Genomic DNA, 57,671 nt, shown 5'->3' with positions numbered 1-57,671 from the left:
GCGAATAGACTGCCGCAAGCTCGAATCTCTCATGCAGGCTCGCTCCCGCGATGAATCGATCTGTTATCCAATTCGTTCCAATGATTCCGAATCTCATCTAACCGTTATTCCTCCTCTTGGTCGCTGAACAGCTCCCGCATCATCTGCTGGGGACGATTCAGAAACTGCTTTGTAATCATGTAATGCCCGGTATTCTTCCAGGTTGTTCTCTTCGTTGGGATACCCCGAGAACGAAGGCACGCTCTCCCTAACCAGAGACAAGGCTCTCAAATAACCATGCGCTTCGTGAAGACTCATGGGAACTTGCCGCCCTGCAATGACTTCCATACCGTCTTGTTGCTGTATTGCTTCTGCGAGGAGATATCCTCGCCGAACCACTCCGGCGGGACGAAGGCGTTAGCTTCATCGAGCGACTCGAATTCCACCTCCAGCACTGCCAAATCAATCTGGTCGTAGATATCGATCTCTATTCCAATGCCATTCCAATCGCCCGTCAACCGGTTCTTCGTAAGCGGCTCCAAGCCGAATGCGGCTGTCATCTGTTTGTAGATGCTCTCCGAGATGCCGTATTCCACCTCTTCGCGCACCATCCCGTTGCCTTTCTTGAAGGTGTGCGTGTAGCTCTCGCTCCCTGTCGCCGAGTCCATCAGCCTTCTAACCCTTATCTCCTGATCGTCGTCCATCGCCAGATACGTCTGCTCAATTCTCTGCTGGGAGCGAATCGTCACTGTTCCTGCCTCGATTTGCTCCCGCGGGAGCCGCGGCAGAAGAAACTTTCTCTCAATCTCCATCGCCATCTGCACTCTCTCCTTCTCGCCATCTGCTGCTGAACATCGCTCCGCAACACATACAAACTTCCTACTATAAATAAAAGCATACCTGATACACCTCTTCGAATGCAAAAAAACTGTCTCGCGGCGCTGCCTTCAGCCTCGCGGGACAGTTATACCTGAAACGAATCAGCCGCTCTTTTGTACAACGGCGGCATCCTGGACATGCCCGGCGCTTGCCCGCCATCTCTTGCGGCTGCGCCTTGCAAGCAAGATCGTTAATCCAACGCATTCAATGAGCGTCAGGAAGGATTGAAGCAGATACACGCCGAGAGGCATGCCGATATACTGCCAGCCGAACAGCAGATTATTCACTTCCATGAACACAATATGACCGCAATACGAGACCAGGCAGAACAGGGACAACACGGAATGATACCGCCGCACCGCATCATTTCTGACAACCAAAACGCCATAGAATAACAGAAGCGTATTGGGAAGCAGACTTACCGTCAGCTTATAGTCGTTCGTCCAGTTCGAGAAGCCGAGCAGCAGAAGGGTTTCGACGCATGTTGCAGCTCCCGACATCAGGAGAGCTCTCCTGATGGCTAGTCGCAAAAAGAGTTGCTCGTATTTGGCAATCAGCGCTCCCGCCAGCACGAATGCGAGCCCGAAGCCCATATACCTCGTGAATGCCAGCTCCGCATATTGATACGCCGTCGTATGGAAGAAGGCGACTCCGTTCATGACATCGTCATAGGCCCCTCGAAGCGTTCCCGCGGTCAGCTGGCTCAGGCAATATCCGGCCGCAGCGAGTATAATCCACAACCGCGCAGAAGACCTGGAAAGCAGCGCGTAGGATAAGACGACGCCGAACAATAACGGCGGAATGAACCAGAGCTGAACAAACGGCCCGTTCACCAACACAGCCATCACGATGATTTTGAATTGAAGGAATAGATTATGTAAGCCGAGACCTCCGCTAAACAACGCGGGAATATTGAATTTGAAGAAGAAGAGAAGGCAGAACATCCCGTAGATCCATCCGATTCTGGTCACATAGCGGCGCACATAGGCTTTGGAATCCTCAGCATGACTCCAGCTCTTGTACGCCAGAAATCCTGCGGCCGCATAGAAGCATGGCACAATGATTCTCATTTGAAGAAGCAAATAGTTCACAAGCGGACTCGAGGTCATCTCCGTCATCGAAGGAATGAACAGCGAATGCGCGAACAGTACCGCGAGCGCGCCGGCAAGCTTGAAGATAGTAATTCCTGGATAATACGTCCGAGAGCTCATTATGCGTTTCTCCTCAGCTCTCGAAGCATAGAATTAGCTATATTCTCCATTTCGGCAAATGATATTTTCCCTGTAGGCGACAGTGGAAGCTGCTTCAGAAAAATGATCTCCTTGGGAAGCTTGAATGATGACAGCTGCCTTGCCAACTCGTGCTTTAAACGTTCCTCGGTCAGCGTCGAACCTGATTTGGCAACGACGCAAGCGCAGATTTGCTCGCCGTAAAGCTCATCGGGAATGCCCAGCACGAAGGCATCCTCAACCTCGACATTTCTTAGTATCGCGTTTTCGATTTCGAGGGGAGATATCTTCTCTCCGCCGCGTGAGATTAAGCGATGCAGCCTTCCCGCAATGACCAGATGATTGTCTTCATTCAGATAGCCCAAATCGCCGGAGCGATGCCAGCCTGGCTCGGACTGCGCCGTTCCGTCCGTCTCGACGGGGATTAATCGTGTATACTTCATCACGCGATGGCTGCGTATAATGATTTCCCCCGGAATTCCCTTTGGCAGCGGCTTCCCGGAGTCAGGTTCAACAACCTTCACTTCCACCTCCTTGTCGAGAATGCCTGCGAGCGAATTTTCTTCGGCCATAAATTTCTCGAACGGGATGAGTCCGCCAAGCAGTTTCGTATGCTTGAGCAACTTATAGAGCAGCGCCAGCAGCCAATCTATGCGTTTGTTCATAATGCAAGTGCCGCTTGCTACCGCTCCCGCTTCCGAAGAGCCGTAGCTAACGATGAAGAAGCGCAAATTTATGGCGGACTTTATTTTGCGAAGGATGGAAGGACTGACGGAGGCCGACGTGAACACGACGCCGAGCACCGATTTCAAGCTATATCGGGCTCGCTCCGGAGCAACCATCATGCCTTGAAGCATATAGGGTGTGCCGAGAAGCACATGGCAGCGCTGCTCCTCCGCAATTGCCAAAGCCTCTACGGGATGAAAGCGGCTCATCATAATCGTTTTCACATTGTAGCCGGACAGGTTGCCAAGTATCATGCCGAAGCCGCCCATATGATAGAGCGGCAGAAGATTGAGAATTCGGAAACGCTGCATCACTTTCAGGCTGGCCGTCCGAAGCCAGCCCGATCTGACGCTACGGTCTCCGCCCGCGTCCGGCGAGGTCTTCCCATGGAAAGAAGCCATTGTGCGAAGCACGCCCTTCGGCATCCCCAACGTTCCGGAAGTGAACAAGAGAACGAGAGGATCATCCGCTTGCACGGCTTGACATGCCTGCTGCAAGAGGCGCTCCTTCTCCTCGCTTCCTTCCTTCCCTCCATAGATCAGCCATTCCCGATAGTCGCGGAAGCCGAACATCTCCGATTTGCTTTCGCCCTGCACGAATATACGCTGGGGAAGCCAGTCCGTCTCCTCTTGCCGCGACAGATCGTCAACGATTTCTCTCAGCATCGACGGGTAATGCTGACGATGTCCTTCACGTGAGATCAGCAGGAGCGAGGGCGATGATTCCTTCAGGTATGCGATCAGCTCATCCTTCCTGCAGTATGTATTGAGCGGCACGGACACTGCGCCTATACATGCAGCGGCGTACATGGAAAGGATGAGCTCTATTCTTCCGGTCATGAGGAAAGCAACGCGATCTCCCTTGCTTACGCCCTGTTTAAGCAATCCTCCCGCAAGCTGCTTTACTTCGTCCCAGATTTTGGACCAGCTGTAGCTTTGCCCCCATTCCGGATACAGATATGCAATATCGTCGCCATAGAGAATCGCTCTCTGCTGGAGCAGATATGCAACGGTATTTGGTTGTAAGCCTTGCATTTCACTCATATTCAAGAACCTCCGTCACCGATTATCATAAGAGAAAACGGTCGTTTTATCGTACGTTTTCTATACTATAACATCATTTTCGTTCTTTATAAAGAACATTTTTGATGAAGGCTCTTATTTGTACTCTACTCCTGCGTACTGTCTCACGACTTCTCCAATAATCATATAAGCTTCTCCATTTGTGCAAAGCTTGTTTTCATCCAATTGAAGAAGCCTTGTATTCTTAATCCAGCCTCTGCGAATCAATTCCTCATAAGCCCCTCCGGAGGGCGGCATAACGTCCGCGGCAAGCAACATAGCTTCGGCAGCTTGCTCCACCGTTAATTGCCTCCTGGATTGCTTCCATGCCTTTAACGCTTCCGCCGGATTGCCGCGGAAATCCTTCGGATGCATGGCGGTCAACCGCTGCATCATGGCATATTGCTTGGCAGCGGTGAGCTTGCCGTCCAGCTCCCATCTGCTGTTGTCATAGCCTCCGATCGTCATGCACATACTGACAGCGGCGAGAAGTCCTTTATAGGTCCAGTGCTTCTCGAAATCCGATTTCGCCAGCTCCTTCATCTTCAAATCCATGCCTTGCTTCTGGAGCATCCCTCTAAGCTCAGCCATCCATAAATGCGAACGTGACAGCTCTCGAAGAGATACGCCCTTATTTTGGGCTAGCTTGACAGCCGCGCCGGCCGCCTGGGCCGTTGCCATGCCAATCGGTATCGTTCTGGCGCTGCCATGAGGCAATGTATCATAGCTAGCTGATCGGCCGACAACGAGCAAACCATCTATTTTTTGCGGCACGAGCGTCCGAAACGGTATTCCGTATTGCTTCGGAGACATCATAATCGCTCCGTAATCACCGGGACCCAGACGTTGAATATCCACATCATATGAACCGTAGGCAATCGCATCCCAAAAATCCCGATCTTGCATCACATCCGCCATCGTCAAGCGATATTCGCCCTGAATATGCCGCGATTCGCGGACATAGAGCTCGGGAGCGGCTCCCGCATACTCCAGGCTGCCAAATTCCTTGAAGCTTCGTTTCAGATAAGCCGCAATTCTCGGCGCTTCCTGTCGCCCAAGCCTCAAGCCTTCCTCGACGGAAGCAGCATCAAGCGGATTTACTCCGAAGATATGCATCGCGTTGATAAGAATCGTATGATTATTCTGTCTTCCGATATTCAGTCCGCGAAGCGCAAGTCGTTCCGGATTCGATGATTCATAATTTTTGGCCGACTTGAATCCCCAAGCGCTGCGATTGTCACTGCCCGTATCCGACCTCCTGCCGAAGGATTGCCAAATCTGATCGGTCACGCCGCTCATTTGGAAAACAAGCGTAACCGCCATGCGCGCATGCGGATCGCCAAGATCTTCTCTTCCAATCGTATACGGCGCTCCCGCCAGAGCCGCAATATCGCCATCCTGTGTCGCATCGATTACAGCGCCCGCATACGCTTCCTTTCGCTCACCGGCCTCATTCACGAACGATATGCCTGTAAGGAGCGCATCATCCTTAAGCTTGGACACGATCGGCATGATCGTTCGCTGCTTCAGAAGCAGTGTAATATTGGGCTCCCGATCAATTAACGCTTGCAAGGAGCTTTCTGCAGTTCTAATGTCCATGGAGCTGCCCTCCAGCTCCCTGTACCATTCCAGAAAGATGCCTTTGTTCAGCATGTTTGCAGCGGACTTTCTTGCAGATTTCACGGGAGAAAAGCTCAAATCAAGCGAATTCAACCATCCCAAAGTAATCAACCCGCCAAGCTTCCCCCGATTTCTTCCATCTATGAGAAGCACCTTTAAGCCGTTTCGGGCTGCGGATACCGCGGCAGCCACGCCTTCGGGATCCGTTCCGACCACAATTACATCATATCGTGCGCCGAGTCTGCCGGCTTTCACATCCTCTTGACCCGCGATCGGAAACAAGATCAATCCTGCAAGCAAGGAAAGAATGAGGCAGGCTTTCATGCGATATAATCGTTTTTCCATCCGCCGCGCAAGCTCCTCTCTGCCATTTTTGCTTATTATGAGGAGAACCGTCAAAATTAACGCTCTTGCGGATCTGGTAATTTCAACCTCGCATGATTCAAAAACGTCTCAATGGTTTATAAGAACAGTAAGAGGCAGAATGCCCAATAAGAAGGTTATAAAAAAGGAGAGAGTGACTATGGCGAAACAAACAAATGGCAACGGAATGGTGTTGGGCGCAGTAATCGGAGGAATCGTCGGCGCGGCCGCCGCACTTCTTCTGGCGCCAAAATCGGGCAAGCAAATGCGTGAAGATCTCGGCGGACAAATTCAAAATATAAGTCACAAGACGAAAGATATCGCTTCAAACATTCGATCGCAAACGAAGGATATTGCCTCCAATCTCACCACGCAGACGAAGGAATTGGCGTCCAATCTGCGTTCGCAAGCCAAAGAAACGATGGAGGAAGCCTGCGACAAGGCTGAGGATGCGGTGAATTCCATGGCTCCCGACGAGAAGGATATGAAGCATCTCGGCAAAGAGATGGATGTAATGCCAACGAATGCCGAGCTGAAGGAAAAGGGACTTGTTTCCGATCCGGCGCAATAATCCCCAACAGAAAAGGCGATTCCCCCAAGTCTTCCCGAGACTGGCGGAATCGCCTTTTCATTGCCCTCCTATGTCCGGTTTGCGTCTTCAGCCGACCTCAGTCGCTCCCGCTCCTCCTGCAGAACGTCCTCTACAAGCTCAATCCCCTGGCCGTCTTCCGAATTCTGGCGAGCCTGCCAAACGGATTGCTCCGTGTGCGCCAGACAGTTTTCGGCTTGCTCAATGGACTGCCGAGACGGATGGCTAAGCGCTTGCGATACTGCATTGTGAAGCTTTGTCACCGAGCCTTCGGCTTGTGAAACCGGCGTATTCTTGGGCAAACTGGATTCATAATGTTTCATGGATGATGCACTCCTTCGAAGTAAAAGTTCGCTTTCCCCCATAGGTTGCTTAACACTGCGTTTAACTATGCAATTCGGCTCAGCTGCCGTCACAACGCAGAAGAACAGCCAGCTAATCGTCAGCCGGCTGTTCCTCCAGTTTTGTTTTCAGTTTGGCAATGGCTTTCCGTTGAATTCTGGAAACGCTCATTTGCGAGATGCCGAGCTGCTCTGCAATTTCTCTCTGCGCGAGTCCTCGTCCGTATATGAGCGAAAGCACGAGCTGCTCTTGTTCCTTAAGTCCTGCCATCGCTTCTTGCAAATCCAGCCGGCTGTCGAGCGTAAGCAGATCATCCGATTCGGTTGGAATGCGGTCTGCGATCGTCGCCGCGCTCTCTCCTTCGGAGGAAATTGGCGTATCGAGCGAAATCGACTGATAAGCCTCTCTCGACGTCAGCACTTCAATCGTCTCTTCCGTTGACAGCTCCAGGTAGTCGGCGATTTCCTCCACCTTCGGCGAGCGGTTCAAACGTACGGTCAGCTCGTCAATGGCGCGTTGCGCTTGAATGCCTTTCTCCTTCAAGCGTCTTGGCACTTGAATGTACCATGATTTGTCGCGCAAATAATTTTTGAGGTGGCCAATGATGCTTTTCATCGCATAACCTTCGAACGGCACCTCGCGATCCGCGTTATATTGCGCGAATAAGCGCAGCATGGACATTTGGCCCACTTGATACATATCCTCATACAAATCCGGACGGCTTCTGGACATTTTCCCGGCTGCCATCCTGACAATGGGTTCATAATGATTGAGCAAAGCCGTCGCGCATTCATTGCATTTCTGTTCGCGGTAAATCTCCATAAATTTAATCACTTGCTGGGGAGTCAAGCCTGAGGCAGATGGATTCATACTTTCTCCTCGTTTCTGCTCATGCGTTTGGTGAGAACAACCTCCGTACCTTGCGCAGTACGAACCTCTACTTCATCCATTAAAGCTTTCATCAAGAAAATGCCCAGCCCCCCTGCGGTCGCTTCGGACAATGGAATGTTCTGCAACCCCGCCATACTCTTCTCATTCAACCCCGGTTCAAAGCTTCGTCCGTCATCCTTCACATTGATAACGAAATCCTCCTCGTCCCACTGGAACATCAGATCAACCTGTCCGTTGCTTGTCCGATCTTCATAGGCATGTTGAATAGCGTTCGCACAAGCTTCGGTCACGGCCACCTTCATATCCTCAATATCCTCGTACGAGAATCCGGCTTTGCTGGCAACAGCATACAGCGTCGTGCGAATAATATCCAGATATTCAGCGGATGCCGGTATCGTCATTCGAATCTGACTTTGTTTCATTGCTGCACATTCCCCTCTATTTCAACTAGTATACTTCATTTCACTCGCACTTTGTTCCAGATTCTTATGGAAGATGTTATGCCGTCGGAGATGGCGCTGATCATATTTTTCGTTCTTCGATCGTTGGACGGACCCGAATAGCGGGCTCCGGGGGTATCGACAGCTTCGACTTCTTCAAGGGAAGGAGCGGCCGCTTTGTCGATAGACTCCAGCCGGGTCTCCACTACCGATTTCAGCTTGTCCGCAGCTCCCGCAGCCGCTTGGCGTGCGGCTGCTGTCAGAGACTGCACCGCGTGTCCGATATCGTTAATCGAATGAAACAGAGAATCGAGTTCGTTCAGCTTCTCGCGCGTATCCACCGCAACCTCTTGCGTCTGTCTCACAACCTCCGTGGCTTCCTTTGTAATCTTGCTGATTTCCCCGCGAAGCTCCCCCATCGTGAACTTGGCTTCCTCGAGCGCCGCTCCCGCTTGCTTCAAGGTTTTGTTCAAGGTAATCAGAATAAAAATCAACGCTATTGCTACCGCTGCTACGCTGCATCCAATGACGATATCCATAAACGCATCTCTCCTTTTATTTTTTCATTACCCAGCTGAATTCAATTTGAAACAATCTTTCTTTCTGCTAATCTTCGAAGTCTGGAGCTACTTCTGTTATAATCGTTAATAGAGTATTCAGCGCAAGCGCGCCTTATATAGCATTAAGTAGTTCTGAGGAGGCTGTAATGAAGAACCAATTCAATTTCAAATTCAATATTCGCATGAAAATAGCGCTAGGTTATGTTCTTATTATCTGCTGTCTGGGCGCCGCCATCGTTATCGTAACGGACCGGGTCAAGATGCTTCAGCATGAAATCGAAACCATTACGACCAAGGATATGGAAGTTCATAACTTGATTACCTCAATCCGTTATGATGTCGTCAATATGGAGACAAGCCAGCGCGGATTCCTCATTACCGGAGACGAAACTTATCTTCAACCCTATCAAGAGGGAAAGACGCAATGGGAGGCAAGCTACAACAGTCTGTATGCGCTCATATCGGAAACACCGAGCACCCAGAAGAAGCTTGAAAGCATCAAGCTAACGATCGAGCATTGGCTAAGTACAACGGGAGAGCCGACCATTGAACTTCGAAGGGAAGGCAAGACCGATCAGATCATGGATTTCTTCGCGAATGATCCCGGGAAGCAGGATATTGACGATCTTCGCGAGCAAATCGAAACGCTCCGGAACGAGCAGGTCGCTCAAACCAGCATCTATATCGCCGAATTGAAAAACCGCAACGATATGCTGACCATCAGTCTCTACATTATGCTCTTCGTCGTAGCGATTCTCGCGTTTTTGATCGTCGCATACGTATCGAACAACATTGTTAGAACGATCAGCCGGGTCTCTGCCGCCATCCAAGAGATAACAGCCGCCCGCGGCGACCTGACCAAGCGCATTCACGTGCGGACAAGAGATGAAATCAAGGACTTGGCCGAGGCGACCAACAAACTTCTTGACAGCCTCGAAGCCCAATCCTGGGTTCAGACTCGCGTCGCAAATATCGCAACAATGAATCAAGGCATGAATGACTTGAATGATATGGCAACCTCATTCCTGAGTCATACAGCGCCTATGGTTGGGGCGTTATCTGGCGCCATCTACCTGCGGAGGGGCCAAGGAGCTCAGCAGCGCATGGAAATATTGGCATCCTACGCCGGGGAAGGCAAAGCGAGCGCGAAATCCAGCTTCCTCTTGGGCGAAGGACTTATCGGCCAATGCGCCGCTGACAAGCGGAGCTTTCTGCTTAACGCGCCGATTACCGATTACGACAATCAGATTCAGACCGGATTATCCGAATTCCGGCCGCAAAGCGTGCTTGTCTTCCCTGTTGAATTTGAGAATAAGGTCATCGCCGTTATTGAATTCGCATCCATGGAGCATTTCACTTCCCAGCATTTGAAGCTGCTCGAGCAGATAGAGGATCATCTCGGCGTCGCTTTTGATAATGTCGCCAGCCGAATGGAAGTCGAAAGATTGCTCGGAGAATCGCAAACCATGACCGAGGAGCTTAAAGCGCAAACAGAGGAGTTGCAGGCCCAATCCGAGGAGCTGCAGATGCAGCAGGAAGAAATGCGGATGACCACGGAGCATCTTGAAGAACAGAATTTGTACGCCGAGCAGAAAACCAAGGAGCTTGAGCTTGCCAAATCCGAGCTTGAGGAATATGCGGATAAATTAAAGCAAAGCGCGCAATATAAAACCAACTTTTTGGCCAATATGTCGCATGAGCTGAGAACGCCGCTGAACAGTATTCTCATCCTGTCGCAAATGCTGTTCGAGAACGACAATAAGTCGCTTATGGAGGAAGAAGTCGGCTATGCACGCGTCATTCATTCCTCCGGCAACGATCTGCTGAAGCTGATTGACGATATACTGGATTTGTCCAAGATTGAAGCCGGGAAGATTACTCTCATCAAGGATGAAGTGAATGTAACGGAAATTCCCGATCTCATGAAGCTGAGCTTTGATCCCGTAGCGGAGAAGAAGCAGGTAGCCTTCCATATCGAAATCGAAGAAGGGCTTCCCGAGATCATCCACACCGATGGTCAAAGACTGCAGCAAGTATTGAAGAATTTGTTGTCGAATGCCTTCAAGTTTACGGAGAAAGGCTCCGTCACCTTGAAAATCCATCTGGCGGATCCAACGATGGCGGAGGAATGCTTGCCAGGCCATCCTTCCAATGAATGGATTGCGTTCTCCGTAATCGATACCGGCATCGGGATTCCGAAGGATAAACAGGAGCTTGTGTTCGAGGCATTCCAACAAGTGGACGGCAACACGAACCGCATCTATGGAGGAACCGGACTCGGCCTGTCGATCTGCAACGAATTCGCACAGCTTCTGGGAGGCTGCCTGGTGCTGAGCAGCGAGCTGCATAAAGGAAGCACCTTCACCTTCTACTTGCCCGTTAACTACGAGCCCGCCGCCGGAGCAGAGCTTCAGCTTGGCGCAAGCGAGGCTGCGGCAAGCGTCGAGAGAGACGGAAAACAAGAGGAGGAGCTCGCTCACGCCGATCAACAAAGCTTCATTAATCAAAAGGATGAAGCAGCTTCGAAGACGGCGGCTTCAAGCTCCGAATCCCATATTTTCCACAACAAAAAGGTGCTGCTCGTCGAGGATGACGCAAGAAATATCTTTGCAATCGTGAACGCTCTTGAGCAGAAGGGGCTTCAGGTTACGGTTGCCGGGAACGGCAAGGAATGCCTCGACATTGTAGAAGATAACACCGACTTTGATCTCGTGCTGATGGATATCATGATGCCGGTCATGGACGGCTTCGAAGCGACAAGAGCGCTGAGGCAGCATCCCGTGCTCAAGGATATTCCGATTATCGCTTTGACAGCGAAGGCAATGAAGAGCGATCAGGAGAGCTGTCTCCAAGCAGGCGCTTCTGATTATATCTCGAAGCCCATACACATGGATCAGCTGTTCTCCCTTATCCGAGTCTGGCTGACGAAGCAGGTGGACCATTGAACAATGCAGAAGAACCTATAGACAGCCGTGAGGAGCTGGAAATCGATCTTCTCTTGGAAGGCATCTTCCGAACCAGCGGCTATGATTTTCGCAATTATTTACGGTCATCGCTAAGAAGAAGAATACGACATCGTCTGGAAATGGACAGAGCGAGCTCCATTACGGCTTTGCTGGAGAAGACGATTCACGAAGAAGGCTTTCTGGAGAAATTCCTTGAGGATTTCTCCATCAAGGTAACGGAGATGTTCCGGGACCCCGCCTTCTTCCTAGCCTTCCGCCGGGAGGTTGCTCCGTTTCTGCAACAATTCGACAAGCTGCGAATATGGCATGCTGGCTGCGCGACGGGAGAAGAGGTCTATTCGATGGCCATTCTGTTGCAGGAAGAGGGGCTGCTCGAGCGATCCACCATCTATGCGACGGATATGAGCAAGACGGCTATTGCAATGGCGAAGGAAGGCCGTTTCCCGTTGAAACGGATGCAATCCTATACGAAGAATTACTTGCAAGCGGGCGGCGATCAAGAATTTTCAGCCTACTATTCCACCAACCACGCTTATGCAAGCTTTCATCCGTCCATGAAGAAGCATATGACTTTTGCGCAGCATAATCTCGCAACAGACGGTTCCTTCAATGAGTTTCACGTTATTCTGTGCCGCAATGTGCTCATCTACTTCAATCCGGAGCTGCAGGCCAGAGCGCATCATATCTTATACGAAAGCTTGTCTTCACAAGGCTTCCTTGCTTTGGGAAACAAAGAATCCTTCATCTCCGGGCATAAGACGGATTTCGAGGAGATTAATGCGGAGGAGCGCATTTATCGCAAGCTGACAAAGAAGGAGACCCATTAATTAAAGGTCTCCTTTTTTGCTGCGATATTTGGTTAGAACGACCTCTGTTCCTTGCTCCGTCGTGTTCACGGCTACCTCGTCCATCAGCGCTTCCATCAAATAAATGCCAAGCCCGCCGACCTTCAACTCGCTTGTCTCCGAAGCTTGAATCGGCGATGCTTGACTTCTGACCTCTTCATAGGGGAATACGCCGCCCTTATTGATTATGCTGATCGCAAATGTCGACTCATCCGTCTGGAATCGAACCCAAATGCCGTCTGCTCCTCTGTCACTCGATCCATGAATGACAGCGTTCGAGCAGGCCTCGGACACGGCGACCTTCATGTCTTCAATGTCTTCATAGGAAAAGCCAAGCTTATTCGCTACTCCATACAAACAAATTCGAACGAGATCAATGTTTTCCGCTTCAGCCGGTATCTGCAATTGGATGGCTTTCATGCGTCAGCTTCTGTCCCTTCTTTCAAAAATCTGGTGATACCCGTCAAATCGAACAACCGGCGAATAGAAGGTGGAATTTCACGTACATAGAACGGCGCCTTAAGCGCATCCCTCGCCTTCAGAATCGTAACCACGATACCAATGCCGGTACTGTCAATATAGGTCAAATCGCGAAGATTGAGCACCAATGCCGTATCCTCGCGATACATCACGTTCTCCAGAGCCGCTTGAAGCTGAGGCACCACCGACAGATCGAGCTCTCCCTTAACATAAAGAATCGATTCGCCATATTTCTCTTCCGCCGTAATTTGAAAAGGCTCTGCTTTCATTCTCTTTCACTCCACTTCGAAATTATTATGCTGCTTCTGCTTGCCCGTGTATCCCTTCCTTATACCGATGCTAAATGATAGTAGCTGACTCCAAGCCTTTCGCCCGTCTGACCGTCCATGAACATCTTCAGCAGACAATCGTTCCGCTGAAAGACTATGCCGTCTTCCGCAACATAATCGGGCTTGCCAAGCGCGGCTTTCAATGCTTCCGCGTTCACCTGCACGATGACGCCGTCGATATTAAGCTCCTTCACCGTCGCTGCGAAATCGATCGATTGAATATAATCTTGATAGAAATAGATGCTCATGTCCCCATAATGAAATGTAACCGCATCCTTCAAATATTCGTCCCGCTCAATCGAATCCGGCTCTCCCAGCTTATCCCGCACGTCTTCTCTGCTGTCATACAAGGTCAAGTCATTCACCGCATTCAATGCGAACGCATCCTGTTTCACTTCCGCAATCGGCGCTTCCAAGGCAGACGCATCCGGCGCAAGCTCCGCCTGGCCCCTCATATGGGCTGCGGGCTCCGACTTATTCAGCACGGGTGCCGCGGCTTCGGTCGCCCGCACTGCAATGGCGCTGGATGCCGCGCTTCTCTCGCCGAGATGCTCAGCTTCCCGAAGCTGATCGTGTCCAAGCAAGCCGATTAAGAATGTGAATACAATGATGGCTCTCATTTGAATCCCCCCTTGCTTCCCTAACAGCTATAAGATGCCCAATCGGAAAGCCTTATAAATAGCTATACACGTATTCGGGAGAAATGAAACCAGTCGAGACCACTCTCTTTGCGCAAATGTACAAATTTTATTTGCCCACCGTAATCCGTACCATGCATATATCGTCTTGCTGTGCTTGAATTTCGCTTGTTGCCAGCAACGCCTCCACGATCTGGGAGGGATTCGAGCTTTCATTCGACTTCAGTTGATTGATGATAAGCTCTTCCAGCGGTTCGGCGTCCTTCGTCTTGCCCATCGCATCAAGCAGACCATCCGTGAATAACGCCACTACAGCACTGTCCTCATAGGCAAGCTTCTCCTTCTTCACATCTATGGCATCAAACAAACCGATCGCCGGACAATTCTGCGTTAACCGAATGCATTCCTTATTCTGAATCAACAACCCCGACGGATGACCGGCATTCACATATTCAAGCGTCTTGCTGCTCGTATCGACTACAACAAAAATCGCTGTGAAATAATAGTTGATGAGCTCTTCCGACCGATACAGCTGTCCCATATAACGATTGAGCCCGCGCATGACTTCCTCCGGATCCGCAATTCGCGTGATCATATCCTTGAGCACCGAGGATATGAACATGCAGACGAGCGAAGATGAAATGCCATGCCCCATCATATCGAGCAGAATAATGCCATAGCGATGCTTGTCAATGCGGAACCAAGCGTAATAATCGCCGGCCAGCTCCGAGGAAGGCCGATACGAAGCTTCTATGCGCAGATGCTCATCCTCAAGCGGAGAGCTGAGAACGCTGCGCTGTACCTGCTTGGCCAGCTCCAGCTCATATTGAATACGCTTGTCTCTTTCCTTATGCCAATCCTTCTCGTGCTTGAGTCGCAATGCCGAGCGCATTCGCGCCAGAAGCTCCAGCTTGTTAATCGGCTTCATCACGTAATCGGTAGCTCCGGCATCAAGCGCTTCCGCAAGCTTGTTCGAATCGCCGACAGCCGTAACGAATATAATCGGCACATCGCGATAGCGCGAATCTGCCAGGATGGCCCGGCATGCTTCGAGCCCGTCGATTTCCGGCATCATCATATCCATTAGAATAAGATCGACCGGCTCCTCGGGCAGTCCTGTCCCTTCAATCTGAAGCATCTTGTACAGCTGCATCGCGCTTGAAGCGACTCTGAGCTCGGAGTAACCCTCCTTCTTCAGTATGGTTTTAATAATCATCTGGTTCGTCAAATTATCGTCTACGATTATAATACCCAAACCTGTTTCCTCCCGTGTCCCGGCTCCTGTCATGCAAAAGCTTTTCCTCTGTTCCTCTATACGGTTTATTGTAAATGATTTTGAATGGGATTCATAGCAAAAGCCCGCCCTTGCGGGCAGGCCGGCTCCTTATCTGTAAGGAGGCATCGTTCCGTTGTACATGCTGTAAGGATGGAAATAAACATCCCGATCATAATCATCGTCTACATATTCGATGCCTCGCCACCCGATGACGACGATCTTGTCCTGATCCATCTCTTTCTCAAGCTGCTCCGCCTCGCTCTTCCCGATGCCGAGTGACCTCATCTTCGCCCTAAGCTCGTCACCATGGGATCGGAATATGTTGGCGATAGCGGTGCCAAGCCCTTCCTCCCAAACGCCGATTTCCTCCGCGTCCGTTCGGTCGGCAATGCGCTTCGTACGCTTATCATCATGCGTCAGTACAAAGATTCGATCCTCCGGATATCCATCCTGCTTGAACTTCTGCACGAGTTCCCGAACCTCTTCCACCGTCATTACCGTGTGTACCTTCGTTACCTCCGTGTCGATCGCAGCCATGATGAATCCCTCCTCATTCAAATTTATGATTTGAGTCCATGGATAGAAATGCTAGTCTTGCGTCAAACTCTTTTTCTTCCGAAAATCAAGGAAGCAATGAACAATACGATAAATACGACAAACAGTACTTTCGCTATCCCTGCCAATGCGGAAGCGATTCCGATAAATCCGAAAATTCCTGCAGCGATTGCAAATATGAAAAATAATAATGCCCATCCTAACATAAGAATCACCCTTCTCTCCGTGTTGTTTTTCTGGCATACTTGTATATACCCCCGCTATACAAATTGAAACAGCAGGAGGATTCCCATGGATATTGTACATATCTCGATGGCGCTGATTGACGAGGACAAGGATCAGCCCCGCTATCAATTCAATGAAGAGGCTTTGCAAGAGCTCATGAGGAGCATTGACGAGATCGGACTCCTGTCGCCAATTAAGGTGCGGCACGCGCCGAACGGGCGATACATGATCATATATGGCAACCGCCGCTATAAAGCTTCGCAAATGCTCGGACGCAGCACGATCCCCTGCATCGTGTCAGACACCACGGATGAGATGGAGATCTATCTGGAGCAGATTGCCGAGAACCTGACCCGCGAAGGCTTCTCGCCGATCGAGGAAGGGGAAGCCTTCAATAAGCTGCTGAACGATTCGGGCTTTCGCAGCTCAATGAAGTTTCTGTCCGCCAAGCTTGGCAAACCGGAGAGCTACATCAAGAATAAATGCGAACTGCTCAAATTCAGCGGTGCCGTCAAGAAGCTCATCGTCAGCGGAACCGAAATTAGGAAGGATTGCCTTACCGAGGATCAATTGATGCCGCTCAAGGATTTGCCTATGGAGCATCGCGATCCGATCGCCTTGATTGCGGCGCGGGACGAGCTGCCGGTCAGCGACGTGAAGAAGATCGCGAAGCTGTTCAAGGACAAGACCATCTCGGAGAAGACGAAGGAGAAGCTGCTTCTCAAGACGGGCAGCGGGCTTATAGAAACCTGGTCGGTCTACGAGCAGAATCGGAAAGAGAAGAAGAAACGCGAGCAGGAAGAGAAGGAATGGGCGGAGGAGCAAGCCCGGTTTGCGTCCGCAGCTCCGATGGGGAATGACGCTTCGAAGCCTTCTGCCGGCAGCGGCGGGGGGATTCTGAACGGAGCTGCCCCGGCAGCGGGAGGCTTGAGCGAAAGCGGCCTTGCAAGCGCGGCCGTCATTAGCGGCTCGGAGACAATTGTTGCTTTGCTTAAGGAGCAGAAGGGCGCTCTATCCGAGCAAGGAGCACGCTTGTTGCGAATCGCGGATATCGCTTCGGGGTTGTCGGGAGGAGAAGCTGGCGCGGCTCTGAAGCAAGTCGAACAGATCATTCAGCAGCTGGACAAGCAATTGACGGACTGGTACGACCTGAAGCAGCGGCTCCATTCCCGTTAGGTGGAAGACTCGTCCAATATTTGTAACTGAACTGAAATATTTCATTCATCGATCTTTAATGTAGAGCGCCTATAATAGAACTCGACCCCCTTTTTTAATATATATATACCTTTGGCCCGCTGCCCGTTGCAGCGGGTCCCTTTTTTTGCAGATATGGGCCTGCGTGGACTCACGCTCGCACAAGCATAATCTTGCTTATGCTCACTACCGTGTGAGCTCGACGAGTATCAGCTGGGGTCTGTTGAATAGGCGCAGTGGAACGCCGCTGTTGCCAAGTCCGCGGCTCGTCACCATCGCGGAGCCGTCAAGCTCGTACAGTCCGGCCGTATATTTCGGCCAGAAGCCCTGCTCCGGCGCGTACACGCCTCCGACGAACGGAATGCGAACCTGCCCGCCATGCGCATGTCCGGTAAAGCTGATATCGATCCCGCGCTCCGCATAGACGGAGAACAGCTCGGTGCGATGGGACAAGAGTATGGTATAGTCCGCAGTCTGCTCTATGCCAATCATGGCTTGATCCAAGTGCGCGTTCATCTTGTCGACATCGCCGTCCTCCTTGCGGTTGAAGATCGGATCGTCCACGCCGATCAGTCGAATAACGCCGTCTCCGACCGCAATGGCCGTATTCTCATTGCGAAGCACATGCACGCCGACATTCCTTAAAGCTTGCTCGAATGCCGCATACGGCTGCTCACCGACTTCATATTCATGATTGCCGGGAATAAAGTATACGGGAGCAATAGCCGCCGCGCCGCTCATCAGCTCCAGACTAATATCAGGATGATAGCGGCGGCTGTCAATCAAATCCCCGGTCACGACAATGAGATCGGGCTTAAGCTTTCGTATTTTGCCAAGAAGCGTATGCTGGCTGCTCCCGAATTCCTTGTTATGCACATCGGACAAGTGCACGATTCGGAACGTATCGAAGCCATCGGGCAGCTTGCTCGAGCTGATCCTCAGCTTCGTAATGCCAATCACATTGTTCTCGACATACACGAAACAGGTCGATGCGAGAATGAATACAAGCAAGCCGAGCAGCAGCCTGCGTCCTCTCTTCGTCAAAGCTCTCACTCCTTCGCTTGCCGCAACGAAAGATTCCATGATTGCCAATGCTTCTTGGCTGCCGCTTCCTTGCGCATTTGACTAATGATATCGTCCACGCCTTCCAACTCGGGGAAGCGCTTCTCCATTTGCTTAATTGCCGGCAGCGCGTCGGTCGACAGCGTGCCCAGGTAGTAGACATCGATCTCGCCGGTATGCTCGTACCGATCCAGATTGCCCTCCGCGATTCTTGCGTCCAGATTAGCATAATTCATAATGACGTATGCGACAATGGCCGATGAGATGTAGAATTTCGCGAGCGAGAAGCGATAGGTCCAGATGCGTACCAGTGATACAGAGATCCAGACGCCGAGCAGAAGCATGAACCCTTGCACCAGCAAGCGGAGCAAGGTGTATCCGTAAGCCTCCTCGTACAGGGACAGCCTGCTGTAGGCCGAGATGAGCATCACGATCGTGCAGCCCATCAGCACGCTTAGCAGAAGCTTGCGCAGTCTCTCCTGCAGAGGCGAGGCGCTGCGGATATAATGCAGGCCGACCATCAGAATGCCGAGATTGATCATGGCGACAAGCACAAGCTCCGCAAAGCCCCTATGCGTATATTCCGCATAGGAGACCCCTTCCGGCAGCAAGCCGTCCGCTCCTCCGAACAGATAGGTGAATTGTATCGCCGTGAAGAGGATGTACACCACATTGACCAAAATGAGCGCCGTGCTCGCGGCAATCGAGTCCAGGAGCGCCTTCTCTCTATAAGGCTGAAGAGCCGCGCCCGCTGCCGGCTTTAAGCTCTTTCGAAACAGCAAGCTCCATAGATAACAGAAGAGATACAGAGCTATGCCTCCTCCGACGATTAAGCGCACCAATGTCTTGCCCGCCCAAGCCGAATAAATGCCCTGAGGAATGTGATTCAACCAGCCTTGAAAGATGCCGTCCGCCGACGATAGCAGAGAGACCACTACGAACAGCAGTGGAGCGGCAATCAGCAATCCGAAGCCAACTTGACGCAGATTGCTTCTCGCACCGGAATTGCCGCCTCCCGGTCGCAGCCAATTGCCGGCCAGGCTGAACGGCACCATCAGATGCGTCAGCGGCATGAACAACCATTGCAGCAGCAGCTCGCCATAGAAGACAAGGCGATGCCAAGGCTGGGAGCCGCTCCTTGTCAGCAACAGCGTCTGGGCGACGACAAGCAGAATCAACAGGAGTACGTTGAAGTGATGGAAGAAATCATTTCGGTAGAACACATACGTCAGCGACAGCAGAGCAATGGGGATGAACAGCAAAATACCGGATAGCTGCTGCCCCTTCCATCGATCGAATCCGCCGATTCTGCCCTGCACCGCATAGAAGAACAAGCCATAGAAGCACGCGATGAACAGGGGAACGGACACTCCGAACTCTCTCCCGACGAACAAATATTGGCCCGCTAGACCGATAAGCAGGGAATAAACCAGCATCCTGTCGTATCTTTTCTGCCATGGCGCAGCATCCTGCATGTATGAACACCCCTTTACAGCTTTCAATTCCTTTCCTTTTATTGTAACCTTAAAAACAAGAACAAAAAGTGCAAGTTAATTTTGGGAAATTTCATATTTTAAGTGCGTTACAGTGCAATCAAGGGAGCTGTCTCATGAAGATCAGACGACATTATATCGCGATGCGCCGCCATTTCGCCCATGCGCGCGAACATGAACCCGTGGCATGCACGACAACCGAGCTGGCGGACATCCTGACATGCACGCAGCGTAACATGGTGTTGCTTCTGAATCGCATGCAGCAGGAGCAATGGCTCCTCTGGGAGCCGAAGCGCGGTCGCGGCAATCGATCGCTGCTCACATTCCTGGCTTCGCTCGAGGAGCTCGTTCTGAAAGAAGCCAAGGAGCTTGTGGACAAGCAGGAGCTGCAAGCGGCGCTTGCGCTTATCCAGCATCAGCCTGCCGGCGAGCGGATGCAAGCGCAGTTCCAGGAATGGCTGTCCGGTCATTTCGGCTTCCGCTCGGAGCTCGAGGGCTCTCGCCGCAGGGATGTGCTGCGGTTCCCTTTGCCCCAGACGATTCATACGCTGGACCCGGCCTGCATTCATTTCTTCGGCGAATCGCATCTCGTCAATCAGTTGTTCGACAGCCTTATTCGCCTGGACGGGAAGACGCAGGAAGCGGTTCCCCATCTCGCTCATGCCTGGGAGGCGGATAAAGCCCGTGTCACCTGGACCTTCTATCTGCGCAAAGGCGTTCTGTTCCATCATGGAAGGGAGATGACGGCGGCAGATGTGCTGTATTCGCTGGAGCGGCTCAAATCACTCGCACCGCAAGGCTTGTACAGCTGGGTATACAAGGATATCGCCGGGATGGAAATCGTGAATGAAACGACGATTCGTATCATGCTGAGCAAGCCGAACGAATTGTTCCTCTCCTTCCTCTCGACGAATCGGGCGTCCATCGTGCCGGAGGAGCTTTGCCGCGCTGATGGCATGGCATTCGGCCTGAAGCCGATCGGTACAGGACCGTTTAGGCTGGAATCAAGTACGCAGGGCGTCTGGACGTTGGAGGCTTTTCAGCCTTATTTTCAGGGAAGAGCGTTTCTGGATCGGGTAGAGGTTTGGAGCTTGGGGGGATCGGAGGAGGAGGAGGGAAAGCATGAGGATTTGATGAATCGCAGCACCTTCCAGGTGATGCACAATGCGCGGATTACCGAGATGGACGGAGGGGAATGGCAGCAGATCAAGCAATCTGGCACAACCATCAAATTCATGACCGTCAATGCGTTAAACGGCGGTCCTATGGAGAATGCGGAAATACGCGCCGTTATCAACGAGGCGATCGACCGCAACAGACTGCTCGAGCTTCTGTCGGGCGATGTTCTTGAGCCGGCGACAACGCTGAATCGGACCGAGTCCAGAGAAATTCGGAAGCGAACCTTCAAGCCATGCAATTATGCGTCGCTCAAGAAGCGGCTCCGCGAGGCTGGCTATGAGGGGCAGACCCTGCGGCTTACAACGATTCCCGAGTACGCCAGGGATGCCGAGCTGATTCAAGCGTTGCTGAAGGAGATCGATGTTCCGCTTGAGCTTCGGCTGCTGAAGGCGGAAGAGTTCAAGGGCTCCTCCCGCATGACGGCGGATTTGCTCCTATTCGCCGTTATGCTGGACGAGCATCGGGAGCTTCGGCTTATCGATCTGTACGCAAGCATGCTGCAGCACATGAATCCTCAGCTCATTCCGGTGCTCGACAAACCTATGAAGCAATTGCTGGAGGAGCCGGACCAGACGAAGCGGTCAGAACATTTCCTCGCGATGGAGAAGCGGCTGATTGAGGACAACTCCTTGTTCCTTCTCTACCGCAAAGCGCTCAAGACCGCCTTCCATCCGTCTGTCCAGGGCATCTCGCTCGAGTCGCTCGGCTGGGTCAGGTTTCGGGATTTATGGTTTCGTTAGCCGTATCTGTCAGCCGCTTCTCCATGCACAAGCTCGATTCGCAATGAACATATTCGCCATACCGGTCAATCCCATAAAATCCTTGCTTCCTGTAGAAGCCGAGCGACTCATATTGAGGCGCTCCCGTCTCGAGACGAAGAACGGCGATGCCCTGCTCCCTGCATCGCTTCTCCAGAAATCGGCAGAGCTCGCCCGCGATACCCGATCTGCGGCATTCCGGCAGCACGTAGAAGCGCTTGAGCTCCGCCGCGGCTTCATCCAATCTGCGAATCGCGCCGCAGCCGACGGCCTTGCCGTCCGTATAGGCAACGGCGAAGATCATCTCCCTCGTCTCCGCGGCTTCAAGATCGACTGCGAAGATTTCATCAGCCGGATATAAGCCGGACAGGTAGCTGTCCAGCTCTGCGATAAGTCGCCTCAGCCCTGCATCGCTGGCAGGCACCACCATGATATTGATTCTCTCAGGCAAAATGTCTGTTCCTCCTTCATTCGGCCGCAAAGCGTTTCATCTGCGACTCAAACCAATCATAGCCGAAACCAACCTGCTCCGGCTTATGCGAGTCGGAGCCGTAAACACAAGAGATTCCACGCTTCAAGCATTGCTGCAGGAACCACTCCGGCACATAGGGCTTGCCGCAAGTCGCAACCCTTAAGCCCGCCGTATTCACATCGACGCCAACCCCTCCCTCCTCGAGCAGAGGAAGCAGCCTCCTTAATCGCTTCTCGATTAATTGCTGGTCTATGGGCGGAAGTGCCGTACGAAATTTCTCTATCAGATTCACATGTCCGAGTCTTGTCCGCACTGGCAGCCGCGAGGCCGCTTCTATCGCACCCTCGACATGATCATAATAAGCATTCGCAAGCTCATCCATGTTGCCGTAATAAGTCAGCAGATGGCTACGGAAATCATGGGTCGTAAAGTCGATGCAGCGCATGCCGCCAACGCCCGGCAGGAAATGAACCGAGAATACCACATCCTCCAGGCTATGCTGCCATTCGTTTATGATTTCTTCGGTGAAATCGAACCTTCCCTCCAAATAATCCAGCTCGAGCCCCGCCGTAATTTCGATTTTCCCTTCATATTCGCGCTTCAAACGAAGCACCTCGTTCATGTAAAGGGACAGCTCGGCTTTCGGCATGGCAAGCTCTTTCATTAATAAGGCATCGTTCACCCATTCCCGCGGAAGCGGAGGATGCTCGCTGATCGTATATCGTTCAAAGCCTTGCGCCACCGCATTTTCTATATAATGCTCCAGCCTGTCGCTGCTGCCATGATAGCAGAACTGCGAATGCGTATGTCCATCCCATTTCAACATGCAATCCGCTCCTATTTTCTATTGTTCCCAGCAGGGAATCATCCCATCGGCAATACGCCTGTCTCCTACAATTGTAAAGCCATTCGACAGCGAATCGCAATGCTTGTGTTATTTTGCGGAAAAAGAAGGATTTGAAGCCTCAGTGTCGAATAATATACGGTCGAACATGTCTTGGAAATAGTTTCTAGGAGGATAAAAATGAAGTGGATCTCCAAACCGTTCACATTCGTTGTCATTCCGGATGCGAATCAGGCCGTTCAGCGATATCGAATACCGCGAATCATCATCATTATACTGCCAGTCCTATTCTTATTATTCATCATAAGCACAGCGCTCCTCATCTACCTCTTCTCCGGGAATACCTCCCGCATTCATGAATTGAAAAACCAGCTTTCCAGATCCGAAGCCGGCTATGAACAGCTGCTGTCAAGCAAGGAGAATCAAATATCAACGCTTGAAGACAGCTTGGCCTTGCTGTCGGATCAAGCCGAGCTCATGGAAAACAAAATGTCCGAAATTACCGAGCTGGACCAGCAGCTGAAGGAAATTGCGGGCATTAAGGAGCCGAAGGTTCAGATCTCCTCCATACTGGATGAGAAGAATGACGGTCAGGGCGGCGAAGAATTTCTGATGTATCCCTCTGAACAAGTCGGCCCGGCAAACGGAGCATTCATGGATGGTACTGACGGCAATAACAGCTTGCTGATTGAGACCATGCAGAGCTATTCCTCCTTGTCCGCCACTATGGAAGAACTGAAACCGCAGCTCCAGTCCACGAAAGAAGCGCTGCTGCAGTATCAGCATATTCTCAGTATTACGCCAACGATCTGGCCTGCCGACAGCCGCAGAATCACTTCCGAATTTGGCGTCCGCAAGGATCCTATCACGGGCAGATCGGCCTTTCATTCCGGGCTCGATCTTGGAGGAACGCGCGGGGATCCAGTCTACGCGACAGCCGACGGCGTCGTCGTCAAATCGGAGCGGGAATACCCTTATGGGAACAATATCATTATCGATCATGGCCGAGGCATCGAAACGCGTTATATGCATATGAACAAGCTGTTAGCGAAGGTCGGCGAGAAGGTCGTCAAGGGTCAGGTTATCGGCGAGCTTGGCAATACGGGGCGGAGCACCGGTCCCCATATTCATTATGAAGTGATCGTGAACGGGACGACCGTCGATCCCGCGCCGTATATCAAAGAAGAATAGGATGGGATAAGCCATGTTCAAATCAAAGAGCGAAACGAAGAAAATCAATCCGGATACGACCGACACCTTGATCGGCGTAGGCACCGTATTCGAGGGCAATCTGCAATCGCAAGCCTCCATTCGCATTGAAGGAAAGCTGCTCGGCGACATGCTTGTGGAAGGAGATGTCACGATTGGCGAAAGCGGATACGCAAAATCCAATATTACGACGCGCGACCTCGTTCTCGCCGGACGTTTGGAAGGCGATGTTGAAGCGAAGGGAAAGCTGACCATCTGCTCCACGGGCGTATTGAACGGCAACATTACGGCGGAGTCCTTCATCATTGAAGCCGGCGGCGTGTTCAACGGAAACAGCAAGATGAAGCCTGCCGCAAGCGTTGAAGGGGAAGCAAGCGAATCGGGACGCAAAGCTTCTTCGAAATCCGACAGCCAATCCCAAGCCTCCTAATTTGCGAAATCTTCATATGGGGCATACATACGCTTAACATTCATAGCTTATCCTATCTCTTGCATCCATTCCAATACGAAGGTCGGGGGACAGGCGTTATGAAACCAAAGCATCTTGCTTCCAATTTGACGATGATCGCTCTGGCCGCTTTTACGCTCTTCTTTGCGGCCCTCTCGCCGCCTTGGACAGCGGCATCGGCGGCAGAAGCGGAAAGCCTTCTTCTTATAAGCAACAGCAATTCGACCGAAGCCTTGACTGATCCCCATGGCGCATATCGCTCGCTTCGCCCCTATGTTGAGAGCCGCGGCGGCAAGGTCGTCTACAATCCGGAGAATGACACCGTTGATGTCAAGATGAATGACAGTTCCTTCTCCCTGCTGCTCCAGGATCATCTCATCCGCTGTAACGGACGCGAGCTGCCGGGTCTATTCTATGTTCGGAACGGCGAGACCTTCATGGACACGTCCTGGATCGATATTTTGACAGAAAGCCATTCGTAACTGAACGCCGTTTAACAAATATTACAACAAGACCTTGCCTAGCGGTTCTAGCGCCGATCAGCAAGGTCTTCATTTGTTCCTCGATTGATTCATTATGTATGTACGAGCTGACTACAGCTGTTCCGCGTTCTTGATTGCATACTCCCAGCTTGGGAAGTAGAACAACGCATTGCGCACCAGCTCCGGGTCGCTCTGCTTAACCTGTTTCTTCGAAACAGAACCGCCCGATGACTGCAGTTCCTTAATGCGACGAACAACTTCATCGGCGCCAAGTGTGAAATCCATCTCCTTCGCTCCTTTCCTGAGTTGATCCCCACTATCCAGTGTTGCTTATAACAGCTTCAATTACGAGCTGCCGGACCTCCGAAGGAAGTTAATCCCAATCTTCCGGAAACCAATATAATTTCCACGTACTTCTTCCATTTCTCGTTCAAGGGACAGCCTCCGTTTCTCTAAGCTGTCCCTTCGCGATTAAGCGGCGGACAGCTTGAGCGTAATGCCGGACGGATCTATTATAAACCAGAATCCGTCTTCATAGCTCGCAGAATATCCCGAATCCCTCAACCTCTTAATAACAGCCTCAAGCTCTTCGCCGGACGGTAGAATGATCTCGGCATATGCCAATCCCGTGGCGTTCTGCGGCGTGCGCGGCGCGTTCTGGCCTGCCCATATATTCAATCCGATATGATGATGATAGCCGCCCGCGCCGATGAATAACGCGCCCATCCGGCGTCCCAAGTCCGCCTGCATCTCGAATCCAAGCGCATCGCAATAGAAAGCTTTGGCCTGCTCCAAGCTATGAACGTGGAAATGCACATGACCGATTGTCGTTCCTGCGGGCAGTCCGGTCCAAGGAACGTCCTTCGCTTCGTTCAGCAAGCCCTCCCAGTCAATCGGCAGCGAATCCATCACGACCGAACCGTCTGCTTCATGCTTCCACTCTTCGCGCGGCCGGTCGCGGTAGATTTCGATCCCGTTCTGATCGGGATCGGACAGATAGATCGCTTCGCTCACGAGATGATCCGCTTGACCAAGCTGAAGCTTCGCTTCGATCAGTCTGCGCAGAACCATGCCGAGATCTCGTCTTGTCGGCAGCAGAATCGCGAAGTGGTAGAGGCCGCTCGTCGTTCGAGGTCTTGTCGTTATCGCATTTGGAATTTCTTCAAGTACAAGGAGCGAACTGCTGCCATCTGCGGTCAATTCCGCCGTTCGATCATATTGGTTTAGAACGCGAAAGCCGATTACGTCCTGATAGAAGGCAATGGAGCGTTCCAACTGACTGACCTTCAATTTCACTTCTCCAAGCCTTGTTTCCGGGTGAATCATGTTTGTCATCTCTTATCATCCTCTATATATATTAGTTACTTACTATTTGTTATTAACATAAGTGTAAGCGGAATACGCCTCGCCGTCAAGCGCTTCCTATAAAAGCCATTCGCTTCGTCTCCCGAATTGTCGAATCCGCCTGCCTTCAGCCGCGACTAACCCATTCGCCTTTCCATGAACCGATCCGATATTCGCGCTCGCCATGACGGTTTGCGCGATTTGCGCATCCCATGGCTGAATGATTGGTTGCCCCTGAATGAAAGCGTTATCTATACTGAGCTTGAACGAAAATCCCATGGAAAGGAGGGAAGCACTCGCAAGCTTTCGCAGTGAAGGATTTTACCATTATCGGTTTGGAGGAGGCAACCAATGAAACGCTTTTCAGCAATCATTCTAGTCTTGGCCATGTTTCTATCTCTCTATCCCCTGCAGTCAACGCTGGTTCGGGCCGACAATTCCATGCTCCCTGCTTTCCCCGGAGCGGAAGGCTTCGGCTATGCAGCCGTCGGCGGGCGCGGCGGCGAGGTTTACCATGTCACGAGCTACGAGCTTACGGGTCCGGGAACGTTCCATGATGCAATCCAGACAGCAGGCGATACGCCTCGAACGATTGTGTTCGACATAGCCGGCGATATTACGATTCCCCAAATCGTAGCCAGGAACAAGTCGCATATTACGATTGCGGGACAGACGGCTCCGGGAGACGGCGTTACGATCAGAGGAAACAATATCCGATTCATCGATTCAAGCGACATCGTAATTCGCTTCCTGCGTTTCCGACTCGGAAGACAGGACTTCAACGATGATACCATGTACTTCGAGGATTGCCAAAATGTGATGATTGATCACTCGTCCTTCTCTTGGGGAACCGACGAGGTGCTGTCCATTAAGAGCAAGGATTATGATAATCCCCGCTCGGCCAATATTACTGTGCAATGGTCCGTCATCTCGGAAGGCCTGCTGACCCACTCCATGGGCGGCTTGGTCGAGATGAACACCATTACGATGCATCACAATCTCTACGCCCACAACAATGATCGCAATCCGAAGACGAAGGGCGTTATGGACTTCGTCAACAACATCGTCTACAACTGGGGAGGCTTCCCTTATGTAGCGGGCGGAGAGTCGGGGACGAAGGGCTATGGCAATGTGGTCGGGAATTATTTTATCGCTGGCCTGAACTCAGCAGAGCCCGAATTCGCCGTCGTTCGCGGCAACGAGAACTATCAGGTGTATCTGGAGGACAACCGGATCGACAGCAACAAGAATGGCGTGCTCGACGGAACGGATACAGGAGCCGGACTTGTAGAGGCAGGCCGTCCGAGCGTTGTCGTACCGGATCGCTTCGAATATCCGCTTGTGCATACCCAGTCGCCGGAGGTCGCATACGATTATATTCTGGATCATGCAGGCTCCTCCTTGAGGCGGGATGCGACGGATATTCGCGTCATTAACAGCGTTCGCAATCAGACCGGGGTCATTATCGGAGACGAGAACGATGCGGGCGGATTCCCTCAGCTCGATCAAGGAACGGCTCCTCCCGATGAGGATCGGGACGGCATGCCGGATGCTTGGGAAATCGCGAATGGCTTGGACCCTGAGAATCCGACGGACCGCAACGGGGACCGGAATGAAGACGGCTATACGAATCTGGAGGACTATTTGAACGAATTGGCCGCTCCAGGTTTTCCTGCTTCGTACCCGGATACGCCTCCCGCATGGTCGGGCCCTCCGTTCACCCCGCCGCCTGTCGAACCGGATCCGGAGCCTGCGCTTGAGCCGGAGCCTGCCCTGGACGGTGAACTTATTCGCAATGCCGTCATTCACGACGACAGCGGCAATGGCATCGCCAATGCCGTCAATTGGTCGCTTCAGAGCAACCTGAAGCTTGGCGATATTGTATTCGGCGACCGGATGACCGGAAGCAAGAGGTACATCTTCGAGTCCATTCCCGAAGAACTGCTCGGATTGGAATGGATCCGTTCGGCCGTGGAGTCGCGGAGCGCGACGAGCAGCGACCTGCTTTCGTTCTTTTTGGCGGGAGAAGCGGATGTGTATGTGGCTTATGATTCGAGAATTACAACGCAGCCGGAATGGCTGACCTCGGAATACGAGGACACCGGCGAGACGATTACGGACAGCCAGCCGGTTACGTACGAGCTGTACAGGAAGCGTTACGGGGCAGGGTCCCGGGTTGTGATGGGACCGAATAATAATAAATCCAAGTGTCCATATTTCGTGATCGTCAAACCGGCGAACGAGGGAACAGCGCCTTTAGGGGAAGCGCCGGCCGGCTTGGACGGCTCGATGATAGAGAATGCCGCGGTATCGCTTAATTGGACATCCGTGGATGGAGCTCAGAGCTATCTGGTCTATCGCGCCTCCTCCAAGAACCCCAACTTCAAAGCGATCGCAAGCGCGGAAGAGCCGAGCTTCGCAGACGCGACCAGCGAGAAAGGCGTCGCTTACGAATACAGAGTATCCGCCCTTAATGCAGGCGGTGAATCGCCGTTGTCCTCTTCGGTGGAAGCGCTCATCTACGATGCCGCTCAGCCCGCTCCTGCCGCTCCGACGGGACTGGCTGCTGCGGCGGTCAGAAGCTTGTCCGTGAAGCTTTCATGGACGCCGGTCGAGGCCGCGACCTCCTACTTGGTATACCGTGCCATTGCCTCGGAAGGCGATTTCGTTAAAGTCGGATCGACTGCGGCTGCCGGCTTTGCAGATAGAAGCGTAGATCCGTCGACCGTCTACGTCTACAAGGTGTCTGCGATAGGAATCGGCGGCGAATCCGAACGCTCGGCCGACATCGAAGTGAGAACGAAGGAAGCGCTCATTCTGCCTGGGAAGCCTGCTGGTCTGAAGACTGAGGCGGTGTCTACCTCTTCGTTTGATATGTCATGGAATGCCGTGGACGAAGCGGATACTTACAATGTGTACCGTAAAGCGGATGGCGAGGAAGCATTCTCTCTGATCGCTAGTGTAGAGTCTGCTTCCTATTCGGATGACAGTGTCAGCGTAGGGAAAGCAGGCTACACCTACCGAATCGCAGCTGTTAATGAGATGGGCGAATCCGGCTATTCCGATGAGCTTCCGCTTGACATGCCCGTGCCTGAAGCGCCGACTGATCTTATCGTTGGCAAGGTTGGCGAGGATTTCGTCGGGCTCATCTGGACCTCCCATGGCGGAGAATCGATCGTCAATGTCTATAGAGAAGCAGGCGGCGTTGTCGAGCAAGTCGGCACGGCGAAGGTGAGCACGTTCTACGATCGAACGGCGGAGCCCGGCACAACGTATACGTACACGATTAAAGCCGAGAATGCCGCAGGCGAGTCTGAGGCGTCGAACAGCGTTCAGGCCAAGCCTGGCTTGATGACGGTGCTGGACCATTACACGGAGCAGTTCAAACAAACCGGCGACGTAACGGGACCGCTCGCCGCCAAGCTGACGAATGCACTGAAGCAAGTTAGGCATCATCTTGAGAAAGGTTCCCTCAAGCAAGCGATTCACTTTCTGAAAAAGTACGAGGAGCAGTTGCATGATGCGTCTATGCAACAGAATCTGTCGCTGGACGCTCGTTGGACATTAACCTACTACGCGGATTTGTTGATGATGAGGCTGGAGGAGATGTAGCGGCTTCAATTGGGGCTGACTAACATGCATGCAGAGAAATCGCGAATTGTTGCAGCAACTGCGGCAGCTGCGGCATTCGCACCAGTGGCATCAGGCACACCGGTCACACCAGGCACATCAGCCACACCAGGCACACTAGGCACACCAGGCACACCGGTCACACCGGGCACACCAGGCACATCAGCCATACCAGGCACACTAGGCACACTAGGCACACCAGGCACACCGGTGGCCAAGTCATACATGCCGTCTTGAACGGGACATCGCATTGAAAACAGCGGCAGCAACGGACGAGAAATAAAGTCCGGGACTGTCGCTGTTTTGCTGTTTAATGGGTTGAAGCTTACTTTATCCACGCTTGTGCAATAGGCACAAGCGAATGGATGTGGTCTGCAAATGCATAGCCTCGGCCTTGCATGATCAAGTCATGCTAGGCATAGTCTAGCCTTGCTTGATCTTGCCTTCCTGGTCTTGCACTCTTTGATCTTGCCATGCTTGATCTTGCCTTCCTGGGCTTGCAGTCCTTGATGCTTCTGCCATGCGGAAAGCTGCAAATATCCATCAATTTCTCAGGTAAGGTACGAATTCTGCATAATTGATACAAATATCCATTAATTTCGTCAATGTTTTGCTTGAGCGGCTGTTTTCCAGCATCATTCCTGAATATTTGCAGTAATTTCATGCTATCGCTCTTTGTTCAAGAAAATGATGGATATATGCAGGAATATTGAACCTCAACGAAGCGATATCGAGGAATATTGAACCTAAAACGAAGAGACAACTGAGAACACTACTCCATCACAGTCGTGAGTCGAGCCGACTCTCCCTTCCGCAGGCGTATCGTCCAATAGGTCTCGCCGAGCTCGGACGGCTGAGCTTCGCCCTCTGTGATCTGGATGGACTTCGCCCAATCAGGCAGCTTAACCAGGAGATCGGCATCGCGCTCCGCATGCAGCTCAGCACGGAAAGACCCCTCCGCCCGATTCCACTTCATGGATAGCGTCCCAGTATGAAAGCGCCAGCCCGACAGCCTGCCATGCGCCAAGCGTTCAGGCAAGGCAGGAAGCAGCTTGAGCATCCCGGGATGAACCTGCATCAGCATCTCCTGCACGGCGTTCACGAAGCCCATATTGGCATCGAGCTGGACCGGAGCCGTCGGCATGTTCATCGACACGCCCATGCCCCTCCAGTCATTATGGAGCGTGAACAAATTCGGCAACAAGCTCGAACGGGTAAGGATATCCAAACAATCGAGCGCGCTGCCGCCGTCGCCGAGCCTCGCATAGATGGCAGCCATATGCGTGAGCGACCAACCGCTCTGCGCGCCAATCTCCCGTTTGCGCACAGCCTTCTCGAAAGCTTCAAACAGCTCGTAATCAGTCTCCTGCATAACTTCATGGCCCGGAAATACGGGATATAGATGGGAGAGATGACGATGCGCATAGCGATCGTCAAAGTCAGGGTGAAGCCATTCCTTCACAGCTCCGTCAGCGTTCTGTTCATAGGATGGAAGCTTCTCTCGCATCCACTCCCATTTCTCCAACTCGGCATGAGAAGCATCGCCCGTTGTCCTTGAAGCCTCGATCAGATTGCCCAGCAGCTCGCGCAATATAGCAACATCCATCGCGGCGTTAATAGCCGTCGGCATCGGATGCGCGAGCGCCGCCCCATCCTTGGGCATGTAATTCAACGGCGTATTCTCCGGAGAGACTGACGGGTAGATAAGGTACTTCCCTCTGTCGTCCATCACGAGGAAATCTTCATAGAAACGAACGGCCTCCCGCATGAACGGAATCGCATGCTCTCGCCGGAAGCCTTCATCTCCGGTAAAGCGATAATGCTCGGCGTAATGAGCGGCGAGCCAGCCGGCAGCGCCCGTCCAGTTGAGAATGACGGGCACAATTTGATTCGGCACCCCGATGCCTGGCGTCGTCCCCGCCGGAATATAGATGCCTCCGCAACCGTACAGCTTCTTCGCGTTGTCGCGGAAATCGTCCATCAAGGCTTCATAGTAGCGGTAGAGTGCTGGCGTCAGTTCTCCGAGTCCGCCCACATGTGCATGCCAGTACATCATCTGCGTATTCTCATTGGCCATGTTGTGGCTCCAAACCAAACGGTAGTCGCCGCCCCAAAGGCCATACAGCCCAAAAGGCTCAGCTTCGGAAGACGCATCAGTGCCGCTGATGAAGAGATAGCGGCCGAACGCCCACATTCGGCGAATCAAAGCGACAGGCGCCTCGCCTTCGTAGGCATCCAGCAGCAGCCGTTCATTGGTGAGCCGCTCCGCTGCAGGATGTTCATCGTCAGGGTAAGCGCCAGAATCGTTATCTCCGCCAAGCTCCAGCGTTGCCGAGCGGTACAAGGCTCTATGAACGTCAGCATGCCGCTTTAACAGCTCTTCATAAGAAGTGCCGGCTGCCAAAGCGGAAAGCTCTTCGCGCAATTGGACCCAGTCTCGCTCCCTCTCGCCTTTCACGAAAGTTTTCATGAGGATCAGCGCGCGATCCGCTTCCTCCATCCGGATCATGCCATCTCTGGTCTCCAGCCTCCCGCCTTCCGTCCTCACAAGCATGACGGAGCCATAATCCGTGCCGTCGTCATTCCTTGCCGCGAACCAAGAGAATCCTTCTGCGGACGCCCCCCTCTCTACAGAGCGCTCCAGTTCCTTGAACTCAGGAGTGTCTCCCGAGCGGTCGCTCGGATGAAGTGCAAGTCCAACCTCGCCTGACACTGCCGCTGCGCCGTTCGAGCCAAGCTCAAACACGACAGCCGCATCGGGCCTCGAGACGAACAGACGACGCTGATACCGAATCGAGCCGTCCATCCAAGCGACTTCGATCTCGCCGCTGTCCATCGCCAGTTTGCGGCTGTAAGAGCGGAAGGCATTGCCGGCGGGCATGACAAGACGAACGGCCGCCAGCGGGAAGCGGGAAGCGAGCTTCGTGCCGTAGCCCCGCTCCTTCAATGCGTCAGCCAGCAGCCAGCTCGCTTCCCGATATCTCTTCTCGTCCATCAGAGCTCTCGTGCGAGGCAGGATATCGCTTACATCGGGAAGCTCGTCCTTCCTGCCCCAATGCCACAGCTTCGCGTGATTCAGCAGCACCGTCTCCTCTCTTACGCCTCCGAATACGGATGCCCCGATGACACCATTGCCGGAGGGAAGCGCCTCCCGCCACATATTGCCCCACCAGGATGCCGGATAGCTCATGCGGAAGAAATCCTGCGCAGCTCCAGCATCCTCGGAACCTTGAGGAATTGCCCAATTACCCGAGTGGTCGACAGGCGGCTCCGAACGGCTGAGCCTCTCCCCGTATCCCGTTTGATCCGACTTTCGACTGCCCTCGCGTTCCCCCGACTTCTTCCTAATCAAGCGAGCTTCCTTCCTCTCGCAATCTCTCGATCTCGATGCTGGCGAGCAGGAACGGGGCCACGCCCATCAGCGCGTCGCTCACAATCGCTTCGCTCATATAATAGTCATAGGACCCGTCCCGGTACTTGCGTCCGCCGAGTCCGGCGCCATGACAAATGCCGTGAAGATGAACGCCTTTCTCGTCTTCCGTGACGAACTGCGCCAGAATGCCGTCATAGGCGCGGTTCACGGCATTGCGGTCGATCTCCGCCAGATAGCCGAGACGTATCCCCTTCGCCATCGCATAGGTCAGCATGCATGAGCCGGACGCTTCCAGGTAGTTGCCCTCGCGCCCGTTGCAATCCATGAGCTGGTACCATACGCCGCTCTCGTGATCCTGCACGCGAAGCGCGGCATTGCACATGCGCTCAAAAATCCCCATCAACTGCCCGCGCTTGCTGTGCTCCGCCGGGAATTGCTCCAGCGCGTCGACAAGCGCCATCGCGTACCAGCCCATCGCCCTGCCCCACACATAACGGGAGCGCCCCGTCGTGCCATCGCACCAGCGCTGCTCCCGACTCTCGTCCCAGGCATGATGGAGCAGGCCGTTCTGCGGATTGCGCGTCCGCTTCTCGACCAGCAGGAGCTGGCAAGCCGCCTCGTCGAACCACTCGTTCTCCTGGAATGTCGCGGCGTATTCCGCCATGAACGGCGATGACATATACAGGCCGTCCAGCCACATCTGGAACGGATAAATCTTCTTGTGCCAGTAGCCGCCCTCTTCCGTGCGAGGCTGGCCAATTAGCTGCGTAACGAGCAAGCGGGCGGCCTTCCTGTACTTCTCCTCGCCGGTTTCTCGCCATAATCGAAGCAGATTTTTTCCTTTGTTCACATGATCGAGATTATAATCCTCCAGGCGGAAGCCGCCTCCGATTGCGCCATCCTCGCCGATGAACACATCCATCTGCCTTCGCACGAATGGCTGATAGCCCACTTCGCCGATCCAATCGCCTGCCCGGGAAATCGCCAGCAGCGCCATCCCGGACACATAGCCCCATTTGTTCGCGATTTGCGGATGAAAGCCTTGCCGGTCGGTCAATGACAGAATCGTCTCGGCGATTTTGCCGGACATTTTGCCCTCCTTGAGTATTGTTGCTGTTCCCTCCATCTCCTCGTCCTCCTTATGGCTGAAATACCGGCAGCGCGTCGAATGGCTCCGGAATATCGATCAGATACAAATTGCCATAGCCGTTCTTGTCGCTCGTGAACAATAAGCGCTTGCCCTCCGCGTCGAAGCGGGGATGGGCATGCACCTTCTGCGAATGAAAGCTGCAGCGAAGCTCGCACAGCATGCGAGGCCCCTCGTATTTCCCATCCCGCTTGCGCCACAGACTGAGACTCTTGACCGGCCCCTTGCCGTCGACAACCGCCTGACCATGCCCATCCGCGTAGCCGTGCCAGGTATCGAAGCCGAATTCCGTTTCCTCCATACCGGAATTGTCGTAACGGATGCTGCCGAAGAAATTGGTCCCGTCCGCGCGAAAGCCGTGATACCCGATCGTGAGACCGTCCGGGAAAAAAAACTCATGGCCGACCTTCTCGCCCTCCTCGAGCCGTTCTCTTATCCTCCAAGCCTCGCCGGTGCGCAAATCCAGTCCCCAAATGCGATGATCGACCAAATGCCACGGTCCTTCATGACAGAAGGTCATCAGCCATGGCTCCGTCACAGAAGCGTTAATGTGCGTGATGAATTTGTTCGCCTCATACACCTTCTCGTGTCCGCCGCCCTTCGCGTCGATTCGAACGATCATGCTGTGCGGCGCGGCCTCCATCAGCTCTCGATGCCCCACATAGCCATTGCCGAGATCGAGCCGGATGCGATGCGACAGATCCTCCTGCACGCAGGTCAGCACATGCAGGCTATCCGCGGTCGCGCTGGCATTGCCAAGCTTATAGCCCGCCGGCGCTTCGTAGATCAACCGTTCCTCCAGCGTACCGAGATCAAGCCGAATCAGCTTGCTTCCCAGCTTCACGAACGCCGCGCTTCCATCCGGAAGCAGGGAAGCATCCAGTTGATCATTCGCCGCGTAATCGGTCAACTGCGTCATCTCTCCGCTCTCCATATCCATGCTGTACAAATTCGCGCTGTTCTCCCTATCGGAGATGAAGAGCAGCCGCCGTTCATTATCGTACCAACCGTTCTCCGTAAAATATAAATGATGGCTGTGAGCCTTGTAATCCGTCAACTGCGTCACGGTGAGTCCCGTCAGCCTGTCCACGGATTTCTTGCGCTCCGAAGGCCAGCGTCTCCCCTTGTTCTTGCCGATTGTCATGCGATTTCCCTCCCAGGTTCCATCGTTCCCTGCATCCAACTCGTTCTTGCAGGCGCCTCGAATGACGATACAGCCGTTCTCCGTCGCCAACTCAAACGCCGCGCCGTCTACATCCACGACTTAAGCCCTTCCCACCGAATCTTCCAGCTCCCGTCCTGCGGAAATCCCGGATTCTCGGGAAGGGACGAATCGCGCTCGCCGTTCCTGATTGCCGCTCCCTGCCAGCCGGCAGCCATCATCGCCACCGCCGTCAGAAGACCGCCGTTGCCGGGCAGATAAGCCGACAAGCCGGGACGTTGATAGTTGTGGCCATTCGTCAAATACGTGTTTTTGGTCGCGTCCAGCAGCAGGAAGTCGACCGCGAGATCGGGCTCGTTCAGTCGGGCTGCCGCCATCGCACACATCGGAAAATCCCAGCCCCACGCCGAATCCCAGTCCCAGCACTCCTTCACCTTCAGCAGCGTGTTCAGCATCGTCTCGCGGTCGACAAGCGTGCCGGGCAGCAGCCCCAGCGCTCCGAGCATCGAGGGATGGTCGTGATTCTTCTCTGTGAACGTGTCCTCGCATCGCTCATGGGCCAGATAGACGCCGCCCTTCTCCGGCAGAGGAGCCATCGCTCCCGCTACCCGCACCCACTCGGGGTTTGGCTTCTCACCTAAACGCTCTGCCCAGCGAACAGCCGTCTCCAGCCCCTGCTTCCAATACTCCACCTCGTACGGCGGATTTTTACTGTCCTGAAGACGATGGCATTCCTGCGCCGGAATAAGCGGCGGACCCAAATCGAAGCAGCCCGTCTCTTCGTTCCAATGAGCGAACGATACCATGAAATCCGCCGATTCGTACACGACCGAGCGGAAGCGCTCCAGCATCGCCTGCGACTGATTCGACAGATACAGCAGCTCCGCGAGCGCGATCGGATGCGGCTGCTGCCAGATCAGGCCCGGAGCGACCGGCGAAGGACACGGCTTGCCGTCGAAGCCGACCATCTTGGGCCAGCGCGCGCCTTCGTAGCCTTGTGATGACGCCAGTTCCCGAGCAACCGGCAAAATTTCCGTGTACCAATCCATACTGTTCAAGAGCAGTTCTTCGCGCCCCCATAACGGGAAATGCGAAGCATGCCACCAGTGCATCTCGAGATGCGCCTTGCCAAACCAGCTGTTGTACATCAGCCCGGTCTCCTGCGGAGGAATCGAGCCGCCGCTGTGCATCGCGCACAAGAATTGGGATAAGACGATGCGGCGTTCCAGCTCATGCGCCCTTGGATCCGAGCTTCCAGCGAAATCGACGGCCGCTCCCTTCATCCAGAAGGACGCCCAGCGCCGCCCGCTCGTCGCGATGACCTCTTCGACGTTGGCCGTCTCCGGCTGCCCGGGAGCAAAGCCTACTGAGAAGCTCAGCTCGTCAGAAGCAGCGGCCGGTTGCAGCGTGAATTCATGCGCGCCGGTTCGCTCCAAGCGTCCGGCAGACCAGGACCATGCCGCGCGATAGCCGTCCTCATCCATCGTTCTCCCGAAAAGCGCCCGATTCTCCCCCGATTCCAGCAGCGTTGTCTCATGCCTGGCGTCATTGCCGTAATCCGGGAAGACCGACTTCGCCCAAGCATTATTCGTCATGTCCGGCGCAGGAAAGCGAATAAACGCCTCCAGCCTGCCTTGGCCTATCAGCCGCGACTTCACCTCCACACCGATCATGTCCTTCTCTCCATGGCAGGCGGTTGTCACCTTCACTGCTTCGCCCTGCAGGGTGAATTCGCTCGACAGCACGCCCGTCCACAGGTTCAACGTTTGGCGGATATCCCTAAGGTCCTGCAGCTTCGCTTCCTCGCCGTTTTCCTTAAGCAAGCGGAACGAAACGCGGCCGAGTTGCAAGCGATGCGGATTTTGCCGGAGCCAGTGATACGCCTTCGGCTTACCGCCCGGCTTCATCGGATAGCCGACCTCTCGTCCATGCGTGTCGAACATTTGGAGCTCCACATCCTCTTCCGTGAAACGCTCATGTCCGTAAGAGAAATGCCATCCCCAATTGGACTGCGTGCCCAGAGGCACTTCGTATAGCTCCGGAAAGCTTTGCAGCCCCGTAATATCGGCGCTGAAGGCAAATTCCCCGTTCCCGACCGAGAATGGGGATTGCAAATCCCATTTTGTCAATTCCGGTTGATGCCGCATGACGATCTCTTGTCTGTTCATTGCTGCTCCTCCTTCTGGCTTCCCGGAGGATGCCGGATCCGCTTATTCGATTGAAGCATCCATCCGGGTTCTCATCATATCCCGATACTTGCCGGGCGTAATCTCCTTCACCTTGCGGAAGGTTCGTATAAAGCTGTTCTCATGCTGATAGCCGACCATCTCCGCAATGTCCGCCAAGCGATCATCCGTCTTGACGAGCAGCTCGGCCGCCCGTTCCATGCGCAGATTGGTCAAATAATTGTAGATCGTCTCCCCCGTCTCCTGCTTGAAAATCTGGCTTGCAAGGCTGCTGCTGATGCCCGCCTCTTCCGAAATTTCGGGAATGCCGATCGGGTCGCCGAGTCGCTGCTTCATATACTCGATCATGCGATGGCACAAGACGAAATCCTTGCTTTCGATCAACTGGCCGTAACGCTCCGCAAGCGGCTTGACAAGCTCGACCAGCCCGAACTCGATATCCTTCCAATGCAGCGTTTCGTACCGTTCCATCGCCGAATTGCCGGCTTGCTCCTCGTCCGAGCACAGCTCATAGATTCGGAGCGTCGCTTCATGCAAGAACTGAAGCGCTTCCGAGGGATACCAGTTCTGCTCTCGAATACTCTCCAGCACCTTCGCGATCGCTTCTTCGGCGTCTCGTCCATTGCCAGATTCAATAGCTTGAATGATGCTCTCGAGAGTTGGCATTTCATCAAGCCGACGCTCCCCCGCTTCATGCTGGGATACCTCCTGGAACAGAATCACCTGGCCGTACCCCCGATACAATCGGTACATTAGGGCATTATCCGCCTCAAGCATCGCCTTCTTCATTCTCGCGACATCCTTGAACGGCTGGCTGATACCGGCGGACACGGTGAACTTCAGAAACGCCGGCACCTGCTCGACCGCCTCTTCCAGCTTCTGCTTCGCTTGCCTGCCATCCCCTCTAGGCTGCATCAGCATCGCCATCTTGTCTCTGCCGAAATCAGCGCAGGCAATGCGCCAATCCTCCGCCAGGAGCTCGGTCGCGATATTCGCGAGCGCGAATTTCAACAAAGAATAATCGCTGCCCGACAGACTGCGGGCCCACTCCTCATAACGATCAATAGAGAGCATGCATACCGTGATCGGAGCTTCGGTCCAATCGGGAAAATAACGTTGCCATTTGTCCTGTATATCTCGTCTGCTGCTTATATTTCCTTTCTCGATATCGATGATGAGCTTTGAAGAAGCCTCGGATAACGTCTCACGAACGAGATGGGACAAATGCGCGTGCTTGCCGAGAAGCTCTCCTGCGATGCTTTCCAAATCAATCTTGTCATTCTCTCCCGACTTTCTCGCGAATGTGCCGAACAGCTGCTTCAATCTCCGAACCGGACGCAGCGCCTTGGAGTTGATATAATAGATAACCGCTCCTCCGAGCATAAGCGCAGCGATCGATACAAGGAACACCACCTGAGCGATGTGCTTCGTATGCGCAAGCATGCTGTCCTGCTCGACGATGGAGATGAATCTCCAGCCCGCGATCGGAGACTGCAGCTGATTAATCAATAGCTGCTTGTTGCGGAACGACATATCTCCTCGTCCGTCCGCTTTCATTTCGTCGAGAGCAAGCCCTACGGCCTCCTCATCGAAATCATAGTTGGCAACGGAATACAAGATTTGGTCCTGTTCGTCGACGATATACCTCATCCGATTCAAATTGTTCATGACCGGCGGGTTCAGCTTGGCGAACAACGCTTCATCCAATATATTGATTGCCACGATTCCCTTCACTTCTCCTTGAATCTTGATTTGGCGAAACAAGGTGATATCAGAGCCGTAAGTCCCCGCGCCAGGAGTAAGCTCCCGCTTCTTCACGATCATGGATTTGTCACCGAATTCGGAAGCTACCTTCGTCCAATCGGAATCGACAAAGGTTGCGCTGTTCGACGCGAAGCCCTGAGGAATCGCCAGAAAGCTGTCCCTCTCGATATCGTAGACATAGATGCTTTTGATATATGCCGCATTATTGATAATCGTTGTAAATAATTGATAGGCCTCCGTAATGTCCTTATATGAATTCTGATTCTCGCTCGTCAGAAACCAATAGATATTGTCGCTAAGCGCCACTTGTATCGCGGCCTGATCCGTTTCCTTGATCGCTTCGTCGATGACGTCCATGTTCAGAGACAGCATCTGCCTCTGCAGATCGCCAAGCTCTTGCTGCAGCACCGACTTCGATGTGTAGTATGAGGTGAGTCCGACGGCCAATATGATGAAGAAAACGGATACCGTCAGCAGCAGCACCAGCCTTATTTGCGTATGAGCCCAATTGAATAATAGCCATTTCTTGACGGATGTCAGCACAGAACTTCCCACCTTATAGAGGTTGTTCAAAAGGTCCACTTTTGAACACGCGTTTATACCTAATTTCTTCTCATTATAACGTGTTGGGTTCTGCGAGGCACATCCGGCTCTATGCCTGAATGCTCGCCGCAGCGGAGCCTGAATGGGATTCGAACTGCTTCTGCATGCGGCAAGTCTCGATGCCGGCCAGCAGCGCGATGCCGATGCCATGCGTATCGTTCAGGCTCCAGCCAAGCTCATGCTTGTAATACATATGGCTGTAAGACCAGCTGGAGCCCTTGCAAACGCCGTATAAATTCCCCTTGCGATCAATCGCTCGCTCGCATAATCCGCGCCATCCCGCTTGGGCTGACTCCGCGAAACGCTCCGGTTGCTCCAGCCAGCCATGCTGCACGCCGAGCGCGAAGCCGTACATGAACATCGACGTGCACGACGCCTCTTCGTAGGATTCCGAGTCGGTCAGCACTTGATGCCATAAGCCATGCTCGCCCTGCAGGCGAAGATAGCCTTCCGCAAGCTCGCGGTAGAAAGCGAGTATGGCATTATAATGCTTATGCGTCGTCTGCAGCGACTTTAGAAGAGCAGCCAGCGAGAAGAACACCCAGCCGTTTCCTCTTCCCCAAGCCGTGCGAGAAGGCTCGCCGCGACTCACATCGTACACATGGGACATGATGCGCAGCCTCGGCATATACAAATATTTCTTATAGAGCAGCAGCTGCCTCGAGGCCTCGTCCACGTAACAGGCTTCGCCTGTCATCTCCGCATAGCGGCACAGGAACGGCACGCTCATGTACATGTCGTCACACCACATCGTGTTGTGCATGCTCGGAGAAACGCCGATCCGGCGATACAAGGCGCCGTCCTCCATGCGATCCTGCGTCTCCATGATATAACGGGCGATAGCATGAGAAACATCGCAGACGCCTTTGATCGGACGCAAGCCATCCGCAAGAATAGCAAGCGCCCCGAAAGAGCCGCAATCATCCAAGCTGTCGATATCGGACAATTGATTGTTCAGCCCCGCCGCTCCAAAGCGTTCGCGATCCCAGAGCGAGTAGCCGTACATGGAAGATGCGAATTCCACATGTCTCGCCACATAGTCCGCCAGATCCTCCCTCTTAAGCAGCCCGCTTGTCTCGAGCAATCCGAAAAGCGTGACGCCAAGCGGGTAATTCCAGCGGCCAAACAGCTCATTCTCCAGAAACGGCCTGACATGCTCGCCCGGCCCCGCCATCCAGTAGAAGCGTTCCTCTCCATTCTCCGCGACAGCGTCCATGGACATATACAATTGGGGATCTGCCTTGTAATCATTATGGAACGGTCCCAGATACAGCCACTCGCCCCGCATGCCAGCTGCGCGAACAGGCGCCTCCAGCGAAATTCCGGCGCATTCGGGCTCGACAGTCTCGAGACGGAAGCCCCAACCCTGCGATCCGCTGCTGCAGCGCAGGATGAGCGATTCACGACCCGGCTCCGCCTCGAATTCGAATGCGAAAGGACCTCCTTCCCGCGCCAATACCGTCTCCTTCCCTTGCCGCCGGATGGAGAGCCCGCCATATGCGATGCCCTTCAAAGTAATGCGTTGGCGAGTGGAAGCGCGGTTCGCTACCGTAGTCCACGCGAATGCGAAGCGATCAGAGAGACTGCCGTATATCTGCTCCAATCGGCCAGTCTCTCTTCCTTCCTCCCGCTTCGGCAGCCATTTCGCGCCGGTTGCGGATTCCGGCTGGCCGCAGGAAGGTATACGGGATAGCCGGCTGTCCAGCGGGGCCGTATACAGCCAGCCCTCTTCTCCCTCGCGGTCGCTCGACGGAATGAGGAAATGCAGCGGCTTGTTCTTGCGGCTTCCGGTTCCGAATTGCGCGCCGCAATCTCCGCCGGCAGCCTTGCCAAGCTCCAGTACGAAGTGATTCCAACCGCGCTCAAGCCGCAGCTTCAGCTTAAGGGGCGCATCCGCTTCGCCTTCAGCGGCTACAGATTCGCTCAAAGCCGGTTTGGGCGCCGATCCGAACCGCTTCTTGCCGCCCAGATAGAGCCTCATCGGCCCCGAGCCGTGCAGATGAAAGACGAAATCATGCGCCTCCTCCGCCCACAGCTTCGCCCATGCGTAAACATATTGCCCCTCTGCCATGTCGGGGAAAAGGCGGTCTGCCGGTATGTCATACAGATGATTGGGCAGCTTGCGAATGCCGCTCTCTCTCGTTACTCTGAACACGGGTTCATGCGGCGGATGCTGACCCACGTACCGCTGAGCGATTGTCTCCAGCACTCGGGGGATGTTATCGATGCCCGCCGCTGCGGCCATGCTCTCTTCCCGCTCGAAGTACGGACCAGATGGAATCGTCATCTTCTCCCTCCTTCCCGGGCGCAGGCAACGGCTGCGGGCGCCCGCTGCTCCCGAGGAGGCGCATAGCCGAGCACCTCGGCGATCTCGATCGGCCGGCGCTCCTTCACGGAACGCCATACAGCCTCACCCGTCGCCACAGAGTACGCTCCGTCCTCCGCTCCGGACAGAACCCGGTATGGCTTCCTCTGGCTCTCGCCCATGAACAAATCCTCGAGCAGCAGAGGATCGCCGCCCCCATGTCCGCCCTCTCGATGCACGACATGAATCGTCTCCTTCGAGCCGAACAACGGGAAATAATCGATGGTCTGCACGGGCGTCGGGAACGGCGTCCGGCCGGGCATATGATATTCCAGCGTCTCGATTCGTCCTTTCGTTCCGTTGATGGCCAGACGATAGCCCTCGTAGGGCAGCGAGAAGTTGACCGAATAGCTGAGCAGCGCTCCGCGATCATACCTCACCGTCGCCGTATAGGTATCCTCAATCTCGATGTCGGAATCGAAGATGCACCGGTCGGGACGATAATTCGAATAGGGAAACGATGCGGGCTTCACGGCATCCGGCGATTCCAAATGATCATCCGGCACATGCCGGTTCTTGCTTCGGGCGTTCCATCGCGAATAATAATCGCAGGCTTCCCGCTCGGCGCAGGTCATGCAATGTCGTCCGTTTCTCCTGCTCGGATTCGCTTCGCCGTCTGCCCCGTAATAGTTCAGCGCCCCGTAGGCGAACACCTCCTGCGGCTTCTGATCGATCCACCAATTGACGAGATCGAAGTGATGCGTGCATTTATGAATCGACAGACCGCCGGACAGCTCCCGCTCCCGATTCCATCTCTTGAAATAACTCGAGCCGTGATACGTGTCGAGGTACCAGTTCAGATCGATGGACGTGATGCGGCCAAGCTTGCCCTCCATAATAAGCTCCTTGATTCTCGTATGAATCGGAGCGTAGCGGTAATTGAACGTCACCGTCACCTTGCCTTTGCTCGCGCGCTCCGCGTCGAGGACGTTGCGGCTGTCTTTGCCGGTCGTCACCATCGGCTTCTCCGTGATGACGTCCAGATCATGACGCAGCGCGGCGATGATATAGCGGGCATGCGTGTCATCGCGGCCCGCCGTAATGATAACATCGGGCTTCGTTTCCGCCGCCATGCGGTCAAATTCGTCTTCTCCGTAGATCGCGATCCCGGCATGCTCCGGGAATCTCTCCCGGAACAATTCGAATCGCGCGGAATCGGGATCAAGCAGTCCTACCAGCTCGCAGGTGTCCGAGAAGAGCGTCAGAATGGGCTTCGCGAACATGCCGAGCGCTCTTCCGCTTACTCCGCATATGGCGTATCTCTTCTTCATTGCAAATCAAACCTTTCTCTCCAGTCTTCCAAATCATGTCGTCAGGGTCGACATAGCATGGCGACCCTGACTCTCTGTTCTATTCGCCTTTCACCTTCGCATACCATTCGCGCACGCGCTCGGTGACCTTGTCGCCGCCCGACTTCTTCCAACGGTCCACGAATTCGTCGAACTTCTCGATCGGCCATTCGCCAATGACGATCTTGGTGAGATATTCCTGGAACAGCTTATGCGATTGGATATCGGGGAAACCTTCATATACGGTGTTCGGCAAGCCGTCACCCGCTATTCTGCGCGCGTCTGCTTTGCTGACCTCGAAGATATCCGACACCATCTTCTGCATATCCTCAGGAATCGTCTCCTTGATGCGAATCGCCATATCCTCCTCCGTCGTCAGATTGCGCATGCCGAGCGCCAGCGGACGGTCATCCTCAGGCGGCAGCAGCACCTTCTTGCCGTCTACCACTTCATGCTGCAAGCCCTCGATTCCGAACCTCACGAATTCATCGTTATCTTTGTTATAGAAGAAGTCGAGCAGCTTCAGCGCTGCAGGGGCTTTGTCTTCGGCAGCGGTTGGAATGACCCATTCGGGCTCGCCCATGCTCTTCATCGTAACGAAGCCTTCATAGCCGTCTACCTCGGGCATCGGCATACCCGTGACATAAGCTTCCGGCGCGCCCTTAAGCATCGCGGTGTAACGGTCTCTCAGGTTGGCCGGGAGATGGTACCAGCTGCCTACGAGATTATTGTTGATTTTGGCCGTCCATACATCGCCTTTGTTCAGGAACGTTTCATTGTCGAGCAGCTTCTCCGAATACAGATCGCGAATAAAAGCGATAGCCGCCTTCATGTTGTCGGAAACGCCTGCATAGCCGATTTCTCCATCGTAAATATCCCATTCAGGCAAGCCCTCCCACATCGCAACGCCGAACATGCCGAAGAGATGATCCATCCACTTCCCGTATTCGCGTCCGGAGGTTGGCAGTTCATCCTGCTTGCCATTGCCGTTCGGATCCCCGTCGCGGAAGGCGCGCAGCACATCCTTGTACTCCTCGAGCGTCTTCGGCATTTCGAGGCCGAGCTTATCCAGCCAATCCTGGCGGATCATCGGCGCGCGTTCAGGAACGAGGAATACCTTCGGCACATAATAGATATGGCCGTCCGGCGACGCCGAACGAACAATATCCCAAGCTTCTTCAGGAATATTCTTCCATACATTCGGCGCGTACTTCGGCAGCAAATCCTCGAGCGGCAGCGCACCGCCCTGCTTGATCAGCGTCTGCTCGATTCCGCCAATGGGACGAAGAATGTCCGGGAGCTCGTCGGATGCGATCATCAGATTCAAATATTCGGTCGGCTCGGAGCCCGGCGGCGTCGACATCAGCTCATAGATGACGCCCGTCTTCTCCTCCACGTATTTCACATGCGGGTTATCATGGTCGGGGAGCGTGCCAACGCCCATATGGCTCTTGAACACCTTCACGACCACAGGCTGATCTCCCTCTTCTCCGGCGTTAGCGTTCTTTCCGGCATTTCCATTATTCGAGCATCCCGTAATCATGGTTACCGCCAGCAAAGCAGCAACCGCAGACATTTTCGTCGATTTTCCAAACCATTTTTTCATATACATCGTACCTCCCTTTATAATGGCAACAACCTCTTTAAGATTGATCTGTACTCGCAGCAACATGTCGGTAAGACACAATCGTTCAACTTATCCATCCCTATTCCTTCAACGACCCCAGCATGGAACCCTTGACGAAGTACTTCTGCAGGTACGGATAAACAAGCACGATCGGAATCGTGGCGAATAGTATAGTCGCCGCCTTAAGCGTGGTTGTGTTAAAATCATAATCCCCCAGAAACATATTCACCGAGGCCAATTCTTCCGGAGATGTCAGGTAAGCTCTAAGCTTCATCTGCAGCGGCCATTTCTCCGGATCACGAATGAATAATACCGCTCTGGAGAAGGTGTTCCAGTAACCGACCGCGTAGAACAGACTCACTGTGGCGAGTACCGGCTTGGACAGCGGAAGGAAAATCCGGAACAGAATGCCTGCATCGCTGCATCCGTCGATTCGGGCGGAATCGTCAAGCTCCTTCGGCAGTCCCATGAAGAAGGTGCGGATAATAATCATGTTGAAGGTTCCGATGACGCCGGGCAGTACCAGAGCCCAGAGCGAATTCATCATGCCGAACTGACGAACGGTAAGGAAGAACGGAATCATCGGCGCATTGAAAATCATCGTAATGATGATGCCGAACATGACGGGCCTCTTCAGCAGAAAGTCCTTATGAGCTAGCGGATAAGCGGTAAGCACGGAAAACAGCATGCTAAGAATCGTTCCTCCGACCGTGATGTAGAGCGTGATTCCGAAGGACTTCCACAGCCCGGAATTATGAAGCACCTGCCCCCATGAGGCGGTAGTGAAATCGACCGGGAGCAGGAAGACCTCCTTCGAATCGGCCGCAATCGGCGAGCTGAAGGAAACGGCCAGCAGTTGCAGCAGCGGAAGCAGCATGGAAGCCGCAGCGGCAAACAGAAAGAAGTAGTTGAACAACTGGAATGCTTTATCGCCTCTGGTTAGCTTCATCACCACAACCCCTGTTCCGTTTTTCTAGCCATCCGATTGAAGATCCACAGCAACGCGAAGCCGATTACCGATTGGAATAATCCGATCGCGGTCGTGACGCTGTACTGCCCTTGCAGAACCCCGGCCCGGTACACATAGGTCTCGATAATATCGCCGACCGAATACGTCATCGGAGTGAGCAGATTATAAATCTGATCGAAGCCCAGCTCAAGGAAATTGCCGATATTCAGCAGGAACAGGACCAGAATGGTCGGAAACATCGTCGGGAGCGTAATGTAGATCGACTGCTTCCAGCGATTGGCTCCGTCCATAACCGCCGCCTCATATAAGTTCGGATTGATCCCTGCAATTGCGGCCAGGTAAATAATCGTTCCCCATCCGACATCCTTCCAAATTCCGGATATGACGACGATGGAACGGAAATATTTCTGCTCTTGCATGAATAGAATCGGGTCCATTCCCATCCATCCCCGCACGGCGTTGAGCACCCCTTCATTGGAAAGAAGCTCAAAAACGATGCCGCCGACAACAACCCAGGAAAGAAAATGAGGCAAGTAGAACAGACTTTGCATGAAGCGTTTTGCCAGCATCACCCTTACTTCATTAAACAATAATGCCAGGATAATAGGAGCCGGAAAGCCGAAAATCAGGTGATACAAGGCAATGACCGACGTATTCCTGAGCACGGTGTAGAAATCCTGGTAAGCGAAAATGTACTTAAAGTTCGCAAAGCCAACCCACTCGCTGCCGCCCATGCCTTTGAAAATCTGATAATCCTGAAACGCGATGACACTCCCTGCCAGCGGCACATACTTAAAAATAATGTAGTATAGAACGCCCGGCAGAATCATCAGGTACAGGATCCAGTGCTTTCTCATATTAGCGAGAATCCGGCTCTCTGATGCCCGCTTTCTCTGCTTCGTCTTGGCTGTGTCTAGGGAGTCTGACTCCGAGGGGCCTATCCATTCTGCCATATGCTGCAACCCTCCTTCGATTAAGTAACGCTATCGTACCTTCCATGGCAGCGCATTCACAATCGAGCGATCCTCCTCGGCGTTAACAAATACGGGAATTATCCTGTTCTGGAGGATATGTATATGGGCAAAAGGATTGGTTAGATTGCTCATAAATCCGCTAACAGCGCGGATTAACGGCGTTTGCCGCATTGACAGCCCCTATTTGCTTCTTTATGCTAAGACAATAGACGCAACGCGATTCAGTAGACAACAAACTCAATTCGAAAATCCATGATTCGACATTCAGGAGGGGAGCAACGTTATGAGCACAACACTAGCCTTTCCATCGCTTAGATTGACCAGCCCCGGCCATATGAGCATAGCAGAACAGTCGTTGCCCAAGCTGCGCGAGCATGAGGTTCTTGTCAAGGTAGCCGCATGCGGCATATGCGGCACGGACAGACATATCTATCATGGCAGTTATCCGGCTACGCTGCCAGTCGTGCCTGGACATGAATTCGCCGGTCATATTGAAGCGTTGGGCTCCGGGGTCGCAAATGTGGAAATCGGGCAATTCGTCACCATTAACCCGAACATATGGTGCCGGCATTGCCAAGCCTGCCTGGAGGGTCGACCGCATCTATGCAGCAATATGCAAGCTCTCGGCGTTAATCTGGACGGGGGCATGTCTCTATATTGCGTGGTTCCCGAGCAGTTGCTCTACAATGTGCTGCCGATGATCGATCCGCTCAAAGCTTGCTTGGCCGAGCCGATCTCATGCGTCCTTCACGGACTCGATCGTCTGGAGATCAAGGCGGGCACTCGAGCCGCAGTCTTCGGAGGCGGCTTTATCGGCCAGCTCATGCTTCAGGCTATCCAGTTGCAGGGTGCAACCGAAGTCATTCTCGTCGAGCCGCAAGCGCATAAGCGTCAGGTTGCTAATGAGTTGGGATTCGCAACCATCGATCCGTTCAGCGAGCCGTCAATGATGACCAAGCTGAAGGATCTCGATTTCACGGTCGACTGCGCCGGCGCCGGCGGCGTGCTGACGCAGTGTGTGAACGCGACGAAGCCGGGCGGCGATGTTCTGCTATTCGCCGCGTATCCGCAAGGCAAGGCGCTGCCGATCGAGCCTTATGAAATTTTCCGCAAGGAGCTTCGCTTGATCGGCACCTTCACCTATCCGGATACCCAACTGCGGGCAATCCGCCTGATTGAGAAAGGCGCTTTCGAGTTGGATTCGCTAATTACGGCTGTAAGTCTGGAGGAAGTACAGGACTATCTGGAAGGCCTTCGCGACGACGAGATCATCAAGGCGGTCGTTAAGCTGTAACGCTGATTTTCGGCGTTGCAGTGTCGACCGACGTTGCGCTGATACTACAATGCTGAGCAGCGACAACGAAGAGCCCTTGAGCAATTTGCTCAGGGGCTCTCCTTATTCTTCATTCTCTATTTACTCTTCATTCACTCCTGCGAAATTCACTCCTGTGGAAATTCCCAATCAACAACTTGAAAACAAAGCTCTAATGCAGCTTACAATCGATTACTGGAAAATAGCCCCATTCAGAATTACCCTATAGAGGCTCCTTGCTGCAGCAAGCTACAGCCATCCCGCTTTCTCAAGCAGCTCGATCAGCAGCTTCGCCGCTTGCTCGCGAGTTGCTGGGGCGAGCGGAGTAAAGCTTCCGTCTCCATTTCCGTTAATGAGTCCCAGCTTGGCTGCGGCCCGAATGCTGTTCACCGCATAACCGCTGGCTTCATCCATATCAGTAAATTCTGCGACGTCTCCGTTGCCTGGATCAGCACTTTCTCCTGCTGCATATTCATAGGCGCGCAGCATCATCACGGCAAGCTGTTCTCTCGTGATGGTCGCCTCCGGCTGGAAGCTGCCGTCCTCATAGCCTTGAATAATGCCGATTCGGCTAAGCTCGGAGACATAACCGGAATAATAAGCATTGCCGCTTACATCCGGGAATGAAGCTCCCTCTTCGCTGGCTCCCAATTGGAGCGCCCGTCCAAGAAACGCAGCGAATTGAGCTCTTGTCACAATCCCCTGAGGCGAGAAGGCCGACTCCACTGTGCCGCTAGCAATATGGCGCGCCGCTAGAAGCTCAATGTATGACTTCGACCAGCCTTCTCCCACATCCGAGAATGATTTGTCATACTGCATAATGGCATAATCGCTGAAATGGTTGGTTTGGAAAGCAAGCTCGCCATCCATCCATTTCCCGCCCATAAAGGCAACAGCGCCTTCAGCCGTAACATAATACACGCCTGTTTTCCTTTTATCTTGAATCATGGCCTGCTGAACTTCATCAACGCTTATAGCAATTGTGAGCGGTTTGCTGAAGCGGCTGATTAACTTGCTTGCTCCGTTGCCATCGGTCAATTCCAATTCGAATTGATACAGCACAGGAATCGGCGTGTAACCTTCAGATTTGCCCGCCGCCTGCCGCAATATTCTGTCTGTGTATGCTTTGTCAGCTACCGACTGCGAGAAATCGATATATGCTGCTTGCTGCAGATCGCTGCTGCTAATAGCGCCGGCCGGAATCGTCACGGACACATTCTCGTATTTGAGCTCAATCGAAATACCGTTCACCCGCGCCTTCTCCAGCATTTTCACTGGAATTCGAACTTGTCCTACCGAACCGGAGTCCGTTGCGGGAATGGAAATAGCTACCAATTTGCCTCTGCTATTGCCAGTCGCAATCCTGTCGTCGAGCGCTTGCTCCAGCTTGCTTTCATCCACAATCGCGATTGGCGCTCCCCCGTCGTTCGACAATTCTGCCATTACGCTGCCTGAAGATGTCGGCTGCTCCTCTTCGCCGCCAGCAGACGACTCCCCGCCGGCATTGCCGTTGTCGGTTCCATTGCTGCCGCTGTCGCCATTGTCGGATCCATTGCTGCCGCTGTCTCCGTTACCTCCATTATCCCCGCTGCCGTCGCCATTGCCTCCATTGCCTCCGTTACCTCCATTGCCTCCGTTACCTCCGCTGCCGTCACCCTCACCGCTACCGCCGCCTTCATCTCCACCGCCGGCTGCGGCTTCAGCGCGATGAACGGTTAGCGTATAAGTTCTCGACTGACCATCCGTTGCCGTCACTTCGATATCGATTTGCTTCGTTTCGCCTGCCGCCACCTGAATATCGCTTGATGGCGAGCCGCTTATCGTTTCGCTTCCGTTCACCAACACCTCTGCAGAATCATCGAATGCTTCTGGCGTTATGGTGAAGCTGTCCGTCTCCGCGCTCATCTCAACCGAATACATCATCCTGTCGGCAGAGAATTCTTCCTGCAGCGCTGCTCCTGACAGACTGATATCCGTCAGTCGATTGCCGTCGAACGCGAATTTGACCAGTCGCGAATATCCGCTGTCCGTCCCGTCCGTCACATACACATTGCCTTCCCCGTCCACCGCGAGCTTCTCGATTTGCCCAAAGCGTCCGGGGTCAATGCCTGTCCCGCCCCAGCTTGTGATATACGCCCCTGAAGGATCCAGCTTTGTGACCAGATTCGTATTATAATTACTGAAATAGACATTGCCGATGGCATCCAGTGCGACATCGGTTATAAAATTTTCGGAATCTTCCGGGTAACCAAACCAATCCGAGTCGAGCAACTCTCCGTCTAAGGAGAAGGTCTGAATATGCTTTGTGTCGGAGGCGTACACGATACCTCGCTCACCGTCGACCGCAATGCTGCGAGGATGGAAATAGAAATAACCGCCGTCATAATCCGGCTCTCCTATGAACCAGTCCTCGGCCTGGCCGTTGCGATCTATTTTATGATAGACGTCATTCTCATCTACCTCATACTTCTCGATTCGATAACCGGAAGTATTCGCCACATAGAGATTTCCCTCGGAATCAAAATCCAGATCGTAAGGATAACCCAAGCTGCTGTCAATCCCCTCAACCAGCCGGGTTTCCGGGTCATATCTCAGCAGTGAACTGTCGCTCGTTATGAATACTTGCCCATCCGCTCGAACGGCAATTCCGTATGGACTGAACCCCTCCTGGCCCATGGCGTCCAGGAATTGCAGATCCGAGTTAAAGGCCTGCACTCGTTCGTTCCCTTGATCCGCGACATAGACGATGCCATCCGGACCGACGCTTACATTCTCGGGAATATAGAACCTTCCCTCTTCTCCTCCCTCGGATCCCCAGGAAGCAAGATGCTTCAAGTCGCCATCGAACTTCTGAATGCGATTGTTAAAGCTGTCCGCCGTATAGACAATTCCGCCTGGCGAGATCGCAATCCCTCTCAAAGCATCAAATTGCCCCGAGTCGTTGCCATAGCCGCCAAGCTCGGCGACAACTGCGCCATCCTTCCATTTGGCAAGCATGCTATTATCTGAATCCCCTATATAGAGCGCTCCGTCGGCTCCGACAGCCAGACTGTCCATCCAAACCTCGTATTCCAGCTCCCGATCAAAAGTAGGATGGATGCGATCAAGCTCATTCCATTCACTGTCCAGAATGACGATCTCGTCTCCATTCTCCGCGACAATCCAGTTGCCTTCCGAATCCGCGGCGATGGCCGAAATGTATCCGAAGCTTTGCAACGCTTCATCTAGATCCCGATATTGCTCCACATGAATCGAACCAAGCTCTTCATCGAACAGCCAGATGCTGTCGTCGCCCGAATCCACGCCCGCCGCCGTTCCCGTCACACCATTATAAGCAAGATCCTCAATGTAGTAGAACTGCTCCGCGCCATTCCACATACGAGCGAGTGCATCCGCGCCCTGCTTGGACATATCCAGCTTCCACACCTTGTCTTGGCTCGCCGCATAGAGAAAGTTGCCCGCCCCTTTGGCAAGCTTAAAGGATGATTGATCTGTATCGAACGTCCATGGCGTCTGCTCGTTCCCCTCTTCATCGAAGATTCGAATATCAGGAGAGCTCCATTCCGATACATACACGCTTCCCGCGACGTCAACCTCAACATCCGACAAGCTGCTAAATACGTATTGATGCCGGGGCGTCATGTTTTCAAAATGATACTGACTCTCCTCGGCATATGACCATGCCTTCGGCGTAGACCCCGGCAAACTCCCCGATAAGAACAGAACTCCCGCCAGCGCGGCACTCAACAGCTTCTTCAATGGTTTCATGATCTCTTCACTTCCCCGTTTATATTGATGGCTTCATTGCTGAACCGCCTATGATTCTAGCAAACGGGAATGCGAAAAAGAATTAACGAAAGTTAATTCCGAGAAGAAAAAGATCGAAATAAGTCGGATGCTAATGTCGAAATGCTCAAGCGCCGGCTTTGCCGCCAGCCTTCCGAAAACGCCAAGAAAGTGTAACTAAAATTGAAGGTCATCGGAAGTTGGCCTTTTTTTGTGCGCAATTTCTGATACACTCCTGAAGCTTGAAGAGCGCAGAGAGGGGGCTGCAAGTCGATAAAGTCGACTTGCTGCGCTTGAACTGCGCAGAGTGGGAGCCGCAAGTCGATAAAGTCGACTTGCAGCCCTTGAACTGCGCGGGGAGGGAGCCACAAGTCGATAAAGTCGACTTGCAGCCCTTGAACTGCGCAGTGAGGGAGCCGCAAGTCGATAAATTCGACTTGCTGCGCTTGAACTGCGCAGAGAGGGAGCCGCAAGTCGATAAATTCGACTTGCAGCTCTTGAACTGCGCGGAGATAAGGATCCCAATCGTCCGATCCTGGGCATCCTGGGCGTGTCGACCGGGAGGGCAAGCGAGTCGACCGAGAAGGCAAACCACTCCACCCCGGCATTTTATAAATTCTTTCAAGGTGAGACAGCTATGCCGTCCTTTTAGCGGCGGTCGCGTTTCATTCCCGTCTTTTCTGTAGTCGCACAAGCAGCATACTCAGCGAAAAACGGTATCCGGCGAAATATAGAGAAAGTACGGCGAAATCATATACTTTCTTATATTTTCTAGGAAGAACACCTGACGGCGTCCTTAGATGGCAGTAAAGCTGCGCTGACTGTATGCCTGCCATTCTTCTGATGGAAATCAGACTTGGCGGAGTTGCTAGCTGAAAAGCCTGCCGTTTATTCAGCTTCCTTTATGACTGTTAATTCTCCAAACATGGGGTCCTAACGAAGACTCATAACGTTAAACGCCTGAATCTCAGGCCTGCATGAATCTAACGAATATTGATATCGTTATTCCATCAAAGTAAGCAGGATTTCAGCCTGAAACCATGAAATAAGACGATCAGTCTTCGTTAGATTGGAGTGGATGCCTTTTTTATACTCTTAACGTTATCAATCTTCGTTAGCGTTCCGCCATGCTCCATCCAAGCCTCTTAGCGAGATCTTTCCGTGCTGTTCGACCTGCAGCTTTGCGCAGCTTGGCTACTTTATAAGCATCAGGTTAGGGCATGTATGAAAACCCGCTTAAGGGCATATTACACCGCCTCCTCCCCCCTGCCGCGTTGCTTTTTCTTGACGCACCTCAAGGTAACGCCTTCGAAAAAGCTATAACAACAAAAAAGCCGCATGGAGCGCTGAAACGCTGCTCATGCGGCGACCTGTTTGGCAAATTAGGCTTGGCCTTCCTGCCAGCCTGCCCTCCGGCCTTCTACTCTTCTTCCCGCTTTGCGATCGAAAGGAAAATCGTGATGACGATAAATCCAATCAGCGCAAGGAACGGTATCGTAATGAATCCGAACACATTAATATATTCTCCGCTGCAGGGCACGCCTTGCTTGCAGGGCTTCAGCTCGGCAAATCCCGGAACCTTCTGCTCCATATAATGGAAGGTTGATACAATCATGCCGATTATCGACAGCGGCAGTACATATTTTCGGATAGACAGCTCATCATAAAAGGCAGCGATGCCCAAAATGATACTGAGCGGATACATCAGAATCCGCTGCATCCAGCAGAGCTCGCAAGGGATATAGCCTTTGATTTCGCTGAAATACAAGCTGCCGAGCGTTGCGACAACCGCCGCAAGCCAAGCGATATACAAGCCGTTCCGCCTTACAATCATGGATGGAAGCCCCCTATTCCAGGTCCTTTTCAATGGCTTTTTTAATGGATTCATAATCAAGCGGATTCGCAATCTCGGTGTCGTTGACAACAAGCGTCGGCGTATATTGAAGCTGCAGTTCGTCATCCATGTTCTTATCGAGCTGCACTTGCTTGCCTGCCTCCGTTGCCGGATTGGTAATATCATCATGAACAGACTTCAGGAAAGCCTCTTCGTCCAGATCGGGCACGACCTGTTTCGCCATCGCGACCAGATTATCGTCGGTCAGCCAAGGCGCATTGGAGGTCTCATCCGGCTGATTGGCAAACAGAAGATCATGGAATTCCCAATATTTATCCGGATTCGTCTCCAGAATATATTCCGCGGCGAGCGAGCCCAGGATCGACTCATTCCCGTGGAACAACACGTTCACGTAGGAGAAGGAAACCTTGTTCGTATCTATGTAATCCTTCTTCAGCTGCGGCAGAATCGTTGCCGTCCACTCTTTGCAGTACGGACATTTGAAATCGCCGAATTCGACAATAGAGACCGTGGATTCGGGATTGCCCATCATGGGTTGACCCTCGGTCGAGGGAGCTTCTTTGATGTTCGTTACGTTCGTCGCGCCGGAATCATTGGATAACTGGTTGACAACGACCAGTCCGGCAATAACCACGATGATAATGGCCGAATACAACACAAAATATCTCGAGCCGTCCTTCTTCTTGCTTCTGTTGTTCTTGTAACCCTTGCTCATTAGGAATGACCACCTATCTTCCTGAAAGTAATTTTACTATCACCTTATCATATCCGGGGACAAGCCTCCATAAGGAAACAAAGAAAATCATGTACATTTTGCAAAAATTAAAGAACTCCGACGGGCAATCATTGGCAATCTTCCGCTTAGAAAGGATTGACAATCCAAGCCAATTAGTAATATCATATGAGCAAGTATTCATATGAATTAATAAAGAAGGTGTCGACTATGAACGAATACCGCGTGCAAGGCTTAAGCTGCGGAGGCTGCGCCCTCCGGCTTCAACAGGAAATAGAGCGGCTTCAGCATGGAGAGGACGCCAAGCTGAGCTTCGCGTCGGGCAAGCTGACCGTCAGCTCCGAAATTTCCATGGATGCCGTTCGCAAAATATTGCGCTCCGACGGCGCTTCGATTATCGAGCCTCAGGCCGGGGAATACGGGCGTTCCGAGAGGCATCATCATGATGGCGCGGAAGGTCATTCCCACGATCACGCGCATGATCACGCTCACGGGCACGCGCACGCGCATGGCTCCGGAATGTTCGGCGGGGCGCTGAGAACGGTGGCCGTTGCCGCCATTCTCTATGCGGCCGCGCTCGTTGCCGATAGCTATGCCAATCAAATCTACGCCGTGCTTCTCTATGCGGCCGCTGCGATTATTAGCGGATATACCACTTTCGCGAAGGGACTGAAGAATCTGCTTCGGCTCCGCTTCACGATGGATACGTTAATGACGATCGCGCTTGTTGGCGCTGCAGCCATCGGCGAATGGAAGGAAGCTGCGTTTGTCGCGATTTTGTTCGGATTGAATGAATACTTGGAAGGTCTGGGCATGGAACGGGCAAGAAAATCCATGGATGCGCTGCTGAAGGCAACGCCGAAGAATGCCCTTAAACTCGACAATGGACGCGAGCTGATGATTCCCATCGACGAACTGCGTGTCGGCGATACGGTGCGAGTCAAGGCCGGAGAGATGATCCCTTCGGACGGTATCATTACGGAGGGCAGCAGCGAGGTGAACGAAGCGGCTATCACCGGCGAATCGCTCCCGCTCGACAAGCAAGCAGGAAATGAGGTATATGGAGGAAGCATCAACGGAAGCGGCATGCTCCATATCCGTATTGAGAAAGCATATGTGGATTCCTCCCTGGCGAATATTCTTCATCTTGTGGAGGAGGCGCAGGAAACGAAGACGCCGACCGAGCTGTTCATCAATCGCTTCGCGGCCTATTATACGCCGGGCATTATGATTCTAGCCGCATTAGTCGCGGCGATTCCTCCGCTACTGTTCGGCAAGGATTGGATCGCTTCACTGTACGAAGGCTTGTCGGTGCTCATTGTCGGCTGTCCCTGCGCCTTGATTCTCGCCTCGCCGGTAGCCATTGTATCCGGCATCGCGCGCGCCGCGAGACACGGCATTCTGGTGAAAGGCGGCGTGTTCCTCGAGCAGCTTGGCAAGCTTGATACGATTGCCTTCGACAAGACGGGAACGTTGACGAAGGGCGAGCCTCATGTGGCCCGCACGGTGGAATGGGATGATCAGCTGCTGCGCATTGCCGGAGCGATTGAACAAGCCTCGTCCCATCCGCTCGCCAAGGCCGTCATGAGAGAGGTCGAAGCCCGGAAGACGGAAATTCCAGCTCCTCAAGAGATTAAAACAAAGGCAGGCTCGGGCGTGGAGGCTTCGATCGACGGGAGCATCTATTACCTCGGGAACGAGAAGGCAATGTCGCATTTGCAGTGGACGGAAGAGCAGCTCTCTGCCATGGAAGCATTGAAATCCGAAGGTCTGACCCTGGTTATTGTTGCGGATGAGCATAAAGCTCTTGGACTGTTCGGCATTCAAGACGAGATCAGACCCGAGAGCGCCGGTATGATTAGAAGCTTGCATGCTCTGGGAATCAAACGAACCGTCATGCTGACCGGCGATCATGAACGCACGGCGGCGAAGGTAGCCGGCGAAGTCGGAGTCACCTCTTACGAAAGCAGCTTGCTTCCACAGGATAAGGTTGAACGGGTGAAGGAGCTCGGAGACAAAGCCGCTATGATTGGAGACGGCATGAATGACGCTCCTGCGTTAGCGGCTGCCAGCCTCGGCATCGCGATGGGCAAGGGAACGGCAAGCGCGGTAGAAACAGCTGATATTGTGCTCATGCAGGATCATATCGGCAAGCTGCCCGAAGCGATAAGCATAGCGAAGAAGGTGAATCGCGTCATCCGCATCAATATCGGCGCCGCCCTGGGACTCAAGCTTATCGCGTTGCTTCTGACAATCCCGGGCTGGCTGACGCTATGGATCGCCGTCTTGTCCGATATGGGCGCCACGATTCTGGTCACGCTGGCTTCGCTGACGCTGCTGATTGAACGCAGGAAATGATATTCTATCATTAGATGATTAATCTGTTCTCGCAGCAACAATCCCCCGACGTCATTACG

At 53.3% G+C, this 57,671-nt stretch carries 45 protein-coding genes (1 of these 45 only partly in view); 11 read left to right on the top strand and 34 right to left on the bottom strand.

The genetic code is table 11. From position 1 onward, the window contains the following. The 5 genes from HFP08_RS06410 to HFP08_RS06390 form a co-directional block, all read right to left on the bottom strand. Nucleotides 1-97, bottom strand: the 5' portion of a protein-coding gene (locus tag HFP08_RS06410) for a Gfo/Idh/MocA family protein (protein ID WP_168119695.1). The gene continues 917 nt to the left of window position 1, outside the view; the window shows 97 of its 1,014 coding nt (coding positions 1-97); its start codon is at nucleotides 95-97; its stop codon lies beyond the left edge, outside the window. A gap of 196 nt (nucleotides 98-293) precedes the next feature. Then, on the bottom strand, nucleotides 294-797 hold the full coding sequence (locus HFP08_RS06405; RefSeq protein ID WP_168119694.1) for a CYTH domain-containing protein: 504 nt from the start codon (nucleotides 795-797) through the stop codon (nucleotides 294-296). A gap of 162 nt (nucleotides 798-959) precedes the next feature. After that, a complete protein-coding gene (locus HFP08_RS06400) occupies nucleotides 960-2,069 on the bottom strand; it encodes an acyltransferase family protein (protein WP_168119693.1) in 1,110 nt (369 codons plus the stop codon). Beyond that, the gene (locus tag HFP08_RS06395; RefSeq protein ID WP_168119692.1) at nucleotides 2,069-3,856 is read right to left on the bottom strand and encodes a class I adenylate-forming enzyme family protein; all 1,788 of its coding nucleotides are present in this window, start codon (nucleotides 3,854-3,856) and stop codon (nucleotides 2,069-2,071) included. The genes HFP08_RS06400 and HFP08_RS06395 overlap by 1 nt, the downstream gene beginning before the upstream one ends. 114 nt (nucleotides 3,857-3,970) lie before the next feature. Then, entirely contained in the window at nucleotides 3,971-5,839 is a 1,869-nt protein-coding gene (locus tag HFP08_RS06390) for an FAD-dependent oxidoreductase (protein WP_168119691.1), read from the bottom strand. 178 nt (nucleotides 5,840-6,017) lie between these two features. Between HFP08_RS06390 and HFP08_RS06385 the strand changes: the two genes are divergently transcribed. Beyond that, nucleotides 6,018-6,428 (top strand): YtxH domain-containing protein, encoded by a 411-nt coding sequence (locus HFP08_RS06385; RefSeq protein WP_168119690.1) that lies wholly within the window; start codon nucleotides 6,018-6,020, stop codon nucleotides 6,426-6,428. A 68-nt stretch (nucleotides 6,429-6,496) separates the two neighbouring features. On the opposite strand, the gene HFP08_RS06380 is transcribed toward HFP08_RS06385, so the two are convergent. The 4 genes from HFP08_RS06380 to HFP08_RS06365 form a co-directional block, all read right to left on the bottom strand. Then, nucleotides 6,497-6,769, bottom strand: a complete 273-nt coding sequence (locus HFP08_RS06380) for a hypothetical protein (protein WP_168119689.1) — start codon at nucleotides 6,767-6,769, stop codon at nucleotides 6,497-6,499. A 112-nt stretch (nucleotides 6,770-6,881) separates the two neighbouring features. Beyond that, nucleotides 6,882-7,658 carry a sigma-70 family RNA polymerase sigma factor gene (locus HFP08_RS06375; protein ID WP_168119688.1) on the bottom strand — a complete coding sequence of 259 codons (777 nt, stop codon included), beginning with the start codon at nucleotides 7,656-7,658 and terminating at the stop codon, nucleotides 6,882-6,884. Further along, nucleotides 7,655-8,101: an anti-sigma B factor RsbW gene (rsbW, locus tag HFP08_RS06370; protein WP_168119687.1), complete on the bottom strand. Its 447-nt coding sequence runs from the start codon at nucleotides 8,099-8,101 to the stop codon at nucleotides 7,655-7,657. Before rsbW (HFP08_RS06370) ends, HFP08_RS06375 begins: the two co-directional genes overlap by 4 nt. 35 nt (nucleotides 8,102-8,136) lie before the next feature. Further along, nucleotides 8,137-8,658 carry a DUF948 domain-containing protein gene (locus HFP08_RS06365; protein WP_168119686.1) on the bottom strand — a complete coding sequence of 174 codons (522 nt, stop codon included), beginning with the start codon at nucleotides 8,656-8,658 and terminating at the stop codon, nucleotides 8,137-8,139. Between the two features lie 167 nt (nucleotides 8,659-8,825). Between HFP08_RS06365 and HFP08_RS06360 the strand changes: the two genes are divergently transcribed. Beyond that, complete coding sequence (locus tag HFP08_RS06360; RefSeq protein WP_168119685.1) at nucleotides 8,826-11,624, top strand: CHASE3 domain-containing protein; 2,799 nt, start codon at nucleotides 8,826-8,828, stop codon at nucleotides 11,622-11,624. After that, a complete protein-coding gene (locus HFP08_RS06355) occupies nucleotides 11,621-12,472 on the top strand; it encodes a CheR family methyltransferase (protein ID WP_206109190.1) in 852 nt (283 codons plus the stop codon). The genes HFP08_RS06360 and HFP08_RS06355 overlap by 4 nt, the downstream gene beginning before the upstream one ends. Here HFP08_RS06355 and rsbW (HFP08_RS06350) read toward each other — a convergent pair whose 3' ends face one another. The 6 genes from rsbW (HFP08_RS06350) to HFP08_RS06325 all read right to left on the bottom strand — a co-directional run bounded on the left by rsbW (HFP08_RS06350) (nucleotide 12,473) and on the right by HFP08_RS06325 (nucleotide 15,974). Continuing rightward, a complete protein-coding gene (gene rsbW, locus HFP08_RS06350; RefSeq protein ID WP_168119684.1) occupies nucleotides 12,473-12,910 on the bottom strand; it encodes an anti-sigma B factor RsbW in 438 nt (145 codons plus the stop codon). It lies immediately after the preceding gene. Continuing rightward, nucleotides 12,907-13,239: an STAS domain-containing protein gene (locus HFP08_RS06345; RefSeq protein WP_168119683.1), complete on the bottom strand. Its 333-nt coding sequence runs from the start codon at nucleotides 13,237-13,239 to the stop codon at nucleotides 12,907-12,909. Before HFP08_RS06345 ends, rsbW (HFP08_RS06350) begins: the two co-directional genes overlap by 4 nt. A gap of 59 nt (nucleotides 13,240-13,298) precedes the next feature. Continuing rightward, nucleotides 13,299-13,919 (bottom strand): DUF4309 domain-containing protein, encoded by a 621-nt coding sequence (locus HFP08_RS06340; RefSeq protein WP_168119682.1) that lies wholly within the window; start codon nucleotides 13,917-13,919, stop codon nucleotides 13,299-13,301. A 127-nt stretch (nucleotides 13,920-14,046) separates the two neighbouring features. Further along, the gene (locus tag HFP08_RS06335) at nucleotides 14,047-15,192 is read right to left on the bottom strand and encodes a SpoIIE family protein phosphatase (RefSeq protein WP_168119681.1); all 1,146 of its coding nucleotides are present in this window, start codon (nucleotides 15,190-15,192) and stop codon (nucleotides 14,047-14,049) included. Nucleotides 15,193-15,321: 129 nt separating this feature from the next. Then, complete coding sequence (locus HFP08_RS06330) at nucleotides 15,322-15,750, bottom strand: YflT domain-containing protein (protein ID WP_168119680.1); 429 nt, start codon at nucleotides 15,748-15,750, stop codon at nucleotides 15,322-15,324. Nucleotides 15,751-15,812: 62 nt separating this feature from the next. Beyond that, complete coding sequence (locus HFP08_RS06325) at nucleotides 15,813-15,974, bottom strand: DUF1328 domain-containing protein (RefSeq protein WP_168119679.1); 162 nt, start codon at nucleotides 15,972-15,974, stop codon at nucleotides 15,813-15,815. An 85-nt stretch (nucleotides 15,975-16,059) separates the two neighbouring features. Here HFP08_RS06325 and HFP08_RS06320 point away from each other — a divergent pair, with 85 nt between their 5' ends. Beyond that, nucleotides 16,060-17,169, top strand: coding sequence for a ParB/RepB/Spo0J family partition protein (locus HFP08_RS06320; RefSeq protein WP_168119678.1), 1,110 nt, complete (start codon nucleotides 16,060-16,062; stop codon nucleotides 17,167-17,169). A gap of 204 nt (nucleotides 17,170-17,373) precedes the next feature. On the opposite strand, the gene HFP08_RS06315 is transcribed toward HFP08_RS06320, so the two are convergent. Beyond that, nucleotides 17,374-18,231: a metallophosphoesterase gene (locus HFP08_RS06315; RefSeq protein ID WP_168119677.1), complete on the bottom strand. Its 858-nt coding sequence runs from the start codon at nucleotides 18,229-18,231 to the stop codon at nucleotides 17,374-17,376. 5 nt (nucleotides 18,232-18,236) lie between these two features. Next, nucleotides 18,237-19,724 carry a DUF4153 domain-containing protein gene (locus tag HFP08_RS06310; RefSeq protein WP_168119676.1) on the bottom strand — a complete coding sequence of 496 codons (1,488 nt, stop codon included), beginning with the start codon at nucleotides 19,722-19,724 and terminating at the stop codon, nucleotides 18,237-18,239. Between the two features lie 134 nt (nucleotides 19,725-19,858). Here HFP08_RS06310 and HFP08_RS06305 point away from each other — a divergent pair, with 134 nt between their 5' ends. Beyond that, on the top strand, nucleotides 19,859-21,661 hold the full coding sequence (locus HFP08_RS06305; protein WP_168119675.1) for an ABC transporter substrate-binding protein: 1,803 nt from the start codon (nucleotides 19,859-19,861) through the stop codon (nucleotides 21,659-21,661). Here HFP08_RS06305 and HFP08_RS06300 read toward each other — a convergent pair. Both HFP08_RS06300 and hisJ read right to left on the bottom strand, forming a co-directional pair. After that, a complete protein-coding gene (locus HFP08_RS06300; protein WP_240941143.1) occupies nucleotides 21,633-22,130 on the bottom strand; it encodes a GNAT family N-acetyltransferase in 498 nt (165 codons plus the stop codon). The genes HFP08_RS06305 and HFP08_RS06300 overlap by 29 nt on opposite strands. A 16-nt stretch (nucleotides 22,131-22,146) precedes the next feature. Next, nucleotides 22,147-22,977, bottom strand: a complete 831-nt coding sequence (gene hisJ / locus HFP08_RS06295) for a histidinol-phosphatase HisJ (RefSeq protein ID WP_168119674.1) — start codon at nucleotides 22,975-22,977, stop codon at nucleotides 22,147-22,149. A gap of 198 nt (nucleotides 22,978-23,175) precedes the next feature. On the opposite strand from hisJ, the gene HFP08_RS06290 reads away from it, so the two are divergent. The 3 genes from HFP08_RS06290 (at nucleotide 23,176) to HFP08_RS06280 (ending at nucleotide 25,134) form a co-directional block, all read left to right on the top strand. Beyond that, nucleotides 23,176-24,186, top strand: coding sequence for a M23 family metallopeptidase (locus HFP08_RS06290; RefSeq protein WP_168119673.1), 1,011 nt, complete (start codon nucleotides 23,176-23,178; stop codon nucleotides 24,184-24,186). A 13-nt stretch (nucleotides 24,187-24,199) separates the two neighbouring features. After that, nucleotides 24,200-24,634: a bactofilin family protein gene (locus HFP08_RS06285; RefSeq protein WP_168119672.1), complete on the top strand. Its 435-nt coding sequence runs from the start codon at nucleotides 24,200-24,202 to the stop codon at nucleotides 24,632-24,634. A gap of 98 nt (nucleotides 24,635-24,732) precedes the next feature. Then, nucleotides 24,733-25,134: a hypothetical protein gene (locus HFP08_RS06280; protein WP_168119671.1), complete on the top strand. Its 402-nt coding sequence runs from the start codon at nucleotides 24,733-24,735 to the stop codon at nucleotides 25,132-25,134. A gap of 111 nt (nucleotides 25,135-25,245) precedes the next feature. Here the strand turns inward: HFP08_RS06280 and HFP08_RS06275 are convergent, their stop codons facing one another. Both HFP08_RS06275 and HFP08_RS06270 read right to left on the bottom strand, forming a co-directional pair. Next, nucleotides 25,246-25,419 carry a hypothetical protein gene (locus HFP08_RS06275; protein WP_168119670.1) on the bottom strand — a complete coding sequence of 58 codons (174 nt, stop codon included), beginning with the start codon at nucleotides 25,417-25,419 and terminating at the stop codon, nucleotides 25,246-25,248. 186 nt (nucleotides 25,420-25,605) lie between these two features. Next, the gene (locus HFP08_RS06270) at nucleotides 25,606-26,469 is read right to left on the bottom strand and encodes a VOC family protein (protein WP_168119669.1); all 864 of its coding nucleotides are present in this window, start codon (nucleotides 26,467-26,469) and stop codon (nucleotides 25,606-25,608) included. Between the two features lie 360 nt (nucleotides 26,470-26,829). Here HFP08_RS06270 and HFP08_RS06265 point away from each other — a divergent pair, with 360 nt between their 5' ends. After that, nucleotides 26,830-30,090: an FIMAH domain-containing protein gene (locus tag HFP08_RS06265; protein WP_168119668.1), complete on the top strand. Its 3,261-nt coding sequence runs from the start codon at nucleotides 26,830-26,832 to the stop codon at nucleotides 30,088-30,090. Between the two features lie 790 nt (nucleotides 30,091-30,880). Here HFP08_RS06265 and HFP08_RS06255 read toward each other — a convergent pair. From HFP08_RS06255 to HFP08_RS06210, 10 genes are all read right to left on the bottom strand, one after another. Further along, the gene (locus HFP08_RS06255) at nucleotides 30,881-33,460 is read right to left on the bottom strand and encodes a glycosyl hydrolase family 95 catalytic domain-containing protein (protein WP_240941141.1); all 2,580 of its coding nucleotides are present in this window, start codon (nucleotides 33,458-33,460) and stop codon (nucleotides 30,881-30,883) included. After that, nucleotides 33,453-34,607, bottom strand: coding sequence for a glycoside hydrolase family 88/105 protein (locus HFP08_RS06250; protein ID WP_168119667.1), 1,155 nt, complete (start codon nucleotides 34,605-34,607; stop codon nucleotides 33,453-33,455). Before HFP08_RS06250 ends, HFP08_RS06255 begins: the two co-directional genes overlap by 8 nt. A gap of 13 nt (nucleotides 34,608-34,620) precedes the next feature. Then, nucleotides 34,621-35,889, bottom strand: a complete 1,269-nt coding sequence (locus HFP08_RS06245) for an oligogalacturonate lyase family protein (RefSeq protein ID WP_346768722.1) — start codon at nucleotides 35,887-35,889, stop codon at nucleotides 34,621-34,623. Next, the gene (locus HFP08_RS06240; RefSeq protein WP_168119666.1) at nucleotides 35,880-37,958 is read right to left on the bottom strand and encodes a glycoside hydrolase family 65; all 2,079 of its coding nucleotides are present in this window, start codon (nucleotides 37,956-37,958) and stop codon (nucleotides 35,880-35,882) included. Before HFP08_RS06240 ends, HFP08_RS06245 begins: the two co-directional genes overlap by 10 nt. Before the next feature lie 42 nt (nucleotides 37,959-38,000). Then, entirely contained in the window at nucleotides 38,001-40,283 is a 2,283-nt protein-coding gene (locus HFP08_RS06235; RefSeq protein WP_168119665.1) for an AraC family transcriptional regulator, read from the bottom strand. A 109-nt stretch (nucleotides 40,284-40,392) separates the two neighbouring features. Next, the gene (locus tag HFP08_RS06230) at nucleotides 40,393-42,630 is read right to left on the bottom strand and encodes a glycoside hydrolase family 88/105 protein (RefSeq protein WP_240941140.1); all 2,238 of its coding nucleotides are present in this window, start codon (nucleotides 42,628-42,630) and stop codon (nucleotides 40,393-40,395) included. After that, complete coding sequence (locus HFP08_RS06225) at nucleotides 42,627-43,979, bottom strand: Gfo/Idh/MocA family protein (RefSeq protein ID WP_168119664.1); 1,353 nt, start codon at nucleotides 43,977-43,979, stop codon at nucleotides 42,627-42,629. The genes HFP08_RS06230 and HFP08_RS06225 overlap by 4 nt, the downstream gene beginning before the upstream one ends. 79 nt (nucleotides 43,980-44,058) lie before the next feature. Further along, nucleotides 44,059-45,603 carry an extracellular solute-binding protein gene (locus HFP08_RS06220; protein WP_168119663.1) on the bottom strand — a complete coding sequence of 515 codons (1,545 nt, stop codon included), beginning with the start codon at nucleotides 45,601-45,603 and terminating at the stop codon, nucleotides 44,059-44,061. Between the two features lie 100 nt (nucleotides 45,604-45,703). Next, entirely contained in the window at nucleotides 45,704-46,573 is an 870-nt protein-coding gene (locus tag HFP08_RS06215) for a carbohydrate ABC transporter permease (RefSeq protein WP_168119662.1), read from the bottom strand. Continuing rightward, a complete protein-coding gene (locus HFP08_RS06210) occupies nucleotides 46,573-47,451 on the bottom strand; it encodes an ABC transporter permease (RefSeq protein ID WP_240941171.1) in 879 nt (292 codons plus the stop codon). Before HFP08_RS06210 ends, HFP08_RS06215 begins: the two co-directional genes overlap by 1 nt. 400 nt (nucleotides 47,452-47,851) lie before the next feature. Here HFP08_RS06210 and HFP08_RS06205 point away from each other — a divergent pair, with 400 nt between their 5' ends. Further along, nucleotides 47,852-48,862, top strand: coding sequence for a zinc-dependent alcohol dehydrogenase family protein (locus tag HFP08_RS06205; RefSeq protein ID WP_168119660.1), 1,011 nt, complete (start codon nucleotides 47,852-47,854; stop codon nucleotides 48,860-48,862). Nucleotides 48,863-49,129: 267 nt separating this feature from the next. Here HFP08_RS06205 and HFP08_RS06200 read toward each other — a convergent pair whose 3' ends face one another. The 3 genes from HFP08_RS06200 to HFP08_RS06190 form a co-directional block, all read right to left on the bottom strand. Continuing rightward, the gene (locus tag HFP08_RS06200) at nucleotides 49,130-52,648 is read right to left on the bottom strand and encodes an S-layer homology domain-containing protein (RefSeq protein ID WP_168119659.1); all 3,519 of its coding nucleotides are present in this window, start codon (nucleotides 52,646-52,648) and stop codon (nucleotides 49,130-49,132) included. 1,438 nt (nucleotides 52,649-54,086) lie between these two features. Continuing rightward, nucleotides 54,087-54,500 (bottom strand): disulfide oxidoreductase, encoded by a 414-nt coding sequence (locus HFP08_RS06195; RefSeq protein ID WP_168119658.1) that lies wholly within the window; start codon nucleotides 54,498-54,500, stop codon nucleotides 54,087-54,089. Between the two features lie 13 nt (nucleotides 54,501-54,513). Further along, nucleotides 54,514-55,236, bottom strand: coding sequence for a DsbA family protein (locus tag HFP08_RS06190; RefSeq protein WP_168119657.1), 723 nt, complete (start codon nucleotides 55,234-55,236; stop codon nucleotides 54,514-54,516). Nucleotides 55,237-55,464: 228 nt separating this feature from the next. On the opposite strand from HFP08_RS06190, the gene HFP08_RS06185 reads away from it, so the two are divergent. Then, entirely contained in the window at nucleotides 55,465-57,612 is a 2,148-nt protein-coding gene (locus HFP08_RS06185; protein ID WP_168119656.1) for a heavy metal translocating P-type ATPase, read from the top strand. The last annotated feature ends 59 nt before the right edge of the window (nucleotides 57,613-57,671 follow it).

Source organism: Paenibacillus sp. HB172176 (assembly GCF_011947265.1).
GTDB lineage: Bacteria > Bacillota > Bacilli > Paenibacillales > Paenibacillaceae > Pristimantibacillus.
The sequence above is the reverse complement of the archived record's forward strand: the minus strand, read 5'-3'. Positions and strand labels throughout refer to the sequence as shown.

Excerpts from the sequence above, each read along its gene's own strand:
- HFP08_RS06405 (WP_168119694.1), bottom strand. The coding sequence starts at position 797 with ATGGCGATGGAGATTGAGAGAAAGTTTCTTCTGCCGCGGCTCCCGCGG.
- HFP08_RS06400 (WP_168119693.1), bottom strand. The coding sequence starts at position 2,069 with ATGAGCTCTCGGACGTATTATCCAGGAATTACTATCTTCAAGCTTGCC.
- HFP08_RS06395 (WP_168119692.1), bottom strand. The coding sequence starts at position 3,856 with ATGAGTGAAATGCAAGGCTTACAACCAAATACCGTTGCATATCTGCTC.
- HFP08_RS06390 (WP_168119691.1), bottom strand. The coding sequence starts at position 5,839 with ATGGAAAAACGATTATATCGCATGAAAGCCTGCCTCATTCTTTCCTTG.
- HFP08_RS06385 (WP_168119690.1), top strand. The coding sequence starts at position 6,018 with ATGGCGAAACAAACAAATGGCAACGGAATGGTGTTGGGCGCAGTAATC.
- HFP08_RS06380 (WP_168119689.1), bottom strand. The coding sequence starts at position 6,769 with ATGAAACATTATGAATCCAGTTTGCCCAAGAATACGCCGGTTTCACAA.
- HFP08_RS06375 (WP_168119688.1), bottom strand. The coding sequence starts at position 7,658 with ATGAATCCATCTGCCTCAGGCTTGACTCCCCAGCAAGTGATTAAATTT.
- rsbW (WP_168119687.1), bottom strand. The coding sequence starts at position 8,101 with ATGAAACAAAGTCAGATTCGAATGACGATACCGGCATCCGCTGAATAT.
- HFP08_RS06365 (WP_168119686.1), bottom strand. The coding sequence starts at position 8,658 with ATGGATATCGTCATTGGATGCAGCGTAGCAGCGGTAGCAATAGCGTTG.
- HFP08_RS06360 (WP_168119685.1), top strand. The coding sequence starts at position 8,826 with ATGAAGAACCAATTCAATTTCAAATTCAATATTCGCATGAAAATAGCG.
- rsbW (WP_168119684.1), bottom strand. The coding sequence starts at position 12,910 with ATGAAAGCCATCCAATTGCAGATACCGGCTGAAGCGGAAAACATTGAT.
- HFP08_RS06345 (WP_168119683.1), bottom strand. The coding sequence starts at position 13,239 with ATGAAAGCAGAGCCTTTTCAAATTACGGCGGAAGAGAAATATGGCGAA.
- HFP08_RS06340 (WP_168119682.1), bottom strand. The coding sequence starts at position 13,919 with ATGAGAGCCATCATTGTATTCACATTCTTAATCGGCTTGCTTGGACAC.
- HFP08_RS06330 (WP_168119680.1), bottom strand. The coding sequence starts at position 15,750 with ATGGCTGCGATCGACACGGAGGTAACGAAGGTACACACGGTAATGACG.
- HFP08_RS06325 (WP_168119679.1), bottom strand. The coding sequence starts at position 15,974 with ATGTTAGGATGGGCATTATTATTTTTCATATTTGCAATCGCTGCAGGA.
- HFP08_RS06320 (WP_168119678.1), top strand. The coding sequence starts at position 16,060 with ATGGATATTGTACATATCTCGATGGCGCTGATTGACGAGGACAAGGAT.
- HFP08_RS06310 (WP_168119676.1), bottom strand. The coding sequence starts at position 19,724 with ATGCAGGATGCTGCGCCATGGCAGAAAAGATACGACAGGATGCTGGTT.
- HFP08_RS06305 (WP_168119675.1), top strand. The coding sequence starts at position 19,859 with ATGAAGATCAGACGACATTATATCGCGATGCGCCGCCATTTCGCCCAT.
- hisJ (WP_168119674.1), bottom strand. The coding sequence starts at position 22,977 with ATGTTGAAATGGGATGGACATACGCATTCGCAGTTCTGCTATCATGGC.
- HFP08_RS06290 (WP_168119673.1), top strand. The coding sequence starts at position 23,176 with ATGAAGTGGATCTCCAAACCGTTCACATTCGTTGTCATTCCGGATGCG.
- HFP08_RS06285 (WP_168119672.1), top strand. The coding sequence starts at position 24,200 with ATGTTCAAATCAAAGAGCGAAACGAAGAAAATCAATCCGGATACGACC.
- HFP08_RS06280 (WP_168119671.1), top strand. The coding sequence starts at position 24,733 with ATGAAACCAAAGCATCTTGCTTCCAATTTGACGATGATCGCTCTGGCC.
- HFP08_RS06275 (WP_168119670.1), bottom strand. The coding sequence starts at position 25,419 with ATGGATTTCACACTTGGCGCCGATGAAGTTGTTCGTCGCATTAAGGAA.
- HFP08_RS06270 (WP_168119669.1), bottom strand. The coding sequence starts at position 26,469 with ATGACAAACATGATTCACCCGGAAACAAGGCTTGGAGAAGTGAAATTG.
- HFP08_RS06265 (WP_168119668.1), top strand. The coding sequence starts at position 26,830 with ATGAAACGCTTTTCAGCAATCATTCTAGTCTTGGCCATGTTTCTATCT.
- HFP08_RS06250 (WP_168119667.1), bottom strand. The coding sequence starts at position 34,607 with ATGGAGGGAACAGCAACAATACTCAAGGAGGGCAAAATGTCCGGCAAA.
- HFP08_RS06240 (WP_168119666.1), bottom strand. The coding sequence starts at position 37,958 with ATGAACAGACAAGAGATCGTCATGCGGCATCAACCGGAATTGACAAAA.
- HFP08_RS06230 (WP_240941140.1), bottom strand. The coding sequence starts at position 42,630 with ATGACGATTCCATCTGGTCCGTACTTCGAGCGGGAAGAGAGCATGGCC.
- HFP08_RS06225 (WP_168119664.1), bottom strand. The coding sequence starts at position 43,979 with ATGAAGAAGAGATACGCCATATGCGGAGTAAGCGGAAGAGCGCTCGGC.
- HFP08_RS06220 (WP_168119663.1), bottom strand. The coding sequence starts at position 45,603 with ATGAAAAAATGGTTTGGAAAATCGACGAAAATGTCTGCGGTTGCTGCT.
- HFP08_RS06215 (WP_168119662.1), bottom strand. The coding sequence starts at position 46,573 with ATGAAGCTAACCAGAGGCGATAAAGCATTCCAGTTGTTCAACTACTTC.
- HFP08_RS06210 (WP_240941171.1), bottom strand. The coding sequence starts at position 47,451 with ATGAGAAAGCACTGGATCCTGTACCTGATGATTCTGCCGGGCGTTCTA.
- HFP08_RS06205 (WP_168119660.1), top strand. The coding sequence starts at position 47,852 with ATGAGCACAACACTAGCCTTTCCATCGCTTAGATTGACCAGCCCCGGC.
- HFP08_RS06200 (WP_168119659.1), bottom strand. The coding sequence starts at position 52,648 with ATGAAACCATTGAAGAAGCTGTTGAGTGCCGCGCTGGCGGGAGTTCTG.
- HFP08_RS06195 (WP_168119658.1), bottom strand. The coding sequence starts at position 54,500 with ATGATTGTAAGGCGGAACGGCTTGTATATCGCTTGGCTTGCGGCGGTT.
- HFP08_RS06190 (WP_168119657.1), bottom strand. The coding sequence starts at position 55,236 with ATGAGCAAGGGTTACAAGAACAACAGAAGCAAGAAGAAGGACGGCTCG.
- HFP08_RS06185 (WP_168119656.1), top strand. The coding sequence starts at position 55,465 with ATGAACGAATACCGCGTGCAAGGCTTAAGCTGCGGAGGCTGCGCCCTC.